Consider the following 56,483-nt stretch of genomic DNA (forward strand, 5'->3'; position numbering starts at 1 on the left):
CTCTGCTACCACCGACTCCTCACCCATCGCTCCTTCGCCTGCCCCAAGTGGGTCGAATACACACTCACCTTTCTCGCCTGTGCCGCATGGCAAGGCCGCCCCTCCCAGTGGGTCGGCACCCACCGCATCCACCACAAACACTCCGACGAAGAAGGCGACCCCCACACCCCACAACACGGCTTCACCTGGTCACACATGTTCTGGACGCTCTTCAAAGAGCCCGAAGGCATGAAGGCCGACGACTTCGCCAAAGACCTCCAGCGTGACGCCGGTCAGCGCTGGTTCGACCGCTACTTCGTCGTTCCCCAGATCGTCATCGCCGCCATCCTCATCGGACTCGGTTACGCCCTGGGCGGCTGGCCCCTCGCCATCTCATGGTTCGTCTGGGGCGTCGCCCTACGAACCGTCTGGGTCTGGCACATCACCTGGTTCGTCAACTCCGCCACCCACACCTGGGGCTACCGCAACTTCAAAACCACCGAGCACTCCACCAACCTCTGGTGGGTCGCCATCCTCTCCTTCGGCGAAGGCTGGCACAACAACCACCACGCCCACCCACGCTCCGCCCAACACGGCATGCGCTGGTTCGAAATCGACCCCACCAACTGGGTCATCAAAGCCATGGAAGTCACCGGACTCGCCTGGAACGTCAAACGAACCTCCGTCCACTGACCCACCAAAATTAAATGAACCTCCCCCAAAGACACGGCCTAGCGCCGTGTCTTTTTTTGTTGAATCACTCCGCCCACCGAAGCTCCGCCACCACCGGATCGTGATCCGACGCCAACACCCCATCCACCAACCCGTAATCAATCACACAGTCCACTGTCTCCAAGACCGGGTTGTGCAACACCCAGTCGATCCGCCGATCCCGAACCGCCTCCGCCCGAAACGCGCTGTACGTCCCCTCACCCTCACGCCGCTCCGGATGCGCTTGACGATACGCATCCACCAACGCCGGATTCCCAGGCAGATCCCCAGTCGTTAGCGCCAGATAAGGCGGCGAACCTTCACCCGCATTGAAATCACCCACCAGCACAAACGCCGTACCCGAGGGCACCTCCACCAACCGATCCCGAATCAACCTCGCCGACGCCAACCGCGACTCAGCCCCGATGTGATCGAAGTGCGTGTTCCCAAACACCACCGCCCGACCCGATCGACGAGCCCGAACCAACACCCACGACGCCATCCGCGTCATCGAGGCATCCCAGCCCACCGAGCCAGGCCTCTCCGGATCCTCACTCAACCACAAGTGCCCCCCTTCCTCAATCCCGAACCGCTCCCGCTTCACAAAGATCCCGCAGTACTCACCCGCCTCCAAACCATCATCCCGACCCACCCCCCAGAACGCATACCCCGGGAACGCTGCCTTGATCTCCTCCACCTGAAACGTCAGAGCCTCCTGAACCCCCAGCAGATCCGGATCATGACGCCGAATCATCCCCATCACCGCCTCCCGACGATGCTCCCACGCATTCGCCCCATCGTTCGCCGTCCCAAACCGGATGTTGAAACTCATCGCCGTAAACGACGCTGGCGAAGACACAGCATCTTGAGATCTCCCCGGCACCCGTTCTTCCATGACCGCCACCGACCCGCAACCCACCACCACCAACAGCAGACCCATCAACATCCACCGCATAGCCAGCTCCGTTCCCGAAGACCACCGAACCATGAGAACCCGAACCTAACCCGCCGCCATCACCTCAATCATCGCCGCACAGAACGCCGCCAGATCGTCAGGCCGCCGACTGCTCACACGCTTGCCATCCACCACCACCGCCTGGTCATGCCAGATCGCCCCCGCATTCACCAGGTCATCCTTGATCCCAGGCGTCGACGTGTAATTCACACCCTCCACAATCCCCGCCGAAATCTCGATCCACGGCCCGTGACAAATCGACGCCACACACTTCCCCGCCTCCGCAATCTCACGCGTGATCGTCTTCACCTCGTCATAACGACGCAGCTTGTCCGGCATCCAACCCCCCGGCACCAGCAACCCATCAAACGAAGACGCCACCTGATCCCGAACCGCTGCCTCCGCCACCTGCGGGTACCCATGCTTCCCCTTGTGCATAACCCCCGCCTCCAACCCCGCAATCACTACCTCCGCCCCCGCCTCCATCAACCGATACTTCGGCACCTGCAACTCCAGGTCCTCATAGTCATCCCCCACAAACACCAACACACGCTTCCCAGATAGTGGCGACTTACTCATCCCCAAAGCCTACCAGACACCCCCGCCCACAAGGAACACCCACCCCTAACCCGACCGCGACGCCGGGTGCCACACCTTGTCCTGACAAAGTCAGAGCAAGGTGTGCCGACCACCATCAACCAAGGGTGGCTGTGGGCACGTCACGTGCCCACAGTACCAAACATCAACCCACTCCTAACCCGGTCGCGACGCGACCGGGCTCACAAACAAAGACTTCCCAACAGACACAGCACACACAACTCCACCACCGCGATACCCAAAAAACCAACTAGTTATAAGATCCACTAAGACCCATGCGACCCGACCCCCCACCCAACCTCCGAGACCTCTAAACCACCCTCATCCAAACCTTCATCCTCCCCGCCCGACGCGACCGCTACCTCGCCCTCCTCCACAAACCCAACAAACGACAAATAATCCTCGACCGCCTCTCCCACTGCGACGACTTCGACCCTCGCTGCATCACCGACCTCCCCTCCACCACCGACATCCTCGAAACCCTCACCCGCCACGGAGCCCCGCCCACCTGCCACGTCCTCAGCACCGACCCCGACCTCGAAGGCCAGACCCTCCCCCTCGCCGAAGCCATCGCCCTCTCCGAAGTCAACATCGCAGGCGGCACCCTCCTCGGCTGCCTCCCCGCCAAACTCGCCTACTACCAAGGCAACCACGGCGAAACGCGGCAGATTCTGAACGCCTCCATAGCCATTCACGCATGACGCGATATGATTGGCTAAATCAATTATTCGGATTTGAAGCGATTAAAGGTAGCTAGATAATGAGTGGACGAGCAGGACATCGCAAAAGACTAGTCTGTGTAACAGCCTCCAACCTCCGCTCTAACCATCTCTACCTCACCGGACACACAGATTTCTTTCCTGCCGATGCGTTTGGAGGGCCTTCCGCAAAATCAGAGCTTGGAAAGCCTATCCGTCTACACGTAGAGGGGCTCGATGAACCGATCGAGACAGACATACCTACAGACTCCCGGACGGGGAAGCCCAGAAATTTTTTCCGTCGCCGTAGCTGGGTACGAGAATTCTTTGAGAAACACACGATTCAGGCCGGAGACACGGTCTCCATAGAAGCGATAAGCGATAGAGACTTCAGAGTCAGCACCTTTGAATCTAAAGACACACGCGACTGTCCATCATCTTTCTTGTTTGAAAGCGAGCCAAAGGGCAACGGGCCACGCGTGATTGAGCTCTTTGCCGGATGTGGCGGCATGGCCCTGGGTTTCAAGCAAGCTGGCTTCAGAACAGTTCTCGCCAATGAATGGGATCGCGAGGCTTGTGATACCCTTCGCGAAAATGTCTCCGAACGAGTGTTGAACTGTGCGATTCAAGAAATAAAGAGCTTCCCCGACGCCGACGTAGTGGCTGGCGGACCACCCTGCCAAGGTTTTAGCAACCTCGGCGAGAAAGTTCCTAATGACCCGCGCAATCAACTCTGGCGTCACTACTTTCGATGCGTCGAACAGGTCTTGCCTAAGATTTTTGTACTAGAGAACGTCCCTCCGCTATTGAAATCCGCCGAACACGTTGAAATGACGCGTATGGCTGAAAGATTGGGTTACACAGTGGAAGGACGGGTATTGAATTCCGCTGATTATGGCGTGCCTCAAACAAGGCGACGCGCAATACTAATCGGCTCCAGGATCGGCAAACCTTCATTCCCAGAGCCCACACACCGGGATCCAAACAAACATAATCTTATTAACCACAACCTGCCAGTCTGGAGAACGGTTAGAGATGCCATTGGACACGTGCCTCTAGAACCCACTGAAAAGAATTGGCATATTGGCCGCAATCCGACTGAAAAATCGCTGCGCCGATACAAATGCATCCCGCCAGGAGGCAATCGCTGGGATCTTCCAAAAGAACTAACACCCGACTGCTGGATAAGGAAGACCAAAGGGGGAACTGATTTATTCGGCAGACTCTGGTGGGACCGACCCTCAGTCACAATCCGCACAGAGTTTTACAAGCCAGAGAAGGGACGATATCTCCACCCCGTGGCCAATCGCCCCATCACACATCATGAAGCCGCTCTGCTTCAATCATTCCCGGAGAATTTCAAGTTTATTGGCCGCAAGATTAGCGTCGGCGTGCAGATCGGAAATGCCGTACCGCCTTTATTGGCTCATCGTATTGCGTTACACGTTTCATGCATGCTAACTGAACAGTGTGACAATGTTGCGTCCAAGTCTGTGTAAGGTCAGCGAATGAGCAAGGCCAAAGGCGCACGGAACAAGCTGCGAGATTTCTTCTTCGACAACGTGGGAATCGTGCTTACTTCAGAGCAGCTGAGAGAAGTCGCGCAAATAAGTGAGTGGGCCCGAAGAATCAGAGAACTTAGAAACGAAGAAGGCTTACAAATACTCACCCACAATGATAGAGATTCGTTGAAACCCGGAGAGTATCTATTAGAGACACTTGAGCCCAAGCCAGTCATCGCTCGAGCTATCTCTTCAAAATTAAGACAAGAAATACTCGATAGAAACGGCTTCACTTGCCAAGCCTGTGGTGCCGGTGCTGGCGAAGAATCTGGGTGTGAGCCGGGCAAGAAATGCAGGCTTCAGATAGACCACATACAACCAATAAGCCATGGTGGTACAGACAGCAAATATAACCTTCAGGCCGTTTGCGCAGGTTTCAATAAAGGTAAAGCAAACCTAAAAGTAAAAGCTTCGAGAGAAGCAATAAGCTTGATGAGCGTGGTACGTAAACAGCCGCGCAATATCCAAATAGAGGTATATGAGTTTCTGAAAAAGAAATTCGGCGACTAGGCACGTGTACCAAGACCACCACCAATAACGGGTAGCTGTGGTCCCGCCACGCCGGAGCCACAGAACTAGCGACTGTCCAAACCGTGCGCCGTTGCGCACACACCCCGTGCGCGCCAGCGCACACCCATCACACCCTGAACCGCGATTTCTCCACCCAACCACCTACCGATTTTCCCTTACCACCAGAACCACCCAAAACCGACCCAAATCAGCTGATTTCGAGTCAAAACAAGCCCAAACCACACAAAAACCGCCCCACAACCCCGCGATTAAACCACCCGGCCAGCACCCCCTTCAAAATTCTTTAAGCCACTACTTCAGAATTAATTACGACCAGCCACACACCAACTTAAGGCCAAACAGGCTAGCCCGTGTTCCGCAGGCCCGCCGCGATGGCCTGGATCGACAGCCGGAGCGACTGCTCGAGACTCGCCGCCTTCGCCGACACCGCATCCCCACCCCCCGTATCCCCTTCCACGGACTCCACTTGCACGAAATTCCGCGACCGCCTCAATAGCTCCACCTGGATGCAGTTGATCGCGTCCACAAACGGGCTCCGCACCCGGATCATCCGCCCCAGCCACGCCACACCCCCCAGCAACTCCTCCCGACCTGTGATCGTAAGCACTGCATTCACGGATAGTTGCACCTCATCCCGCATCGCCTCCCAGATCGCCAGCGACCCCGTCTCACCCCCCTCCTCCGCCAGCTCCGCGTACAGCCGAGCGATCTCCGGGTCACACTTCGCCAGCGCCAGCTCCGCATTATCCACCACCGCCTTGAAGAAAGGCCACCGCTCGTACATTTCAGCGAGCAACGCTTTCTCCTTGTCCAACAAGGCTTTAACGCCACTGCCAAACCCATAAAAAGCATTCAGCAGCTGCCGGCTCTGCGTCCAGGCGAACGTGTACGGAATCGCCCGCAGGTCATCCAGCGTCTGCTGCCGGGTCCGCCGGCTCGGCCGCGAGCCGATCGGCATCTGCTCGATCGCCTCAATAGGCGTCGCCGCCCGAAAATAGCCCACAAACCCTTCTCTCTCAATGAGTTGCCGATACGCCCGTCGGCTCGCCTCGGCCATCTTCTCCACTACCTCCGCCCACGCCCCGGGCACCGCCTGGTCCGGCTCCGCCGAGGCCAGGAGCGTCGCCGACAAGACCTGCTCCAGATGCCGCGACCCGATCGCCGGATCGTCGTACCGCTCGGCCAGCACCTCCCCCTGCTCGGTCATCCGCAGCCGGCCCCTAAGTGCTGATGAGGGAAGGGATTGGATCGCCCTCGCCGCCGGCCCGCCACCCCGTCCGAGTGCCCCGCCACGCCCGTGGAAGATCCGCAATCGGACGCCGTGCTGATCCGCCACCGCCGCGAGCTTCTCCTGAGCCTTCTGCAGGGCCCAGTTCGAACTCAGATACCCGCCATCCTTCGCCGAATCGGAGTAGCCGACCATCACGACCTGCTCCCCGCCGGTCGCCTTCACGTGCTCGCGGTAGGCCTTATCTGACAGGAGTTTACGAAGGATCTCGGGCCCGTTCTCCAGGTCGTCCACCGTCTCCAGCAGCGGGACAATCGGCTGCGGGTAGAGCCGATCGGCGCTCCCGGTATCCAGCGCCGCACCGAGCCGGCTGAGGAACAGCATGATCATCGCATCGCTCGGCTGCTGGGTCATGCTGATGATCAGCATCCCGAGCGGGTCGGCCCCCCGGGTCCGGGCGGTCCGCTGGAGGAGCCGGAACGTCTCGAGCAGATCGTGGGTGGTTTCCGACAACGCGACAGATCGCATTTTCTTAACGCGTTCTTTTGTCAGGGGTTGTGTCAACCAGGCGATCCGGTCGGCTTCGCTCAGGAGGTTCAGATCGATGGTTTGTGGCTGGCCCTGCTCGATGGCCATCAGCTCGCCGGCCGCAGCGCGGAGGGTCTGGGCGTTGTCGCGGACGTCGAGCCGGAGCAGATGCAGGCCGAAGCTGGCGACGCGGATCTGCCAGTCACGTAATTCGGCGTCGGCGAGGTCGTCATAACCCAGCGACCGGAGGTACTGCTCGGCGAGGGTGAGGTCGTCGGCGAGTTCGGTGCTGGAGCCGTAGGCCCCGCGTTCGGAGTCGGTGGTGCGGTTGAGCCGGTAGCGGATCACCGCAAGCCATTGTCGGAGCAGCTCTTCGCGATGGACGCGGTCGAGCCGGGTGCCGAGCCGGGGCCAGCGGGCGCCAGCGCGGGCGATGGCGGTTTCGAGCCGGGCGGCTTCGGGCGTGGCCTCATTGGTCCGATGTCGGGCGAGGGTGAGGCGGGCGGCAAGCTGCCGGCAGGCGCGGAGGTGGAGCTGGATCGCGGCGCGGTGCAGGCGCAGGAGGCTGCCGGCGGTGACGTCGACGGTGACGAAGGGGTTGCCGTCGCGGTCGCCGCCTATCCAGTTGCCGAAGTGGAGGACGGACTGGACGGGTCGGTGGCCGGTGGCGTCGACGGCGGGTCGTTCGGTGGCGAGTTCGCGTTCGATCTGCTGGTGGAGGTCGGGGACGACGTTCCAGACGGTGCGGACGGCGTAGAGGGCGCGGCCGAGTTCATCGGCGACGTTGGGCCTTCGGGGGCGGAGGGTGTCGGTGCACCAGAGGCAGACCATGTCGAGGTGGAGGCGGTCCATGAGCTTGCGGCGTTGCGCACGGAGCAGGTCTTCGCGGTCGAGCTGGTGGAGGGTTCGGCGGAGGCGGGCGAGGATGCGGCGGCTCGTTTTTCTCTTGGCTTCGGTGGGGTGGGCGGTGAAGACGAGTTCGATGTCGAGGCCGGCGAGGAGGTCGTGGAGGTTGTTTTTGTCGTTGGCCTGGCGCTCTTCGCGGAGGTGGGTGACGGCGGCGGCGATGGAGCCTTTGACGATGCCCCGGCCGGAGCGTTCGCGGAGGACGCGGATGCGGTGGCGGTCTTCGGCGAGGTTGGCGAGGTCGAAGAAGAGGCCGAGGGAGCGGACGACTTCGATGAGCTGGTCGTCGGGGATGGCGCGGATGGTCTGGATGATCTGCTGTTCGAGGGCTTTGGGGTTGTCGGCGGTGTCGCGTTCGGCGGCGAGGTCACGGAGGGTGATGGCGGTGGACCAGAGGTCGTGGCCTTCGTGGTCGATGATGACTTCTCGGAGGAGCCAGGTGAGGAGGCGGATGTCGCGGCGGAGGGGCCGGTCGCCTGGGACGCGGTGGAGGCTGGTTAGGTCGGGCATGGGGAGATGGTAACGCCTTACGCATTGCTAATGATGAAAGCGAGTAGGGTCGTGTACCCATGAGCCAAACGCTTGGCAGGCGCCGATCTCCGGGTCAGACAGAAGGAAGAGTGATGCTCTTCAGGCATGCAGCTAGTGCTGATGACTCATCTAGGAAAGCGTGATTTCACTTCTCAGGTCATCTTGTAAGCCCGTTCTCAGACTAGCTAGCTGACGGTTTACGCCCCAATACGCAAGAGCTTGAATCACTGTCAGACCAATAGCAGCTAAAGGGCCGCTAGCTGGCAAGCTAGGCCCAGAGGCCAGCCCCGCTTGCTTTAGTGTGTCCCAAAAAAACCACAGGCACAGTAGAAATATGGATACCAAGGTAAATAGTGGCATTAGCACAATACACAATCGATACCACACCCAATGCTGCCATCGTATTTGCAGGTTTACTTTTGTGTACTCATGGCTATCCCATTCAGAACACACATAAAATGGCGATCCGTTCAATCCCTTCAACTCCCGGCCTGACAGATAGGTCTCTGTTCTAACTCGATACTCTTCGAGAGTGACGACGGGCCCGTATCGTCGAATCCTGTGAGCCATGATCTAGATCTTAATTCCGGCGGGTGGGGCTAAAGCTCGGTTCGAGAAGTAAAGACAGCATTACACAATTTAGTCACGATACACCAACGCCTCCATTATGCCACAGATATCTTGTTAGACAGGCTGCTGTTTGAATCGGTGTATCAAGAATAGGAGTGGGCTGAGACCAAACAAGCTCGCGGGTTCGGGGATTTGGTTGATGGTGATTCTGGAGAAGTCGATGGCTAGGTTGTCGCCGTTTTCGAAGAGTTCGAGTTGGACGATGCCGTCGCGGACGAATTCGGCTTCGGGGCCGGTGAAGGTGCAGCGTTGGAGTTCGGGGCGGACGGGGTCGCGGTCGCGGTTGCCGAAAGGGAGGAGGATGCCGTCGATGCTGATGGTGGGCTGGACGCCGATGTCGACTGAGAAGACTTCGAGGATGTCAACGTGGACTTCGAGTTGGGGGGCGTTGGCGAGCTGATCGAGCTGGTCGGTGAAGTCGTGCTGCCAGGCTCTGGGCGTGGTGCCGTCGTCGTTGATGACGGCGTCGAAGACGGGGAGGTCGTCGGGCTCGCGGTTGTCGAAGAAGTCGACGCGGAGGGGGCCGTCGAAGCCGAAGTTGTCCATGTCGCCGACGAGGTTGACGATGAGGCTGGCGTGAGCGGGTGCTGTAAGGGTGAATGACAGGATGATGGCGGCGAGGCGTCTCACGGCGGCTTTCTCCAATGGCTGACTGCTGTGCACCTATGTTGACTTGGAGAGGGCCGGTTGTCGAGGGTTTTGGGAAATCAGGGTTTGAGGGCGTTGAGGAGGTCGGCGATGGTTCGGTGGGCTTCGACGGGGTGTCGGAGGGGCTGGTTGGTTTTGAGGGTGTAGTGGTTGCGGCGGCCTTGTTTGAAGCGTTGGATGACGCCTGCTGTTTCGAGGTCGACGATGATGTTCTGGACGGCGCGTTCGGTGATGTTGACGCGTTGGGCGAGGTCGCGGAGTCGGGCTTGGGGGTCTTCGGCGAGGCAGACGAGGACGTGGGCGTGGTTGCTGAGGAAGGTCCAGGTGTGGTGGTTGGCGGCGGGCTGCTGGGAGGCTTGGGGCTCGTGGGGCTCGCGGGGCGGGGCTGGCTGGGCTTGGGTTGGGGAGGCCATGTGTGGGGCTCCTGCGGCGTCGGTTGGGCGGGTTAGGGAAGCATTGGGGCAGGTTTTTTGGTGATGGCGACGTGGTCGGGGTTGAGATAGATCGGTCGGTGGTCGAATTATACGATACATGATTGACGAATCAAGATTCATGTGTATAGTTTCTATCATCTGGCCGTTTGGGCGGGTTGTGCTGCCTGGGTTGGCCTGCGGAAAACGACACTCACGGGCTTATGGAGCTATATATGACTGCCATCATGGATAACTTTGTTACCGGTTCGCAGGGTTCGGTTGAGGCGGGGGATGACCCGGGGGTGCGGGTGCCGGTGACCGTGGCGCATGGGGATGGGATTGGTCCGGAGATCATGGGTGCGGTGCTGCGGGTTCTGGATGCGGCGGGGGCGCGGCTGGATTACGAGACGGTGGAGATCGGGGAGAAGGTGTATCTGAAGGGGGTGTCGGCGGGGATTGAGCAGGCGACTTGGGAGTCGCTGCGTCGGACGGGGGTGATGCTGAAGGCACCGATCACGACGCCACAGGGCAAGGGGTTCAAGTCGCTGAACGTGACGCTTCGGAAGAGTCTTGGGTTGTTTGCGAACGTGCGGCCTTGCCGGAGTTATGACCCTTTCATCGCGACGCGGCATCCGGGGACGGATGTGGTGATTGTTCGTGAGAACGAGGAGGACACGTATGCGGGGATCGAGCATCGTCAGACGGCGGAGGTGACGCAGTGTCTGAAGCTGATCACGCGGCCGGGGACGGAGAAGATTGTTCGGTACGCGTTTGAGTATGCGAAGCAGCAGGGGCGGAAGCGGGTGACGTGTTTCATCAAGGACAACATCATGAAGATCACCGATGGGTTATTCCATCGGGTCTTCGATCGGATTGCGGCGGAGTATCCGGAGATCGAGGCGGACTCGCAGATCATTGACATTGCGACGGCGCGGCTGGCGAAGGATCCGACGAAGTATGACGTGATTGTGACGCTGAATCTTTATGGTGACATTGTGTCGGATGTCGCGGCGGAGCTGACGGGTTCGGTGGGGCTGGGTGGGTCGGCGAATATTGGTGAGGTGGCTTCGATGTTCGAGGCGATTCACGGGTCGGCACCGGACATTGCTGGCAAGGGGATCGCGAATCCTTCGGGTCTGCTGCATGCGGCGGTGATGATGCTGGATCACGTGGGGCAGCCGGAGGTGGCTCAGAAGATTGAGAACGCGTGGCTGCGTGCGATTGAGGAGGGGGTGCGGACGGGCGACATGCCTGGAGATCGTGAGGCGGTGGGGACTGAGGCGTTTGCGCAGGCGATCATTGATCGGCTGGGTCAGCGGCCGGAGCGGCTGCCGGAGCAGGTGCATCACGCGCGGTCGGGCGGGATGGAGATGTACAAGGCGAAGCGGGGCGAGAAGCCGGTGAAGGAACTGGTGGGTGTGGATGTGTTTCTGGATTGGGATGAGGCGGATCGGTCGCCTGAGGTGTTGGGGAAGAAATTGGAGGCGATCGCCGGGCCTGATCTGAAGCTGAAGATGATCAGCAATCGGGGGGTAAAGGTGTATCCGGAGGGTCTGCCGGAGACGTTCTGCACGGATCACTGGCGTTGCCGGTTTGTGCACCCTGAGCACCCGAGTGTGATCTCGCATGAGAAGGTGATCGGGTTGCTGCAGCGGCTGTCGGCGGCGGGTCTGGACTTCATCAAGACCGAGCATCTGTGTCGGTTTGATGGGGATTTGCAGTACTCGCTGGGGCAGGGGGAGTGACCCCCCTGCACCACCCCCGCTTTTGATCTGTTGGGTTTTCGTTGATTAAGTCGGGCCCGGTCTGCGTGTGAGCAGGTCGGGCCTTTTTTGTGTTGTTCAGGCGGTGGTGGTTTTGGGTTGGTTGGCGTCGCGGAAGAGGGCGTAGCCGGTGATGGTCCAGATGACGGCGGCGATGAGGGTGGGGGCGGTCATGCGGAGCATGGCGAACATGGGGAGGAGGAAGGTGGTGAGCTGCCAGGTGAGGGCGAGTGCAAGGCGGACGAGGTCGGCGGTGTGTTCGGTGCGGTCGTTGGTTTTGAGTTCGGCTGGCCAGAGGCCGAGTGGTCGGATCTGTCGGTAGAAGGTGGTGAGCTGGGTGGTGCTGGTGGGTTGTGTGGCGTAGGTGCCGATGAGGCAGCCAAGCAGGGAGGCGAGTGAGATGGCGGAGAGGGTGGTGATGTCGGTGAAGGTGTTGTTCTGGATGAGGATTGAGAGGGATTGGGGAAGGCTGAGTTGGTCGGGTGGGGGGAGGAAGGTCCAGGCGAAGGCGGCGGCGAAGCCGGTGATGACGCCGAGGGTGAAGCCCGCGCCGTTGAAGCGCGCCCAGAACCAGCGGAGGGCGAAGGGGATGAGGAAGGCGGGGAAGAGTTGGATGACGATGGTAACCCAGACGTCGACGACGCCATCGGCGAAGAGCAGGGCGAGGGTGAGTCCGGCGGCGACGATGGCGGCGGAGGCGAGGTAGCCGGCGATGACCTGGGCGCGTTGGGAGGGTGCGGGCTGGTTGTTTCGTTGGGCGAAGGGGAGGTAGAGGTCGCGGACGACGTAGGAGGCGCCGGCGTTGATGGTGGAGTCGAAGGTGGACATGGAGGCGGCGAAGATGGCGGTGACGAGGAGGCCGCGGATGCCGGGCGGGAAGATGTCAGAGAGGAGAACGCCTGGGAGGATCTGTTCGGGGTCGTCCTGACCGATACCGAGGTGGATGGCGAGGATGGCGAAGCCGAGGACCATGGGCCATCGGAAGGCGAAGAGGATGGTCCAGAGCATGCAGAGTTTTTTGACGGTGGGGATGTCCTGTGAGGCGTAGAAGCGTTGGGCCATGTAGGCGGAGCCGCCTGACCCGCCGAGGCCTTCGAGGATGCCTTTGCCTGCCCAGAAGAGGAGGAAGAGGATGAAGGGCTCGTAGAGGGTGGTGGTTTCGGAGGGGTTGGGTGTGAGGCCGGTGGTGATGATGGGTGTGGGTTGGTTGTAGGCGTCGCCGGGCCATTGGGCGAGGAGCTCGGGGGTGACGTAGCCGGCGGCGGTGATGGCGATGTAGATGGCGGCGAAGGCGATGAGTGCGGCCTGGAGAACGTCGGTCCAGATGACGCCATAGAGCCCGGAGATCATGGTGTAGAGGAGGGCGATGATGGCCATGGCGACGGCGCAGGTGGTGGCGTCGAAGGGGAGGAAGACGGCGAGGAACTTGCCGGCGGCGGCGAGGAAGAAGACGACCATGCCGATAGTGATGATGAGGTAGGTGAAGGCGGCGGTGTAGCGGGCGGCGCGTCCCTGCCAGGTGTTGCCGAAGCGGAGGAGCATCCATTCGCCGGTTGTGACGACGTGGGAGCGTTGGTGCCATTTGCCCATGAAGGCGAGGAAAACGGCGATGGGGAGGACGACGCCACCTCGCATCTCGATGAAGAAGCCATGGAGGCCGTAGAGGTAGATGAGGCTGATGATGGTCATGGTGCCGGCGGCGTCGAGGTTGGAGCTCATGCCTGAGGCACCGAGAGCCCACCAGGGCATTTTTCGACCGGCGAGGAAGTAGTCGGACGCGCCGGCGGCGGCGCGTTTGGCGAGGAAGAGGGATTTGGTGATGAGGATGAGCAGGTAGGCGGCGACGATGAGGTAGTCGATCGTGTGCATGGGGCCAGCGTAGGGGTGCTGGCGCTGATCGCAAGGTTTCCGTTGGAAAGTGGGTGTATTAGGTTGTGATTCTTCTTCTGCTGGCGAGGAGGCCGAGGCTTAGGAGTGCTAGTGAGGCGGGTTCGGGGATGGGGTTGATGGATTGGCCGAAGTTGGTGGCGAGGGCGGAGAGGTCGATGAGGTCGATGTTGGTGTCGTTGTTGAAGTTGGCCTGGGTCCAGCCGCCTGGGTTGCCGAAGTTGCTGGCGAGGATGGAGAGGTCGATGAGGTCGACGTTGCCGTCGAGGTTGGCGTCGCCTGGGAGGGTGGCGGTGAGGGTGACTTCGGTGTCGGTCTGGACGTAAGCCCAAGCGAGGTTGCCGGCGGGGGCGAGGCCGTTGATCTGATCGAAGGTGCCGGTGATTTCGTCGGCGGTGAGGATGGTGAAGGTGTCGAGCGGGTTGGGGGTGTAGCCGTTGAAGAGGAGGATGTTGAGGGTGCCGTTGAGTTCAAGGGTTTCGGCGACGTTGACCTGGTCGCCCAGTGTTTCGGAGAGTTCGATTTCGAGGGCGGCTGCGTTTGAGAAGGTGAGTGCGCCGCCGAAGTTGGAGATGCCCGGGGAGGCTCCCGGGGTGAGGTCGGCTTCGATGAAGACGTCGCCGGTGCCGACGGTGCCGGGTCCAGGGGCGAAGGTGCCGAAGAAGGTGGCGGAGGAGCCTTCGGAGATGCGGAACTCGTTGCCGGAGACGTTGTCGACGTCGTCCCAGAAGGTGACCTGGCTGTTGCCGGAGATGCGGATGGTGTCGTTGTTGGTGGTGTCGCCGAAGAACTGGGTGGGCCCGCCGGAGAGGATGATGCGGTTGTTGTTGGTGAGTCCGGCGGTTTTGAGGGTGCCCTGGCCGAGGATGTCTTCGTTGTTCTGTAGCTGATCGGAGAACTCGAGGGTGCCGCCGAGGAGTGTGATGCGGCCGTTGTTGGTTTGTGTTTGAGCGGCCTGGACGAAGCTGAGGAGTTTGCCGGCTTCGGCTCTGACTTCGCCGGTGATGTCGTTGGTGAAGACGGCGTTCTTGATGAGTCCGTCGCCACGGGTGAGTCCACGGTTGATGAAGGTGGGTGTGGTGATGGTGGTGTTGTCGAGGTTGAGGATGCCGTCGGTTTCGACGGTAAGTTCGGAGGTGACTTCTAGCGATTGGGTGCTGTTGAGGGTGAGGTTTCGGCCCAGGCGTCCGTTCTCGGTGATGGCGAGCAGGCCGGTTTGGAAGGTGCCGGAGCGGAAGTCGAGTTGGCCTGCGGCATTGACGACGACTGCCTGAAGGGTGCCGCCGTTGAGTACCACGGCTGAAAGCGGGTCAATGTTGAGGAAGTTGGCGTTGAACTGTTGAGCGGGTCCGAGTTCGAGGACGCCTGTCGATGGCATGAGGTCGGCAACGGAGACGGATACAGATGAGTCAAACTCGATGGTTCCCCAGCGGAAGTCAAAAGGCATGGGGCCCAAGTTACTCAGGCTGTCGATGGCATTTGCTTTGAAGATGCCGCCGGACACGATGATGGTGCCTGTGGGATTGAAGCGGACGGTGTGTGCTTCGTAGGTGGCTCCCGGGCCGATGGTGATGGTGGTTTCGGGGCCGCCGGCTGTGGTGCCGATGGTGGTGAGCTGGGTGTTGGTGAAGGTGGAACCCTGGCCGGTGATGAGGACTTCGGCTCCGCGGTCGGCTTCGGGGGCTGTTCCGAGTCGTGTTTCGCCGTTGATGGTGACGGTCGCGCCGCTTTGGATGCTGAGGGAGCCCTTTGCGCCGGCGAAGCCGGTATCGGAGGCGAGTTGGAAGAGGCCGGTGAAGTCGGCGTTGGCGTTGGTGTCGAAGATGAGGTCGGTGGGTCCGACGGTGGCTGCGTTGAAGTCGCGGGCGAGGAGTTGGGCTCCGGTTTCGAAGGTGTAGGTGGTGTTGGAGGAGGTTTCGATTTGGTGCTGCAGGTTGACGGTTGCGTTGGAGCGGGCGAGGAGTGATCCGTTTGGATCGATGTTGAGTCCGAAGCTGGTGGCATCAGCTTTGATGGTTCCGCCGTCGACGATGAGGTTGCCGGTTCTGAGAATGCCGGTGGTGGTGAGTTGGCCGGGTCTTGGCCCGCCGATGTTGATGGTGCCTGTCGGGTTAATGGTGAGTTGTCCCTGGACAGCGAGTTCTGCGAACACGAGGGCGCTTGTGCTTCCCTGGATGTTGACGATGCCGGTGGTGCCGGCGGCGCTGCCGACGGTCATGTTGCCGGTGACCTGGATTGCTCCGCCTTGCGCGAAGATGTCGAGGGTGCCGAGGGTGCCGGTGGTTCCGACCGTGATGTCGTTGTCGACAGACATGGTGGCGATGCCGCTTCCGAAGGCGAAGGGTCCATCGAGGATGACACGGCCTGAGGAGGCCGGGTCGAGCGAGGCACCGATGTCGATGTTGTTGAAGCGCGCGCTGGCGAACTGATCGATCGTTATGGTGCCGGAGCCGTCGCCGGTGCCGATGCGGGTGTTGCCGAAGGCGTTGAGGCTGGAGCCGACGCCGGTGACGACGGCATCGATATTTGAGCCTGATGCGGTGAGCTCGAAGTCTCGGTTGATGTTGAGTTCGCCGTCGTTGCTGACGTTGATGCTGCTGATGCCGTTGGTGTTGAAGGTTTGGGCATCGCTGGTGAGCGTCATCTCTCCACCGTTGATCACCAGGCTGGTGTTGGGGTTGAAGACGATGGGCTGGGTGCCTCTTGCGAAGAGCGTGCCGCCGTTGATGGTCAAGGTGTTGCCGACGATGATCTGGCCGTTGTTGGTATTGGGATCGCTGCCGATCTGGGCTTCGCCTTCGGCTTCGACGAAGAGTCCGCCTATGGCTTCGAGGGTGGCGGGTGTGTTGGCGCCGGTTGTGAAGGCCCCGACGTTGAGGGTGCCGGTGCCGTTGGCGAAGCTGCTGCCGACGGTGGTCTGGCCCTGGACGGTGACGCGGGAGCCGTCGCCTTCGATCTCGGCGATGGCTTCGAAGGTGGCGACGCCGTCTGCGAGCGAGCCGATGCGCAGGGCGTTGCTAATGTTGGCGGTTGCGCCTGATCCGACGATGAAGAGGCCGCGGCTGCTGTTGCCGGCGAGGCCGTTGCGCATCTGGACGGTTCCCAGGTTTGCGGTCGCGTTGTTCTGGAGTTGGATTCTGGCTTCGACGCCTGTGCCTGCGCCGGCGAAGAAGTTGAGGGTGGAGACATCGAGCAGGGTGTCGGCCCCATCGAAGATGAAGTTTCTGGATACACCTGATCCGTTGCTGACGTTGAACGAGCCGGCGGCGTTGAGTTGCGAGCCGGAGAAGAAGCGGTGGGTCCCGCCTTGGTCGTTCCATGCGTAGGCGAAGCCGCTGGGGATGTTGATGGCGGCGTCGTTTGTGGCGGTGATGACGCCGTTGTTCCGGAGGCGTAGGGTTCCGAAGGCGTTGATGTTGAGGGTTCCGGCGTTCATGTCGAGGTTGCCGTTGACCTGAAGGTTTGAAAGGGACCCTGAATTACTAGCGAGGTTGACGGTGCCGTTGCGGTTGATCGACATGCCGCCGGTGCCGGTGAGGAGGTCACCGCCGTTGCCGTCGGTGCCGACGTTGATGATCGATGTGCCATTGAAGCTGTTCGTGCCGACGAGGGTCTCGCCGGCGCCGGCCGAGGCATCGACGGTTCCGTTGTTTTCGACGTTGAGCTCGACGGTCTGGCCTGAGAGGCCGCCACCCCTGAGATCGATGTTGTTGGCCACTTCGAGTTGCCCGCCAAACTCGACGTTGATGAATGCTGATGAGTTGGTGAAGCTTGAGATGGCTGCGCCGATGGCGCCGACGGTGGCAGTCGAACCGTTGAAGACATTGAGGCTGCCGGTTGCGCCGTTCGTACCCAGGAACACGCTCGAACTGGGTGCGTCCAGGGTTGATGCTCCGTCGATGTCGAGGACGGCGGATGCGCCGCTGGCGGTTCCAACGTTGATCGTGCCTGCGACCTCGAGTCGGGCGGAGCCGGAGGTCTCGAGGAATCCGCCTCGGACGATTGTGAGTGGTGCGTTGATATCGAGGATGTGGTTGCTGCGGAGGAAGAGGCTGCCGTCGTCCTGAACAAAGACGGAGGCGCCCGAGGTGTGTTCGAACGTCCCGCCTGAGCTCTCGAATGCGACATCGCCGTTTTCTACGCGGAGCCCGGTGGAGTTGGTGTTGCCTGTGAGGCTGTCCCAGCGGACGGTGTAGGTGTTCGGGAGGTCGAAGATGGCGAGGTCGCCGGTGGTGGGCGCGGATCCGGTATCCCAGTTGCTGCCGGTGTCGTAGAAGCCGCCGGCGATGTCGATCCAGGTGGTATCGACGGCCTGGGTGGTCTGGGCAAGGGTGAGGGCGAGGGTTGCGGCGAGGGCGGAGCGGGTGCTGAGGGTCACGGGGTGACGCATGGGGTCTTTCTCCATGGGCGTGCGATGTGCGATTGCGGACTTCTTATTCCGGAGGTGTAAGCGTAATCCCTGAGGGGGCTTGTGGCATCAAAAAAATAATGGGATTATTAGATGTGAACCTGGTTGGTCAGCGTGTCTTGGGTGGCCTTGTTGGTGTTGATTGGTACACTCTGGAGGCTCTGCGGGCGTAACTCAATTGGTAGAGTGTCAGCCTTCCAAGCTGAATGTTGAGGGTTCGAGTCCCTTCGCCCGCTTTGATGCATCGACTCGCATAGTGTCGCTAATAGCAGCATGATTCAGGGGTTTACGCTCACTAGAGCATGCGGTGCCGTGCGCTTCGGTGATGCGTTGTGTTGCTGCATCTTGCACTGAATCGCACTGGATGAGGTGGGAGTTGGGGTGGGAGTCTGAGGTGGCATGGTCGGTGCCCGTCGCCATGGTTTGCTCTTGCTCGTCGGGTAGTGGCAGGGCTTCCACGGCTTTGGATGTATCGCTGAGACCGAGGACGGTGTAGTGGCTGAGGGTGGTGCGATAGTCGCTGTGGCGCATGATCTTCTGAGCAACCTGCGGGCTCACTCCGGCACGGGCGAGGTTGGTTCCCAGCGTTGTCCTCAGTGCATGGAGGTCGGCGACTCGGCCCTGCTCATCGGCTTTGAGTTGGAGCCGGGTCTTGTCGCGGCGATGGCGTCCCTTACCGATGCGTTCGGGCTGCCCTTGCTCATCACAGACCACCACCCTCTCGGCGAGGCCTGCCCGGTAGAAGTCGTTCATACGGGTGCGGTCGGTCACGGTCTGGCGGAACACCCTCTCGGCACCGAGCCCCCTGAGGCTCAGGCGTCGCTCAGGCTGGAGGGCTTTAAGGGCGGCAGCGAGGCGTGGGTGTAGGGGCAGGGTGTCCTCTCGGCGTGCCTTACCGCCTCTGACGGTGAGGGTGCCCTGCTCGAAGTCGATATCGGCCCAGGTGAGCCGCTGGAGGTCACCCTTGCGGAGGCCAGCCAGAGCAGCCGCGAGATACCAGGCCTCTCTGCCATGGTTGCGGGCGACTTGCAGCAACCGGGCCAGCTCGTCATCGGTGAGCGGGCGTCGGACGCGGCGGCGGTCACGGCTCTCATCCTGACGCGGCACCACCTTGAGGGGGTTGCGCTCGGCCTTGCCGGTCTTGACGGCCCATGAGTAGAAGGCGACGGCGTTCTGGCGGACGTGGTTAAGGGTCCGGGCTGAGAGGCCCTGCTCGGCAAGCTGAGAGAGGTGCTGCTCCAGGGCATCGGAGGTGAGGTCAGAGAGGCGGGCCAGTGACTTATCGCGGGCGAGGCGGGTGAGGTGACGCTGCTTCTGGCTGACGTTCCTCGGGGCCTGCCGGATATGCTCGCAGTGGGTGACGTAGGCGGCGATGACTTCGGTGATGGGGCGTCGCCCCTCATGGATCACCCTGTCTTGATGGGCGTCGATCACCCCTTCGCGGCGGAGTGCGGCATCGGCCACCAGCTTGGCGAGGATACGCTCGGCGGCGGTCTTGTCGTGGGTGCGAGTGGATCGTTCGCGTCGCTTGCCGTCGTGGTCGTACCAGCGGGCAATCCAGGTGCGGCCGCGTTTGTGGAGGGAGCCGGAGCCCTTGCTTCTGGGTCGTCGGTTCATGCTTGAGGCTTTCGTCTGGCTTTGTGGGGGCGGGGGATGAGCTTGATGTCGTACCCGAGATAGTCTGCGATCCGCTCGGCATTCTCGATGGAGGTGCCCGACTCATGCCGAACCAGCCGCGAGAGGTGGGCCTGAGAGACGCCAGAGCCCTGAGCGATGCGATACCGCGTCTCTGCGCTGGTGGTGATGGCCCGCCTGATGGCGTCGGTGAGGCTCGGCATGCCCCAAGGATAGCAGATAATTGCATGAATGCAAGTATCAGGACGTGGGGAAAGCTCTAAGGGCCTCGGTGTGAGCCCGTATCCAGCCGGGGCTGCCGGTGGTGGTGTCGATGTCGTCCGCTTCCATGAGGGCCATCCTCTCCCAGAGCAGGTCTCCGGCGTCGGTGCCAGCACTGGGGTCGGGCAGACCGTCACCTTCCCAGAAGCGTTTGAGTTGGCTCCAGTGCTCTCGCAGCCCGCGAAGCAGCCGCTCATCGTTGTGGCGGATACGGGGCCTGCTTGTGGGGTCGCTAGGGTCGAGGTGGAGGATGGTGCCCGCGTCGAGGGCCGAGGCGAGGTGATCGAGGAAGTCGAGGAACGAGGCCGAGTAGCCGTGGCCAGTATGATCGAGCCGCGGTTCGGCTGGACTGGGGGCCTGATCGTCGTTCATCTCGTGCCATGGGTCCGCCTCCGGGGCAAGGTGCTCAAGTTCTTCAGAAACCTGCGCATCTTGAGCATCTTGAGCATCTTGGCTTTCTAAGGTGCTCAAGTTACTGACAGAATCCTCCCTGAGAGGCTCAGAACCTAAGGTGCGCAAGATGCTCAAGTTTCCAGAAACCTGCGCACCTTGATATTCCGGGGCCTCGGATCGAGCCTTGGGCAGGCTCCACCACCACCCGTCGCTGCGTTTGACAGGCTGGATGCCGATGTCTGCCTTCGCCCTTGTGACACTGGCCCATGACTCTCCTGCGGCGGCGGCTCTGCTCTTGAGTTCCTTCACAGGCAGGGGCCCGTCGCTGAGTTCCTGCTCCAGGAAGTTCTTCGCAGCCGTGACGGCGAAGGGTTCGGGGCCTCGCTTCTGGTTGCCCGCTGATCGTTCGGCCTTGAGTTCCTCGCACATCTTCTCATCGGCGGTCATATCGATGGCCTTGGGCTCCCATGAGAGGCAGGCGGGGTTGCCGCCGATGGTGAAGGCCAGGCCGGTGCTGCGTGCCGCGAGGTTGCTCTTGCCGGGCAGAAGCAGCCTGCGGTCCTTGTGGTCGGCGTCGCGGCTGAGGTGCCAGACGGCTCGGGCGATGCCGGTGAAGGCTCTGGAGCCCATGGCCATCTCGTCGGCGTTGCTGCCAGCCGACTTGCGGCGGTGAGCCACCACCAGGACGGCGACGCCTCGCTCCTGTGCGAGGGTGGCCAGCGGGGTGAGGATGGCTCTGACTTCGTTGTCGCGGTAGGTGTCGGTCTTGCCGCCCATGTAGGTGCCGATGGGGTCGACGATGAGCAGCTTGCAGTCGGGCATCCGATCGAGGGCGCCTCTCACGTTGTCGATGTCGGAGAGGTTGATGGGGTGCTCGGTGCGTTTGCCCGTCTCGTCGGTGATGTAGGACGCCTTGAGCACGGCGATTCGGTCACCGTCTCGGTCCTTGTCGAACCCATGAGCATCGAGGCGTGGCCGGATGGTGTCGTGGGGGTCATCCTCGCCGGAGAGCATGATGACTGACCCCTGAGGGCAGGGTGATCCATCGGGCCAGTCGCGGCCGGCTGCGACCCTAGCGGCTATGTCTGCCGTGAGGAACGACTTGCCCTCGCCGGGGCGTCCCACCAGCATGCTGATGCGGCCCAGAGGCAGGCGTCGGGGCCAGAGCCATTGCACGGCGCGTGGCTCGATCTGGCTCATTGGGATGAGGACAACGCCTCGTCGCGGGGTCTCAGACTTGCCAGGAACACTGTTCACTTCCGGAGTTTGTGTGGTATCCTTCACTTCACACCCCCTTCGGTGCGAGCGGCCACCCAGGCCTTGAGGGCATCGACGGGGTACAAGACTGCACGGCCGAGGCGGAGGTGGGGGATACCGCTGCCTTGGTCGGCAGTCAGTTCCCAGAGTTTCCGGCGGCTGATGCCTAGGGCTCTGGCGGCGTCCTTCGGTCTGAGGTTGATGGGTGGGGTCGGTTCGGGCGCAGTGATAGCCTGCTCATTCATGGAAGCATCTCCAATGGGGGGGGGTAGAGCACGGTGGCCGACGCGGCCAACGCTTGAGGTTTGTGGGGGTGGGGGTGCCCTTGGGGCGGCGACCCTCAGGGCTCAGCTAGGGCGAGGGGGGAAGGGGGGCTCCTCGCGGGATGCCTTAGGTCTTGAGAGGCCGCGCGTGCCCCTCGGAAAAAATCCGGGGCAGGTCAGTCATGCGGCAACTGGATCGCACTTGCTTCATATCCCGTCCACCTCAGCAAGCTGCCGCGTTCGGAAGCACAGACGTTGCTACAGGGGCTGGGTGACGCCATGCTGGGCGGGGGGCATGAGGCACGGCGGTGGAGGGCTTGGGCGGCTCGGGAGAGCTTCCCTTCATAGCAGTAGAACCAAAGCAAGAAGCCGCAAAGGTGATCCCTTCGGTACCGCTAGCTGCTGCTCTGCGGTGTCGGATGGCGTGGGTGTGCGCTGCGTTCATAACCCGTGAACCAGAGCAAGAAGCTGCAAGGGTGCCCACCTGCCGCCCCTCTGGGGTGCTGGCTGGCGTGGGGCTGCGTTGCGTTCATATTCTGGTCGGTAAAGCAAGAAATCTCGGCCATGACAAGAACATCGTTCACTCTGCGTGATGGCCATGGGCCGGGTGCGGCTCGCGGAGGGGGTCCTTCATATCACCCATACTAGAGCAATGATTCGCTAGCTTGCCACAGAGCCGCGTTCTGAGGCTCTCAGGGGCGGTTCGGTGCGTGGGCTGGCGTGGGGTCGCGTTCCGTTCATAGCACCTTCCGTAAAGCAATAATCTGCTAGCAAGTCATGTAGTCTGCACTCATGACTTGCTCTAGATCGGGGGGGGGGCGCGTTCGGGTGGTCTGTGAGTATGGCTGGCAAGAGCAAGCTCGCTTGGTTTGTCTCAGTGTCCTCTTGACGCAAGCACTCGCATATGGGAGCATGAAGTCTTTTTAAATTCTAGAGAGGAGTCGCCATGAGCTTCCGATGGACAGGGCTTGCGGGGGCGGGTCGCGGTCGTAGCTTGCTTCAGAAGCGACCAGGGGCTGTTGAGGACATATCCATAGGCCAAAGGTCGAGGAAGCGCAAGTCTCGGCGCCGTTCCCTTCCAGCCTTGTACTACTTAGCGTTAGCCATGCTCTCGCCCGGAGTTGCGCATGCTGATTGGGAGCAGTCCTTCAAAATGACGCCGGACGATGGCGCAGCTCGCGATTCCTTTGGCTCATCAGTCGCGATCAGCGGAGGCCTTGCGCTTGTGGGCAGCATTGGTGACGACAGCAAGGGCAGTGCCTATTTGTTTGATTTAGCTACGGGCGCTCAGCTTTTCAAGCTCCTGCCTAATGACGGTGCGACTGGCGATACTTTTGGCATCTCTGTTGGACTCAGCGGCAACACCGCAATCGTCGGGGCCTTCGGGGATGACGACAATGGCGATCGATCCGGCAGCGCCTATCTCTTTGATGTCACTACTGGTCATCAGATATCCAAGCTGTTGCCAGACGACGGGGCTGCACAGGATTCCTTCGGCTACTCGGTCTCTATCAGCGGTGGTGTGGCACTTGTCGGGGCGTTTGGTGACGACGGAACCGGCAGTGCGTATCTCTTCGATGTTGCTAGTGGCAATCAGGTTGGGAAGTTGTATCCCGAGGATCCAGGTTTTAATGATTGGTTTGGGCAGTCAGTCGCGCTGTACGGGAACACCGCTCTTATTGGAAGTGAGAATAATGATAATGAAAACGGGAATAATGCGGGTAGCGCCTATCTGTTCAATATTGCAACCGGCGTTCAGGTCGCCAAGCTGTTGCCAGACGATGACATCCCTCAGAACGAGTTCGGCCGGTCGGTCGCGTTGAATAGCCACACTGCACTTGTAGGCAACCGGACCTTCAGCAAGAGTCAACCCTCGGGTGTCTACACGGCCTCGGGTGTCGTCTATATGTTTGATTTGGCTACTGGCCTACAGACCGGCAGGCTTATACCTGAGAACAGTACTCCCGGCGACAACTTTGGATACTCCGTGGGTCTAAGTGGAGACATAGCAGTTGTCGGGGCGCTATCGGGTGAATCCGAGTCTGGTATTAACTCCGGCGTCGTTTACCTGTTCGATATCACAACTGGCAATCAGATTGCTAAGCTTGCACCCGAAGGTGGGGCATCTCAAGACCAGTTCGGGCATGCTGTTGCCATCGAAGGCGCATTTACTTTGGTCGGAAGCCGAAGCGATGATGACGATGGAGATTCTTCAGGTAGTGCCTACGTCTATGATTTCGCACTTCCAGGCGACTTAGATCGCGATGCTGACATTGATATAGACGACACCAATTCTCTTTTGACAGGTATTGCTAGCGGGTCAACTGACAATTCACTTGATCTTGATGGATCAGGGAGTGTTGGTCTGACCGATTTTGATTTCATGCTGACATCCATCATCGGTACGGCATATGGTGATGCCAACCTCGATCTAGAGGTAGACCTGATCGACCTTTCGATACTGGCCGCTAACTTCGGCGAGTTCCCCCGCACTTGGGAGCACGGCGATTTCAATGGCTCGGGTGAGGTCAACTTGACTGATCTGTCGATCCTTGCGAGCAACTTCGGATATTCAGCAAGCATCCCGGAGGCCTCTGTAGGAGGCCTGATGACAGCCGGTGTCCTTGCGATTGGGGGGATGCGTCGTCGAGATAGGCGTCTGCTCTAGCTCATTTCCACATAACCCCGCTCTGCCAGCCGCTTGAGCTTGTTCACCATGCGTCGCTCGGCCTTGGCCTGTATGTAGTTGGCGATCCAGTGGCGTGGCTGAATAACTCGCTGCTGTAACAGCTGTCTATGTCGCTGAACATCCCTGCAGAGGATTTACCCATGTATCCTGTAGTTGCTGGAATCCTGAGAGACCGTGCAGCAGTATGCGACGTACTGGTACATGTATCACGAACCAGTCAAGACGGAGGAACGTGCAATGTGTCTAGCCCGAGTATGGATGCTGCGTGTGGCCTTATGCATCTTTGTTCTATTAGTTAATGCTGCTAATGCTTATCAGCCTTCGAGCTTAGTTTTCGGCCTAGACGACAACCCGTCTAATCCACGCTCCTCTGCCTTCGGCATCCTTCCGGGTGGATCAGCGGACTCGCCCTACTACACGCCCAGCTTTGCCACAGGCTCTCCGACCCTAGCGGCTTTCACGCCAGACGGAGATGCTTGGGGATTCCGGACAGATAGCGAGAGAAGAGTCGGTGTGGTCTTTCAAGCGTTTACAAACACGCTTACAGATGATTCAAGGTCGTTCTCCTACATTGACTCGCTGTCGAAGAACCTAGCGGACCATGGGCCATCAGGTGGCGCACTCAACCTGGCCTTTAGCGTTAATCGCTATCAGGGACAAGAATATTTCCGTTCGAGCGAATCTAGTGCGACAGGCGATGTACATGAACGCGGCTATACACGTCCCTGGAGTAGTGTTTCTACCGATGTGTTTAGGACTACCTCTACATACACGGACCCATTTACGCTTCGTGGCACGTTACCTCCAGATCAGGGGTATATCGCGAGTGTTGTCGGCCATAAAGATACGTTCACAGGCAATCGGCTTTTAGTTGATGGGTACGAAAAGCTGGGGCTGCGCAAAGCCGGTGATCACAAAGACACTAGCCCTTCACTGGATGCCACTGGCGACAATATCGATAGCATGATCCTTAGGGGATTGGCAACTAATGAAGGTGAACTTGTCGAAGACATTTACTTCACCATTTCGCCTGATGAAGCGGTGAGGCAGAACACAGCAACGCAAAGAGATTTACTTCATTCAATGGACATCTACCTCAGAGATGCCGCCGGTCAGATTTCGGTGTTTGCATCTGCTGAGTCGATAACAAGCAGTCTTCCAATTCGACCCATTGAGCCAATCGATAATTTCCTTGTTCAAGTCCTCAAGAACTATCCGAGTATCGATGCGCTAACGATCTGGGATAACGGAACGCGTGGCGTCATGGAACCGGGTATCGACTTTGCGCTATTCTCACTCTCCCCGAACGGCTTTTATGGAACGAATGACAAGGATCTTATAGATCCCCGCAAAGCCGATATCTTCTTCACCGACTTCAATGGCTCGTTTGCGATCTATGCGACCGCTGAATCTCTTGGGGTGGCTGTTAACTCAGGTTCTGGTCCACCAGTACGTATTGCGGATGACAATATCGATGCCCTAGACATCATTCTGAGCGGTGACTTCAACCATGACGATCGCGTTGATCTAAGGGATCTAAGCGTCTTGGCTTCTTCCTTTGGAGATTCAGCGACTTGGAGTGAAGGCGATGCAGATGGCTCGGGCGCCGTGGATCTCACAGACCTATCGCTGCTCGCATCGAACTTTAGTGCAGGCTCGCCGAAGGTGCCTGAACCAGCATCCACCCTACCTCTGCTCGGCCTACTCTTAACCCATGTGCGGACGTCTCGGACAGTTCGGTGAGTTCTTAGAGCTGGCAGCTGCCTTTGGGATCGAGTCGATTCTTGATGACTTTGGGCTGGCTCCTCGTTGGAACATCGCTCCAACCATGCCGATTGCGGTCCTTGCCGGAGAGAGCGGCAAGAAGCCTCGCGCTGAGCTGATGAGCTGGAACCTGTCGAAGCGGCCTGATCGAAAGCCGTGGTTCAACGGTCGAGTTGAACAGCTTGAGAACGATCAGTATCCAGGTCCGGTCTACAGGAAGCTCCTTCGTACTCGACGCTGCCTCGTACCCGCAGACAACTTCTACGAGTGGCAGGAGCTGGCAGACGGCTCAAAGAAACCCTACTCGCTGACATTGAAATCTGGCCAACCCTTCGCCTTCGGTGGGTTGTGGGATTCATGGCAGGACGGAGGAGGAGCGCTCATCCTCACACACCCGGCCAATGGCCTCATGGCATGGGTGCATAACCACGGGCCCAGGAAGCACTGCATGCCTTTGATTGTCCCGACTGAGAGGCAAGAGGAGTGGATGTCTGGCGATGACTTTGATTTCGAGGAAATGCCGGGGTTGATTGATGCGAGTCAGGCATCAGAGCTACTCGCGACTCCGCTCACCCGTCGAATCAGCAAGCGGGGTGCTGAGGGGCCGAGTCTTCTTGATGCGGATGGCGAAGCGACTGACCTGCCAAGAGAGTTGCCGGTTAAGCAGAGCTCGCTATTCGAGGACTAGGCTTCACCTGTTAGCTCGCGAGCGCTTCGACACACCAGACATAGCCCATATCGCAACAAGCAAAGGGGCAGGTGCTGGCGAAGGCACTGGCATAGGCGTTGTGTTGAAGTTGGTTGCCAAGATGGGCAGGTCAGCGAGATCGACGACACCATCGTTATTGAAATCACCATCGATCCAGCGTACTCCGACACTACGTCCAAAACTGCTCGCCAAGAAAGACAGATCAATGAGATCTACTTCGCCTGATACGTCTACATCGCCCCTTTCATAGCCCATGAAAGCAATATAGGAATCGTGATCCTCACTAGTATCGATATCGAATACGTCAATAGAACCATCACCATTGGTATCTGCATTGAACGCGCCATTAATTACCCGAAAGTTAGACGTAAGAAGCATATCGGTTGATTCGCTGTAGTCATCACTAAGCGCAAAATCAAAGATACTGTCATCACTAAGTATAGCATTTAACATATCACCATCGTCTACTGATAGAGTGGTTACAGGATTCGACATCAAGTCAATGGGTACGCCATCAATTTCAGCGTGCGTGACATACACATTGACTTCACTAAATTCAGATGCCGTAATATTGCCTGCCACAGTGCCGCCGCGTATGTTAACAATTGATCCTGCTGTCGCTCTCATCTCACCGTCAATAACCCCACCATATAGATCGGCGATGTGCTGAAAAGCCATGATGACATCACCCCGCACCTCGCCTCCGTACATAGTAAGAAATGATTGCTCTAGAGCAGGACCATCAACACTGTAATCACCCAATATACCATCATAAATGGTAAGGTTAGTGTCGTAGGCATTGCCCAAATATCCATCGTACATGAATGTTAGCCCCTCGCCTAGATTCTTTGATGGAGCACTTTGCGTACTACCCCCGAGTATGATTACCTCATCTGCAAAAGGGAAACTCCTTAAATTCGGTTCGGATTTCCCATAAACATTAACGGTTCCGCCCTGCACATTGACCAAGCTCTTACTAAGACGCGCGTGATAATCTACTATACTATCGACAAGAAGTAATCCGCCATCTACATTATCAATAAGCTCACCGCCCCAGAGTTCAAACCTACCGGATTGTCGTACAACTAGCTCATCCGGCGCACCGTTTAACGGAAGAATTATCTGTCCCGAGTACACCCCTAACTCATCGTAAGACCAGCTCATGTTATTCGACAGCGACAAGCTCCCTCCGATAAGGTTGACCCGCTTAATGTGACCGAGCGGCCCAACATCTGGCATGTTGCCTTCAGCGTAGATATTGATCACAGCATCAGCTGGTAGGACTTCGGGAAGCGTATCGCTTGGCAGGTTGAACACGCTGGCGGAAACAGGCGTAGCGAAGAAGAGGGCTACAACTAGGCAAGCCGTCAAACAGGCCTCGGATAGTGAGAATAGAGATACACGCGGCACAACGACCTCCTTGCGAGCGATTTGGCTTATTCACGACTGTGAAAAAAACGCCTCTAGATTGCAAGATCGTAACAGCATTTCCTTCTGATCTCCATATCTTCACTGTTTGTCATTCGCCTAACGCCACTCAATAAGTGAATCCAAAGCAGCACATGTCTGTGGTACGATTTTGTTCAAAAGGAGAAAGAAAGATGAGTACTCGTCCAGGGATCTTGTTTGCTTTTAGCTTTCTGCTGTACTCGACGACTTGCCTGTACGCAGTATCGCCAAGTTTTGTCGGGATTGACTTTCTTGATGAAGGCCTCCCTTTTGCTCGTGCACTGGGCGTAAGCGGTGACGGTTCTACCGTTGTTGGCTTCCAGGCATGGAGCCCAACCGGGAGTAATGAGTTCTCAACACAGGCGATCATCTGGACTGCTCATGAAGGCGTACAGCTACTCGGGCAACTGCCGACTGGAGAATCTAGCGCGGCTGCTACTGCTACGAATCAGGATGGTTCTGTTGTGGTCGGCACGCTTGGCAACGATTTCTTCTTCAGCAAAAGCTCGGGTGCAGAAGCATTTCGCTGGACATCAACAGAGGGCTACGAAGGCCTAGGGCAATTATCAGATGGTGTGAACTTCAGCTTCGCTACGTCCGTCAGCGATGATGGCTCGGTCATTGGGGGCTATGCAGATATCCTGCGCACGGGAGCTTCAGAGGCACGTGAAGACGGCTTTCGCTGGACGCGTGACACTGGACTTACGGAGCTGAGTCAGTTCAGCCCGCTCATAAATCCACGACGTATCTATGGCATGAACGAGGATGGAACAACGCTAGTTGGGTCATTTACGTTTGGCAGCTCAGGCCCGGTCTACAGTTACATCCTGCCGCCATCGGGCAATGAACGGTACCTCCAAGGCTTTACACCTGTTTCAGAGTTCAGTCGAGCGACAGCCATGAGTGATGATGGCCAAGTTATGGTCGGTTTCGGTGACTACACGCTTGATCGCAGAACCGTAACTGGTGACCCCCTGGCATACCGCTGGACTGAATCAGAGGGCTTTCAATCACTGGGGTTCTTAGAGGGCGACAGTGCAAGTGAAGCATTGGATATCAGTGGCGATGGTGAAACGATCGTGGGTCGGAGCGGCCTGAGCGCCTTCATTTGGACCGCAGATAGCGGCATGAGAGCACTCTCAGATGCCCTGATTGATGAAGGTATCGATCTTCAAGGCTGGTCTCTACAGGTAGCAACGGGCGTATCGGATGACGGCACGGTGATCTCTGGCTACGGCATGAATCCTCAAGGCCAAGTCGCAGGGTGGGTTGCATCCATACCTGAGCCAGGCCAGTTAATGGGAATGAGTTTGCTTGCTGCTCTATCGCTGCGGAGCAGAAGCCGTTTTGCTTACGCTTCTATTGAGGTCGCTCTGCGTAAGAATCATCTAGCGGATTGAAGAGCCCTACTCATTCCACCCAAGCTCATCGTAAAGCCGATTCCTAGCCGTCCTCATAGCGACTACGGCTGGGGAGTCGGCGTTGAGGGTCTCTTCACCATCTCGGGTGCGGCTGACGCCACCGTTCTTTGACTCCAGTTCGTCCTCTACCGCAAAGATCGCATCAGCCAGCCATTCCCGTCTGACATCGTTCAACGAAAGAGCACTTCCGCCACATCTCTCCCGATACAACCGCTTGATCTTTCGCCGGGGTGTATCGGGGATGCTTTGGAGGTAGTGACCTGCCCCCCCCTCAATCTGATCCGTTTCTTAGACTTAGTTCTGAGTGAGGGATCAAGGAGGAGCGGGCATGGGACGCAAGCGTCATTCGGCGGAGGAGATTTTGAACAAGCTTCGTGAGGCGGAGGGTTGCTGAGTCTGGTTGTATCTGTCGCTTAGATCTGCGGTCCGCTTGAGTTCATTCCCCATGCAGAGATCCGCTTTGACTGTATGTAGTCGGCGATGGCCCTTACACCGAATTCGCCTTGTACGCTGGACTGCGCGGTGCTCTCGGGCACCAAGGCGTCGAGCTGGGCGATGAGCTGCTCTGAGCGTTCGGGAATCATGGGCTTGGCCTGATCTTCGGGGCGGGGGGTCACTGGCAGCATGGCGGTCTCCTCTGATGTTGATGCTGACGGGTGGAACAAGACAAAAACGCAAGGGCAGCGTCAGTGAACGCGCACCTAGCGGGACGTTTCAGCGGCGGCCCTGACGGTGGCGAGGATGCCCAGACGGATGGCCTCGGGCAGGCTGGGCCATGCGGCGGCTATCTCCCCGAGGTCGCTGTCGGCGGGCGTCGCCATGGGGTCAAAACGGGTGGATGAGGTGGGAGTATGGGTGGGGGTGGAGGCTGCTTGGATATAAGTGCTTGTGTTTACTAGTACTTCTGCGGCGGGCTGGTAGCCTTCCAAGCTGAATGTTGAGGGTTCGAGTCCCTTCGCCCGCTTTGGTTGTTTTTGGCGGGGTGCGGTGTGGTTCTGTTGAGTCTTCGTCTGATGCGTTGATGCTCGGGGGAGGGGTTCTGGCTGTGGATGGGTTGGGGGGAGGTTTGTGTGTGAGTGGAGGCGTTTCTTCGGTGAGGTGGCTGGGTGAGGGGTCAGTGGTTATTGCGGTACTGCTGCCATTCGGCGAGGCGGGCTTCGCTGGTGAGGTTCCAGCGTCGGACTGCGCGGTCGAGTTTTTTCTGTATTCGGTCTCGGACGCGGGCCATTCCTTCGTGTGGTTCGACTGACCCGCGGTAGATCGAGTTGATGTTGACGTTCATTTCGGTGTTGTATTCGAGCCAGAGGGGGATGAGCGGGGTGGTGCGTGCGTTGGGGCTGGCGGCGAGGTCGATGAAGGTCTGTATGTAGGGGTTGGGGTGGTCCTGTAGGAATCGTTCGCTGGTATCAACGAGAGGGCTGAACTTTCGGTGACCGAGGCAGAGTTTCTCCATGGGCCCCTGTGTGTTGACGTACCGGATGAAGGCGAAGGCTTCATCGGGATATCGTGCACCTTTTGGTACGACAAGGACATCGCAATCGATGACGGTGACGTTGGGGATGTTCTCAGGATCGGCAGAGGGGAAGGGAGCGACTCCCCATTCGAGTCGGGGCGCGAACTGATCGACAAAGTTGTACATCCACACGCCCTGGATGACCATGGCGATCTGTCCTGTGAGGAAGGGTTCCTGGGGTGATCCGAAGTTACCGAAGGAGCTTCCGAAGGCGAGGATGTTGTTTCTGCCGTACTTTCTGGTGTAGCTGGCGATCCATTGCATGGCTTCGATGTTGGCTTGGGAATCGGGTGTGACCCGGGTGCCTTCTTCGTTGACAAGTGAGGCATCCCACCAGTAGCCCCACATGGGCAGCCACCAGCCGGGGTAGGTGGGTGAGTGTCCGAGTTGCATAATGCGGAACTGGGAGGATTTACGGTCGTCGGCGAGGTCGCTTTTTTCCTGGTCGGTCATATCCGTGTAGCGGACCTGCACTTTCTGGCCGTCACGGGTCAGTTCGACGATGGTGAGCTTTTCGGCCATGGCGTCGAGTTCGGCGATGGAGGTGGGTGGCTGTTCGGGGTCGAGACCGGCTTCACGGAAGCTTTGCTTGTTGTAGTGGAGCGCGACGGTGGCGGGTGTGGAGGGCAGGGCCCAGACGAACCCGCGATGGGTGACGGCATCCCATAGTGTGGGGTAGTAGTCGTCTGGCTGGATACCAGCCTGCTGGACGTATCCATCGAGTGGGGTGAGTGCATTTTTCTCGGCGTAGCTGGGGATCAGGTAGCTCCAGAGCCCTGCGATGTCTGGGGGGTTGCCGCCTGCGGTGGCGAGCAGGACTTTCTGATCGATGGAGCTGACGGAGAGGAATTTGACGAGGACACGGTCCTGGGAGGCGTTGTAGTCATCGACAACGCGTCGCATGGCTTCGGCTTCGAAGGTGTTCCATTTTTCCCAGTAGTTGAGGATGATTCGGCCGTCTGCGGTGCGTTGTTCGGCTTGTTCTCCGCAGGCGGTGAGTATTGTCAGCAGGCAGATCAGGCCGGTCAGGCGGGCGAGGCTGTTTAGGGACCGGTGGCTTCCTGAGGTCATGGTTTACGACTCCGTGCGGTCACTGACGGTGTTTCGTGATGGTCTGGTGGGAATCTGACTGAGTCACGGTTGCTGGGAGGAAGGTAGCAGGGTTTTGTTGGATGATGACACGGTTTCGCGTGCTGGGCGTCGAGATGTCCTGAAACGGCGTGGAGTTGTCGTATTAGCGGCCGGTCATTGGTTGGGGCGGTGTTATCCTTTTTGGGGAGCTTTCAGGATTTTCTCATGGTTCCTACAAGTGGTTTGTCGCTGCGTTTGGCGTGTTTATCCGTGGCGTTGGGTTGTTTTGGTGGCGGCATGGCCTCTGCATCGTCGCCTGATCCCTTCGCGGCTTACAACACGCTTCTGGGGACTCACACGATCCAGCCGACTTACAGTTTTACGGATGAAGGTTTGCTGGTCGAGACGGCCAAGCGTATCCGCGAGATGGGTTCGAATCTGATCAAGCTGTCGCTGAACGACGACAAGTATGCGGACATGGATGGGCTGTCCAACAATCTGACTGAGCTAGTTCAGACGGGTCAGTTCAAGCAGGTGCTGGACATGGATTTTTCTCATTATCACTTCTGGGCTTACAGCGAGGCGCGGAACGGGTGGAACAACGGAGACTACACGCAGGCCGAGCAGCTGACTGACTATCAGTCTTTCTATGATTTAACGCAGTATTTTCTGACGACCTACAGTGGTTCGGGGAAGCGATTCTATCTGGGTAACTGGGAGGGGGACTGGCACCTGCTGAAGGGTGAGGGGCCGCAGAGCAATCCGAGTCAGCAGCTGATTGATCAGATGATCGAGTGGTACAACGTTCGTCAGCGTGACCTGCCCCCGGTGCTTGTGCCAGTCGTAACGCTTACCACTGGCTGAACTCCAGGGGTTCCAGAGCCGCCCTTAGCGTAGCGGAGGGCGGCTCTGGAACCAAGGCCTCCGGCGTCGGCGGGCGGTAGCCCAGCGACGAATGAGGCCGGATCGTGTTGTAGTGAACCCGCCAACGCTCGATGAGCACCTTCGCCTCTCTGAGCGTGTCGAACTGTTCTCGTGCCAGCAGCTCATCTCTGAGCTTCCCATTGAAGCTCTCGACGTACCCGTTCTCCCAAGGGCTCCCCGGCTCGATGAAGAGCGTCTTCACGCCCACCTTCGCCAGCCTTTCGAGCACGTCGTCGTGCCGCAGCCTCCTCGCCACGTCAAGGCTCAGGCATTCCCGCGTGAACTCGTCGACCACCACCAGCATCCGGATCTTCCTGCCGTCCCGGGTCCGGTCCTCAACGAAGTCGTACGCCCAGACGTGATCCCTTTGCGTCGGTCGAAGGCGTACGCAGGAACCATCGTTGAGCCACAACCGACCGCGTTTAGGCTGTCTTTTCGGGACTTTGAGCCCTGCCCAACGCCAGATCCGCTCGACACGCTTGTGATTCACATCCCAGCCCTCGCGTCTGAGCAACGCCGTGATCCGCCGATACCCGTAACGCCCGAACGCCGCTGCCAGATCGATGATCCGACGCGTCAGCGGCTTCTCATCATCACGCTCGCTCGGCGCATAACGCTGCGTCGAACGAGGTTGCTTGAGAACCTGACAAGCCCGCCTCTCGGACACGCCCAGGCGGTCACGAACCGCCGTGACCGCCTGACGCGTCTTGCGCGGGCTCAGAAGTTTCCCCGAGCCACCTCCTCAAGGATCTGCTTGTCCAGACTCAGCTCCGCCACCAGCTTCTTCAGCCGGGCGTTCTCCTGCTCCAGTTCCTTGAACCGCTTGGCCTGGTCAGTCTTCAGACCCCCGTACTCGCGACGCCACTTGTAGAACGTCTGCTCGTGGACCCCGATCTGCTTGCAGACCGAAGCCACCGAGGCCCCCTGACTCATCAACACCTCCGCCTCACGAAGCTTGTTGACGATCTCCTCCGCCGAATGACGCTTGCGTCCCATGCCTGATCCTCCTTGATCCATGCCTCAGAACTAAGTCTAAGAAACGGATCAGATTGAGGGGGGCAGGCCAGTCCTTGCGAGCCCGACAAATGGTGGCGAGCGTTTGTACATTGCGGCGGCGAATGATTTTGGCACCAAGCAGGATTCCGATGGTATTTCCATCGATCTGGCGACGAATGGCCTGGCGGCTGGCTTTGGAGCCACCGGCGTTGGTAATGCCACCGTAACGGACCTGGTGAATGTGGAGATTGACGGTCAGACGACGGCCACGTTGACGCAGGCGTTCACGCTCACCGATCCCACGGATGGTCTGGTGCTTGGCTTTGGTGGCTATGGCACGGGCTATGGCATTGACAACATCATGATTGCCCCTGTGTTTTCGGGGTTGCTGGGTGATTTTGATGGTGATAGCGACGTGGATGCGGCCGATATCGATCTGCTGACAGGGGCGATTCGTGATGGGTCTGCTGATCTGCTTTACGACGTGGATGGTTCTGGCGTGGTGGATGATGCGGATCTGAGCGAGATGGTCGGTGGGGTATTGGGAACACTCCCGGGCGATGCGAACCTCGACTCGTTTGTTGACCTGATTGATCTATCGACGCTTGCTTCCAGTTTCAATGGCGCGTCTGGTTGGGCGGGCGGCAATTTCAACACCGACACCGTGGTCGACCTCATCGATCTTTCATTGCTGGCCTCCAACTTCGGGGCTGTGGCGAGCGTTCCCGAGCCTGCGGTCGCTGGTCTGCTGGTTGTTGGTTGTGTGGGCCTGCTTCGTCGTCGTTGAACCAGGGTGAAAGCCTTGATGTGTCTTGCAGCGACCGCGCATTCTGATTGGGTGCGCGGTTTTTTGGTTATTGATTCAGTCTCTCGCTTGCCGTGCGTGTTCAGTGAGCGTGGCAACGGGCGTGCTCTGCTTGATGCTGTTCGGGGCGTGGTCTCATCCGGCGTCGCTTGCCGGCGAAAAGTACAAGGATGAGTGAAGTTGCAGCGGGCTCGGGGATGGGGAGTGCGGACTGGCCGAAGTTGGCGGCGAGGAGGGAGAGGTCGATGAGGTTGATGGTCTTGTCGGCGTTGAAGTCGCCATCGGTCCAGGGGCCGGGTTGGTTGAAGTGGGCGGCAAGGATGGAGAGGTCGATGAGGTTGACGTTGCCGTCGGTGTTGGCGTCGCCTGGGAGTGCGTCGATGAGCGTGCGGAGCGCGACGTTATCGATGTAGACGGAGCCTGGTGCGAAGTTGGCCTGACCGAAGACGAAGGCGATGCGGGCTTCGACGGCGTTAGGGGGGACGACGGCTTCGAGGGTGTGGAGGAGCCAATCGTTTGGGATGGTCTGGTCGTCGGCGATGGTGGTTTCGAGGACGGAGATCATGGCGGGTGAGCCGAAGCCGCCGCCGAAAGTGGAGTAGAACTCGAGTTTCATGGTGGCGAAGCTGTCGGTGCCGCCGAGGGCGTCGAGTTCTTCGACGAAGGCGCTGGCGGAGAGCTCGATGCGTTCGCCTGGCGTGACCGTGAAGCCTTGGGCCACGCCGGAGTAATTAAGGGCGTTGGAGAAGTTGCCGGATAATTTCAGGGCGTCGTCGCCGGTGAAGGCTTGCTGGGTGGAGAGGGCGACGTTGGCTCCGCCGCCGAAGCGGTTCCAGCCGTTGAGGTTGTCTTCGAAGGCAGCGTTGGCGATCTGGTTGGGGCCTCGGAGTGATGGAGGCTGGGGGGTCTGGTCGAGTTCCCAGACGCGGACGTAGTCGACTTCCATCTGTTGGGGGAAGGAGGAAGAGGCATCGGGGTCGCCCCCGAAGTCACCGCCTATGGCGAGGTTGATGATGAGGGACATGGGGGCGTCGGAGATGGGCGCGGCGCTTTCGTGGACGGTGAAGTGGTGGTTGTCGTTGACGTAGAAGCGGATCTCTTCGGGTTCCCACTCGACGGCGTATGTGTTGAAGGTTTCGTGGAAGTTGACGGCCTGTCCCTGGGCATTGATCTCCTGGTACTCACCGTAGAGGAAGTTCGATGGCCAGGAGGGTCCCCAGTGGTAGGCGGAGGAGGTGGTGAAGGGATTGGAGCCGCGGTTCTCCATGATGTCGATCTCGCCGCCTGTGGGCCAGGGATGGGCGATCTCATCGGGGAGGAGCCAGATGGCGGGCCACATGCCCTGTGAGGTTGGGAGTTTGGCGCGGACTTCCCAGCGGCCATAGGTCTGTTCGAATTTGGTGCGGACGAGTCCGGAGCGGTAGGCCTTGCCGGCGAAGGGTTCGTCGGTGGCGGTGATGACGAGATTGCCATCGGCGACGGCGACCTGCTCGGGGAGGTAGTACTGTTTTTCGTTGTTGAAGCTGTCGCGTCGGTTGAGGACGTTCCAGAGGTCGGTGTTGATGGCAGTGCCGGAGAAGGTTTCTTCCCAAGCGAAGTTGAAGCCGGGTCGATCGAGGGGATCGGCGTGCAGGCTGGTGGCTCCCAGAAAAAGCAGGCAGGATGCGAGAGTGGGGGCGAGGGCTTGGGTCCGTCCGGACGACATGGGCGGGCTCCGATGATGTAACGGTGTTACTGAGGCCGAGTCAGGCGCAGAGAAAGAATAGGGCCAAATGTGACCTTGTCTAGTTACATGGGTGTTACACAGGGAAATACTTGTGGGTGGGGTGGTTCAGGGGGTTTGGCGGGTTCTGCGGCGGGTGATGAAGGGGGCGGCAAGCGCGAGGGCGAGGGTGGGTTCGGGGATGGGGATGGCGGAAGCGCCGAAGTTGGAGGCGAGCAAGGAGAGGTCGATGAGGTCGATGAGGCCGTCGCCGTTGAAGTCACCTTGGGACCAGGTTTTATCGGGGTCGTTGAAGTTGGAGGCGAGGAGGGAGAGGTCGATGAGGTCGACATTCATGTCGAGGTTGGCGTCGCCGATGAGGGCTCGGGTGACTAGTACGTCGTCGACATCGTAGGTGACGGCGAGCGCGGTGCCGTCGCCTAGGTCGATGTTGAGGATGCGGTCGAAGGTCCCGGTGATCGGTGTGGAGCCGTCGACGATGACCTCTGGTGCGTAGGTTGTGAGGAAGAGGAAGTCGTCGCCTGGATCGGGGATGAGGCCGAGTTCGCCGTCGAGTTGGATGGAGGTGGCGTTCAAGATGACGAGGCGGTCTAGGCTGTTGATGTTTGGGATTTTGCCGATGTCGAGGACGCCATCGATGGTCTGGGTGTAGTCGCCGATGATGGTGAGATCGTGAATGCCCTGCGGGGTGTTGGAGCTGTTGGCGATGATGGTGCCGTCGTTGAACACTGGCAGGCTGTTGCTGGCATCGATGAGGGCGTCGCCAGTGAGGATGCCGCCTTGCTCGATGGTGAGTGTGCCGTTGGCGTTGAAGGTCGCGCCGGCTTGTATTTCGAGGCGTCCGCTTTGGCGGATATCGACGTCACCCGTTCCGGTGTTAAAGACTGCGCCGTCGGCGACGCGGACTGTGGCGTCGACAGCTGATGCCCCGCCAACCCTCAGGGCTGCATTGCCTCTTTGTGTGAACTCGGAGCCGGGGTTGATGACTTCGACGAGAGCGGAGCCGGCGATATCGGTGCCGACGTTCAGACCATTAGCCGTGACACTACCACCTGACTCAACAACCAGGTTGCCTCCTGGCGTCACGCCAAAGAGGACTACGAATGTGGCGAGATCGATGCTAGATGCCTGAAAGTCAGCGGTGGCTCCGTTGCGGACAACGATGTCACCGAGGCTGCCGCCTGTGCCGACGGCCATAGCGCCGTTGTTGGTGAGGTGCGTTTTTACGGATGAGCCGGCTCCATCCACGATCAGGAAGCCGTCGCTGGAGTCGCCTACGTCGAAGAGCCCGTCGATCGAGAGCGTTCCGCCTGAGAGTACTTCGATCGTATTCATCCCATTAATTGTGTAGCTTCCTGCGCTGGTGAGTGAGCCCTGGTTCTGGATGGTGGTTTTGCGGCCCATGGCTACGTCGAGGAAGCCTGAGGCATCGATATTGACCTGGCCGCCATCGATGTTGATATCGCCTTCGGCACGGAAGTCGGCGAGGTTGTTGATGTTGATCTGGCCGCCCTTCTGAACGATGATTCCGGCAGAGCCTGTGACGAATCGCGCGTTATCGTCGATGTTGAGTTGCGCGCCTGTGGTGCCTGTGCTGCCGACGATGAGTTCGCTCGAGCCGGATTGCTGGAGTTCTGTGTCGATCCCGCTGACGAGGATCTCGCCGGTGCTATTGGAGAGGCCATTGGAGAGGTAGATGTTGTCGGCTGAGACGAATGCGCCGGCGAGGACTTCGAGCTTGATCTGGTTGGTTTCGGCGGCGCTGTTGTCGTTGATGTTGATGTTTGTAAAGCTGGCTTCGGCTTTGTTTGTAATGGTAACGAGGGCGGTTCCGCCGTTGGCTCCCATCGTAAGTTCGGCTCTGGTGAGTCTGGAGAGCTCGCCATCGATGAGGACGTTATCGGTTTGCGCGAAGTAGGTACCGAGTTGCATGGTGGCGTTCTCGAGATCGACGGTGCCGCCGATGACTTCGAGACTGGAACCGAAGAATCTTGTGCCGCCGGGTAGTTGGACGTTGGGTGTGAATCTGGTGCCATCGACACGGATGGTGGTTCCTTCTGGCTCGAAGAGTGCCTCCTGTCGGAAGAGGCCTTCGTCTTCGACGGAGAGTTCGACGCCAGTGGCAAAGTCCACGGTGGCGGTTCCACGGAAATCGACCTCGCCCTCGATAGCGAGGTTATCTACGAATCCGGCTGTAGAGCCGGTCAGCCCGAGGATGCGTTGGTCCGGGAGAATGCCGACGGGGATTCGGCTGTCGAGATGACCACCACTTGCCAGGGTGATTCCGCTTGTTGGGTCGAGGTCAAGTGAGCCGCGTAGCCATTCGACGAGTCCCGAGACGAATAGATCACGAAAACGAAGTTCGCCATCGAGGAGACGGAGTAGGCCTCCGGATTCGACTGTGACGTCTGTGGCGGTAAAAACACCGTCATCAATCTGTATATCCCCGTTACTTCTGATGAGTGTCTGGCCGTTGACTCTCATCGCCCCGTCGAGAATCAGGACTCTGCCTGAACCGGTTTGTGCGACGACGAGATCGCCATTGATGGTGCGCGTGCTGCTCGGGTTGTCGTAGACGAACTGTGCTGTGAATGGCCCGAGGCTATCGGTACCGATTTTGAAGTCTTCGAGTTGGCTGATGCCCGTGCCTATTGGATTGGAGAAGAAGTCTGTCACCCGAAGGATGTTGGCATCTGCGACGATGTCGATGGCCCAGGTGCCTGTGTCGTTGTTTGAGAAGTCTCGAAGATTCAGCTCATAACCGGGGGTCGCGTTGAGGCCGGAGGTAGGGAGGGTGTCGCCTGTGTCGGCGAAGCCGGGCCAGCTGATAAGTGAATCGAGTGCGCGGGTGGGGCCGGGTGCTCCGTCGTCGTTGACGACGTTGAGAGATTGGGTTGTTTCAGAGAGCGTGAGGACCGAATCGACGTTTGAGGGGAGAATCAAATCGCCTGCTGCGTTGGTGCCACCGGCTGACCCCCAGGTTTCGATGCGGAGCGTGTTGGCGGTGGTGGCGGGGTCAGTCAGTTCCAGTTCAATAAACTGCGAACCTGCAACGGTTGTGATCTCGCCGGTCAGGGAGAAGTACGCAACTTGTGCTTGCACTTGAGGGCTTGTGAGGCAGAGTGTGGCGGCGAGGAGTGATCCGGTGGTGAAGGCGCGGGATCGCGGCATGGTTCTCTTCTCCGTGATGTTGAATTTCTCTGTTTAGATCAAACTGGATCCTCCATAAGATAGCTCCAAGGCGCGGGTTTTCCCACCCCTAAGCAGGGTGTTAGATGTTCTTCTGCTTTCCCTGCTCGTTGTCGGCGGTCAGGAGGCTTGTTGGGCTGCTTCGACGACTGACGGCCAGGAGACCTGCGAGGAGGAGGGCGGAGGTGGGTTCGGGGATTTCGATGCCGTAGCCTTGGGCGAAGGCGAGGCCGAAGTTCTTGCCCATTTCTTCGTAGTAGGCGATGGGGCGTTCAAAGCCGAACATGGTTTCGAAGGTGACGTCGACTTCGGCGTTAAGGAAGAACTCGGCGAAGTTGGCGGAGGTCCAGTTGGTGCTGGAGGAGTCGGTCTGGAGGATGTTGGGCTGGATGGTCAGGAGGGATTGCCAGAAGGGGCTGAGGTCGTCGCCCTGGTCTTCTTCGATGAAGCCGAAGTCGTCGCCTGGGAAGGCGGGGATGGTGGAGTGGAAGTCGATGAAGTAGTCGACGGTTTCGCCTGGGGTGGCGGTGATATCGACCTGCATGGCTTCGCCGTTGATGCGGATGTCGTCGTGACCGATCCAGTTGTCGGGGCTCCAGCGGCCGTTGGGTTCGGTGTTGGGGTTCTGGACCGTCGCGCGGTTGTTGCCGGCGAAGACGCCATCGGGGTTGGTGGTGGGGTAGGCGAAGACTTCAGCGATGTCGCGGAGCTTGGCGGCGACGGGGTCGTCGGAGATCATCCAGTCGATGAAGGCTTCGTAGGTGAGTCGGCCGAGGGTTTCGCCGGCGTGCATGCCGGTCATGACGACGATTTTCTTCTTGGGTACGCGTCGGCTGTCGGTGGCGGGGTTGGTGATGCGGTAGGCGTAGATTTCGCGGGGGTTGATGGTGCGGCCGAGGTCGTCGATGCCGCCGGGTGAGAGGCCGAGGACGCCGTTCTCGTCGGCGGAGAGGGTGGGTTCGGCCCAGGGGCTTTCGAGGACTTTCTGGCTGTGGGCCTGGGAGCGGCCGTACGAGTAGGGGAAGGCGTAGGCGACGTAGACGTCGTTCTGGGTGAAGGGGTTGTCGTTAAAGAAGGTGTAGCCGCCGCCTCGGCTGCGGAAGCCGTTATCGAAGTAGTGCCAGTTCTCCTGATCGTAGGAGTAGACCATCGAGTGGCCGTCGAGTCGAGAGGCTCCGCCGGCGAAGTTGGAGGAGATACGGAAGTCGGGTCGGACGGACTGGACATCGGAGGCTTTGAAGTGGAGCCAGCGCCAGCGGTCGCCGCCGTAGTAGTTGTCACGTCCGACGAGGCTGACGGTGCTGCCGGTGACGGACCAGGATTCGAGGGAGCCGTGATCGAAGTCGGCATCGAGGGTGATGGCGTGGCTGGCGGCGGTGAGGGCGAGGGTGGCGGCGAATGCGGCGATCGTCGTCTTCATGGCGGGCTCTCTCGTCGGCGATGATTTTTAGGGAGGCGGTTACGTCGATGCCTCGTATCTATAAGCCTACACCGGAGATGGGCGGAAACAAGCCTTGTTCGTGCGGATGGCGGAATAGGCAAGCTGCCGGGGGTGGGTGATGTCCTGAGCGGGGTGTGGTCGATATTCAGGGTGTGATTAAGTGGTTTTATCCGAGTACGGTTCTGGCTCTGGTGCTGATGGTGGTGGTTGGCGCGTTTTCGTATCGGTTGGGTAAGGATCGGCTGGCAGCGGAGGTGTATCGGGATCGATTGGTGGCGTTGCAGGGTGAACATGGGGCGTTGATTGAGCAGTACAACCGTGCGGTGAAGCGGACGGCGGTGACGGAGCTGGATGTAACGCGGGAGTCGGTTTCGGTGACGGTGCGGACAGCGGAGGGGGTGTTGAAGACGGTGGCGACGCCTTATGACCCATCGGGCGAGGTATTTCTGGATTATGTGGTGGTGGGTGGGAGGTTGTGGATTCGTCGGGTGTTCGATGAGCACACCCCGCCTAACCGTGGGGTGGTGATTGATCCGGCGTTGGCGGAGATCGACTGGACGGATCCGGAGGTGGATCACGGGAAAGCGGCTTATCGCGCTTTGTCGCCTGGGCGTTGGCGGCTGGCGGTTTCGGGGGATGGGGCGTTGACGCTTCGGCGGATTGAGGGCGAGGGTGATGAAGACGCGCTGGTGTCTTCGGTGGAAGTGCGGGAGTTTGAGCCGGTGGAGGAGGCCGATCGGGCGATCGAGCGGATCACGTTTGTGGATGTGCTGCGTGGGGTGTTTGGGGAGTGAGTCGATAAGGTGTGGGGTGTGAGTCGGCTTTCATCAATGAAGGGATAAGCTGTGGAGCTGAAGGTTTTCCGTCATATGTGGGGCGTTACGGACCCTGTCGAGGATTGCTTTGCGCGGTTCAAGGCGAAGGGGTACGACGGAGTGGAGTTCCCGTCGGCTGACAAGATGACGCAGGATGTAACGGCAGAAACGTTGCGCGGGGCGCTGGAAACGCATGGGCTGATGAGTTCGTTGCAGACTTTCACGGCGGGCACGACGGTGGCGGAGCATGTGCGATCGTTTCGGGAGGAATTGGATCTCGTGCTGCCATTCAAGCCGGCGAGGTTGGCTTGTCATAGTGGGGCGGATTGGTTCTCGGTGAAAGATGCGATCGGTTTCTACCGGGAGATCGTGAAGATCGAGCAGGATCTGGGGATTACGGTTGCGCATGAGACGCATCGCGGGCGGGTTTTTTACAACCCGTGGACGACGCGTGATGTGCTGCAGGAGGTGCCTGAGGTGAAGGTGCTTTGTGATTACAGCCACTGGGTTTGTGTGTGCGAGCGGATTCCGGATGAGCCGGAGATCTTTGAGTTGTGTGCAGATCGTTGTGAGCATCTTCATGCTCGGATTGGTTATGCGGAGGGCCCTCAGGTGACGGATCCGGATGCGCCCGAGTTTGCGGAGCAGCGTGCGGCGCATGAGGGATGGTGGCGGCAGATTTGGGACAAGCAGCGTGAGCGAGGCGATTCGGTCACCACGGTGACGCCTGAGTTCGGCCCGCCGCCTTATCTGCACACGCTGCCTTTCAGTGAGAAGCCGGTGGCGGATCTGGAGGATTTGTGTGATCGGCAGGCGGGGAATCTGAGGGCGTTGTTCAAGCGAACGTTCTAGCTGCTGAAGTGATCGAGGATGAGGTTGTGGATGGCGCTGCTGGGGAGGGGTGATCGTGATGGCTGGAGGTGGGTGGGTGTGATGAGGAGGGGTGCGTTGGTGGTGTGTGGTTCGGATGGGCGACCGTGGGTACCGCGGACGAGGCTGTTGTCGAGGGGGATGACGTCAAGGAGGTTGCGGAAGCCGAGTTTGCGTGCGAGAAGCCGGCGGGCGATGTGGAGCTGGGGGAAGCGGAGGTTGGGGTCGAGGAAGAGTTCACGGGGGTCATAGCCGGGTTTGCGGTGGATGTTGACGGTGCGGGCGTAGTCGGGCGCGCGGTGGTCGTCGAGCCAGAAGTCGTAGGCGAACCAGTGGCCGGGTTCCGGGATGAGGACGATGTCGCCTGAGCGGGGGTGGTTGAGGTGGTGGGTGGCGAGAGTATGGCTGTTCAGCGTCTGTTGGATGCCGGGCGTGTTCTCGAAAAGGTGGCGGATGGGTTCGATGTCGTTCGGATCGTGGATGTATATGTGGGCGATCTGGTGGTCGGCAATGGCGAGAGCGCGGGAGCCGTGGGTGTCGATTTCGTCGAGGCCGTCTTCGGAGCGGACCTGGAGATAGCCGTGTTCGCGGAGGGTGCGGTTGGGGGTGATGGCAGCAGTGGCGGTCTCGATGGCGTATTCGCTGAGAATGAGGATGTCGTAGTCGAGCGACTGGAGGTGGTTGATGAGGCTGCCGGCGGTGGTGTCGATGGCTTGGACTTCGGCGGGGATGTTGGCGTGGTTGGGGCCGAGTTTCTGGAGGGGGTAGTCGAGGTGGGGGAGGTAGACGAGGAGGAGGTTGGGCTGGTACTGGGTGACGATGTGTTTGGCGGCGTTGGCGATCCAGTTGGAGGATCTGATGTTGGCGGCGGGGCCCCAGAACTTGAAGAGGGGGAAGGTGCCGAGCCTGGCTTGGAGTTCGTCGCGGAGGGTGAGGGGCTGGGTGTAGCAATCGGGGAGTTTGCGGCCATCGGCCTTGTAGATGGGTCGGGGGGTGACTGTGATGTTGGCGGTGGTGGCCATGTTGAACCACCAGAAGAGGTTGGCACAGGTGAAGGCGGGGTCTTGTTGTTTGAGGGTGTCCCAGAGGCTAGGTGCCTGGACGAGTCGGTTGGACTGTTTCCAGAAGCGGACTTCGGACTGATCGCGTTCGTACCAGCCGTTGGCGACGACGCCATGGGTGCTGGGCGGGGTGCCGGTAAGGATGGAGCTCTGGACGGTGGAGGTGACGGCGGGGAAGACGGGTTGGAGGGGTGTGACCGATCCGGATTCGGCGAAGCGGGTGAGGCAGGGCGCGTGCTGCAGAAGGTCCTGCGTGAGGGCGACGAGGTTGAGGACGGCGAGTTTTCTGGATGATGCAGGCATGGTTCGATGATGCGTGCTACGGGGATCAGCTGCCGGGGATGAGCCTGTGCAGGAGCAGGGTGAGGAGGGCGCAGAGGACGGCGATGACTGTGGCGGTGGGTTCGCCGGCGAAGAAGATCCAGATGGCATCGTGGAGGCAGAAGCCGGCAATGGCGAGCTGGACCAGCTGGGGGCGGCCGGGGATGTTGGCTTCGTGGCGGGCGAGTTGAGTGATGATTTCGGTGTAGAGGAAGGTGGTGATGACAAGTATCTGGACAACAGGCGTGATTGCCAGGCCCAGCCAGGCGCAGGTGATGATGGGGATCAAAGCGCGACAGGCGGACATGACGCGAGCGCCGAGGAAGGACTTGCGTGGGAGGGCGTTGTAGAGGCCGACGAGGATGATCAGCAGGAACAACCAGGGGAGCGCGGATCGGGCGTGGATGCCGGCGAGTGCGACGGCGAGGCCGATGAGGATGACGGCGAGGAGTCTGGCGAGAAAGAGGGCGATGCGGCCGGAGGGAATGGGGCGGTCGGGTCGTTCGTATCGGTCGATGAATCGATCGGTGAGGTCGTTGAGGATCATGCCGGCTGCGTAGACGCAGGCGATGGCGAGGAAGCAGAGCCACCAGCGGTGGCCGATGGCGGCGGCGGCGAGGCCGGCGGTGGTGCTGGTGGCGAGGATGTTGGTGGCGATGGTGGGGAGGTTGCTGGCGCGGGTGAGACGGAGATAGTCGAGGGGCATGCCGATCATGGGGAGGTGATCGTAGCGAAGTGGTTCCGCGCCCAGCGGAGTTCTTCGGCGATCCCGGCGGCGAGGGTGTGGGTCCAGATGTCTTTAGGGAGCTGCGGCCAGGCGTAGGTTTCTACTTCGAAGGCGGTGGTGCCGTTGCTGAGAGCGGTGGTGATGGCGTCGGGTATGGTGTGGCTGGTGGTGGTGAGTTGGCCGACGTGGTCGAGGAAGATGGGGACGTGGAAGTGGACGCGGGCTTCGTCGATGGGCGCTTTGTGGGTCAGGGCTTCGGGCAGGTCGTCGTAGAAGGTGCTTTGCGCGCCCGAACGGATGAGGGTTTGGTGGAGGTAGCGGGGTTCGTGGATGTGCTGTAGGTGTGCGAAGGATTCTTGGTTGGCGATGAGGGCGGATGAGATCTGGATTTTGTTGACTGCGATTTGGTGGTCGCGATATTTGTTGAGGACGGTGGTCTGGTTTTCGTTCATCATGGCGGCGTGGCAGGTGTCGTGGGTGACGCCCAGGTAGCGATGGATGCGTTCGGGGTTGCCATTTGTGCGGAGGCGATCAAAGAGATCGACGGGGTGTTGGGCGAGGTCGAGGCAGCAGCCGGGTTCGGGTTCGAGGTCGACGGTGATGCGGCGGTTGGTTTGGCTCTCTAGTTGTTCGAGATACTCCGAGAGTTGGATGAGGTGCTTGATGGCTTGGTCGATCCGGTCGTCGTTGGCTTGGGCGCGCCAGCCGATCGGGAGGGTGGAGATGCTGAGGGCGTCGATGTACTCGGGGGCGAGTCGGACGAGGAGGGTGGCGAGGGTTTTGGTGTGTCTGAGTCGGGCGGGTTCCCACCAGGCGGGGCTGTAGACGGCGTGCTTGACGACGGGCTGGTGGAAGTTGTATTGGGGGAAGCCGTTAAGGGTGAAGGCTTCGAGGTGGTGATTGGTCAGCCATTCGCGGAAGTGTTTGGCGTTGTCGTTCTCAGAGAGTTCCAGGGCGACGGGTTCGGGCAGCCAGAGGCCGATGGGGAGTGTGGGTTGTCGGAGTTGTTCGCGGACGGCGGTGCCGTGGGTGCGGAGGTTGTGTTTGAGCTCGTCGAGGCTGGTGGCGGGGTGGACGTTGGTGCCGTAGCCGAGGATGGGCGGCGGGTTGGTTGGATCAGACATGGGTTTTGAAGTTGGTGCACTGGCTGAGGAAAGCGAATGGGTTGTCGTAGGTGATGCGATGGATGAGGTCGTCGGGGTGCTGGCGGGCCTTCATCTCGGCGCGGAAGCGGGGGACGGAGAGCGGGTCGCAGGGTCCCCAATCGCCGGCCGAGTTGACCCAAAGGCGCTCGCTGCCGTAAGTCTCGATGATGTCGGCGGCGCGCTGGGGTGTGCACTTGGTGTCGGGGTAGAGGGTCATGCCGGCCCAGTAGCCGCGGTCGAGGACGAGGTCGACGGTGTGTTCCTCGACGTGGTCGATGAGGATGTGTTGCGGGTTGATGGAGCCGTTGCGTTCGATGGCGTCCATGATGAGGAGAGTGCCTTTGCGTTTGTCCTCGAGGTGAGGGGTGTGGACGAGGATGGGAAGGTTGTGTTCGGCGGCGAGGCCGATCTGTTCTTCGAGGATGGTGAGTTCGTTGCGGGTGTTCTTGTTGAGGCCGATCTCGCCGATGCCCAGGACGTTGGGGGCGTTGAGGAAGCCGGGGATAAGTTGGATGACTTCGCGGGCGAGGCCGAGGTCGTTGGCTTCTTTGGGGTTGATGCAGAGCCAGGCGTGGTGGGCGATGTGGTAGCGGGCGGCTCGCTGGGGTTCGACGTGGGTGAGTTGGTGGAAGTAGTCGGCGAAGCCTTCGGCGGAGCCGCGGTCGAAGCCGGCCCAGAAGGCGGGCTCGGTGATGGCGACGCAGCCGGCGTGAGCCATGCGCACGTAGTCGTCCGTGGTGCGGCTGACCATGTGAATGTGGGGGTCGATGTAGTTCATGGCTGGGCGGTGGTCGGTGGAACGCCTAGGGCGGACTGACTGGCGGGTGTCGCGATGGGTTCGGTGGTGAGGTCACTCATCGACTCGAGCAGTCGGCGGGCGCGGTGCGGCTGGTTGTCGGCAAGGATGGCGAGTGCCTTTTGGATGGCGGTGACGCGGGGGTCGGCGGAGTTGTCTTGAGACGGATCGGGCCGGGCTCGGTCGAGGCGGTCGAGGAAGGCGGCGACATCGAGGAGCCGGGCGCGGTGTTCGAGAAAGTCGCGGTCGAGGACCTGCTCTTGCGTGAGCGGGTGCGATTGCTCGTAGGTTTTAGCTGGCATGGCTTGGCTCTGCGGCAGTGAGTTGGTCGATGGCGTTACGGAGGGTGTGGGCTGTGAGTTCGTATGCGTCTCTGGGTTTGCCGATGCCGGCGAGCAGGGGGATGCGGAGTTGGCCGCCCAGGTGTTGGCGGAAGGTTTCGAGGCCTGCGAGGAGGCTGTCGGTTTGAGCGAGGAGCGGATCGGTAGTGGGGAGTTGGCAGGCGGCAAGGGTGCGGGAGATACGTTGGAGGTCGTATTCAGTGAGCCAACCTAGTTGGTGGCTGATGTGGGCGTCGAGGGCGAGTCCGATGGCGACGGCTTCACCATGGTTGAGTCGGTGGTTGGAGAGGGTTTCGAGTTGGTGAGCGGACCAGTGGCCGAGGTCAAGGGGTCGGGCGGTGGTGGTTTCGAAGGGATCGCCTGATGTAAGGATGTGCCGGGCGTGGAGATGAGCGGATCGTTGCCATAGAGGCTCGGTGGTTTCCTGGGTGATGTGGCCTTCGGCGGCGAGCTGCTCGACCTGTTGGAAAAGGTTGGCGTCTTTGAGCAGGGCGACCTTGATGACTTCGCTGAGGCCGGCGTGGAAGTCACGGGGTTTGAGCGAGGCCAGGAGGGTGGGGTCGTTGATGACGGCGTGGGGGACGTGGAAGGTGCCGAGAAGGTTTTTGAGGCCGCGATGGTTGATGGCATTCTTGACGGCGACGCCTGAGTCGGCCTGGGCGAGGGTGGTGGAGGGGATGCGGACGAGTCGTAGGCCACGGTGGAGGGTGGCGGCGGCGTAGCCGGCGACGTCGAGGAGTGCCCCGCCTGCGGCGACGACGAGGGTGGAGTGTCGGCAGAGGTTGGCGTCGATGGCGAGGTCGAGAATCTGGTGGAGGGTTTCGGGTGTGTTCTTCGAGGCCTCACCGGCGGGGAGGATGTGGAGGCCGGTCATGCCGGGGTGGGCGGCGAGTTTCTGTTTGAGGTCGGTGGCGAAGGTGGGCTGAGCAGCGGCGAGGCCGTCGTCAACGATCGCGAGGATGTGTGGCGAGTCGGTGAGGGTCTGGTCAAGCGTGGGGTTGTCGCGGCTCGTCAGGTGACGGGTGTGATGAAGCTGATAGGAAAGCTTGAGGTGGACATGAGGAGGCAGGGGGATGGGTTCGGGCGGGCACGACATAAGAGCAGGATGGACCGTCGGTCCTTTTAGAGCAGCAGTTCCTGGCCGGGTGTGATTTCGGCGGGGAGTGTGGCTGGGTCGAGGTCTTCCTTGTAGATAGCGGTGATCTGTGAGATCTCGATGGTCGCGTCGACCTTACCATCGGTGGTGAAGGGAACTTTGATGCCGAGTTCAGAGAGCCAGCGAGCGGAGCGGAGGGTCTGGATCTGCTTGCTGGTCTCGGGTGAGTCGTTGGCGGGATCCTGGCCGTCGGGGGTGTCGGCGTTCTTGATGGGGGCGAACTCGTCGGTGCGTTCGGTTTCGTAGACGATCGAGGTGGAGCAGATGGGCAGGGCGTCGAAGACGAAGGTTTCGAGCTTGACGGCGTTGGGTTCGGCGGGGTTGACGGTTTCGCCGGTCGCCGAGTCGAAGTAGGGGACTTTTTTGTCGGCACGGTGGAAGGGGAGGGCGAAGCCGGTGGCGGAGCGGTTGAGGGCTTCGACAAAGTCGCGACGGATGGCGTGGATGGCGATGGACCCGGCGCGGAAGCGGAGTTCGCCGTTTTCGAGGGTTTCGTAGGAGAGTTCGTCGGGGAGGTCGGAGTATTCGATGACGGTCATGCGGCCATCGACGAGGCAGAAGTTGCCGAGTTTCTCGGTGGGGTAGGCCTTGGGCAGCATCTTGGAGGACATCTGGCTGCCTGAGATGGCGTGGAGTCCGAGGAAGAGGGGATCGATGACGCGGACGATGGGGTTGTCGATCTGGGTGTAGGAGATGTGCTCGATGCCGTGCTTGCGCATGTCGTCGAGGGCGCCGGAGGTTTCGAGGGCTTTGAGTGAGCCGCCGTGGCCGTTGGGCGAGAGGGCGATGGAGCCTTTGGAGGCCATGAGGACCTTGCCGGTGGCGGGGTCGATGGCGGGCATCATGCCTTGGGGAAAGATCATGACCTGGTCTTCGGCGAGGCCGAAGTAGTCCTGGTGTTTGAGGAACGCGCGGGTGTCGGCGTCGTTGGCGGGGGAGGTCATGATGTACCAGCGGATCTGGACGCCGAAGCGGGCCTCGATCGCACGGATGTACTCGGCGAGGCAGCCGAAGAGCGGGAGCTTGCGGATGGGTGAGGCGGGGAAGGTGCCTTTGGGGGCGTCCCAGCCGAGCCGGGTGCCCTGGCCGCCGGCGACGGTGAAAGCGCAGACCTTGCCGGTGCGGACCATCTCGGAGCCGACCTCGAAGGCGGTGCCGTAGAGGGCTTTCTGGTCGGGGGAGGGGACGTTGGGGTACCAGGGGGCGGGCTCGATGTCGGTGGGGAGGGTGAACTTCGGTTTGTTACGGACGTGGGATTCGATCAGGTTGTTGACTTCGTGCCAGTCGACGGAGTGGACTTCGGCGAGGAGGGCCTGCTGCTCATCGGGTGTGAGCTGGTCGAAGTAGGCGAGGACGTGCTGCTGGCCGACGGCGGTGAGGGTTTCGAGGGCCAGCTCGTGCTGCTTGGTGGTGGTCTGCGTCATGGGATTCGCCGAAGGTTATCTGGTCGTTGATTTAGCCAGTTCGATTCTACTCAGGCATCGGGTGCTTTGGATTGCCAGATGGCCCGGCCGACGAAGAAAGGCCCGAGTTTTTCGAGGTAACGGGAGGTCTGGACGGTGGATCGCATGCGTGCAACGAGGGCTGAGAGGGGAAAGAGTTCTTTGGCGAAGAGGCCGAGGATGAAGTCATTGTCTTCGCCTGAGAGACCGTGTCCGGCGAGGCGGATGTCTCTGGCGAGGCCGGAACGGGTCCAGGTCATGCCGATTTTGGCGTGCTCGCCGAGGATCTCGCGTTGCTGCTGGTGTTCGAGGGTTTCGAAGGCCCCGGCGCGGCGGAGGGGGTACCAGATGGCCCAGGGCCATTCGGGGTCGAGCAGATGCCTGCGGGGCCGGTTGAGCAGGGTGTCTTCGAGGTCGGCTTCGTAGCCGAGGCTGTAGGTGCGGCCCATCATGGTGTAGTCATCTCGGATGCGAGCGTCCTGTAGCGCAGTTTGTTCGAAGAGTTGTCGGTTGGTGTGGATGAGTTTGCCGGGGTCTTCGTGGGCGATGGCGACGGCGTGGCCGCGGGGATCGCGGGCGTCGTCGTAGAGGGCTGCGCTGAGGCCGTCGGTTTGGAGGGTTGGCAGCAGGGACTGGATGGCATCTTGGCTGAGAGGCCGGGGTCCGGTGAAGGCAAAGAACTGGACGAAGAGGCGTCGGTCGGAGGTGACGTCTTTCGCGCCTCTTTCGGTCAGCACGACGGGTTCGAAAGCGATGTCGCGGGCGGGTCGGGTGTCACTCATGGTGACAGGTTAAAGCCATCGGGGGGCTTTGTGTGCAGGCCCGGGATCGTGCGTGGTGGTGCTGGGGCAGGTCTTGGGTCTTCAGCCTGACAGGTAGCGGAGGATGGCTGCGGCGGCGGGTGCGGCGGTTTCGATGCGCATGACGTGGGGTCCGAGCGACCAGGGTTGCCAGCCGGCGTCGATGAGTTGCTGGCGTTCGCGGTCGGACCAGCCGGCTTCGGGGCCGATGGCGACGGCGATGTCGGCCATGCGGGTGAGGTCTGCGGACGTGGGACCGGGCTCTGCGTCTGTGGTGTCGGCGAGGAGGCGGAGGGGCTGGGTCCAGTGGCAGAGGTCGGCGGTGGTGGCGGGGGCGTGGATGGCGAGGGCGTGGGTTCTGCGCGACTGTTTGAGGGCGGCGAGGGCTCGGCGCTCGTGGCGGGGCCGGGGTTTGGCGGTGGGCTGGACGACGGCGTGCTCGGTGGTGAGGGGCGTCCAGCTGTCGGCACCGACCTGGACGAGTTGATCGATCATGGCCTCGACGCGGGGGCCTTTGGGCACTGCCGAGGCGATGCAAATGGATGGAGCCGACTTTTGAACGTCGATCACCTTGTCGATCCGGGCCGTGACTTCGTGCTGGCTGGTGTCTGTCAGGGTGGCGGTGGCGAGGGTACCGGAGCCATCGATGAGTTCGATCCGGTCGCCTGGCTGTAGCCTGAGCGCGCGTCGGGCGTGGCGGGATTCTTCGGGGTCAAGGGTGATTTCGAGCGGCAGTCGATGATCGGCGTTCGGCTTGGGGAGCGCGTGCGCGTAGAATCGGTGTTTGGGAGGATCGCCCGTTGAGGGCTGGGGTGACTGATCTTCTCGGGCGTCGTGTCTGGTCACTCTAGTGGCTTGTTGGAGAGGGTCGATCGTCAGAAAAGCGGAGCGTGCCGGGCGTGCGCTCGTATCGTGATTGTGTACGCGTGTTCGTGTTGTGTCGAGGAAGCGTCTTGAACCAGCCGGCCAGCCCATCGCCGAACGACGGCCCCAGCCCCGCGCTGGATCCCTTTGAGCTGGACCGGCAGCTGGATGCGTTGCTTGACCGTATCGAGAGTGAAGTGCCGGGCACGGTTGCGGCGAAGCTGCGGCCCAACGCCAAGCAGACGACGGCGACGGCGCAGGCTGTTGAGACCTTGGAGGCGGAGCCAGAGTCAGCGGAGGATGCACCGGCCAAAGCGAACGAAGCGGATTCGGCGCTCGTCGACGATGCGGTGGACGAACACATCGAGGCGGCGGCGTCGGCGGTGGATGCGATCGCTGACGCTGTGGGGGAAGCCGAAGCGGAGGCGATGGGGTCTGAAGGAGAGGACTCGCCGGGCTGGGTGGCGGAGCTTGAGTCGGTTCTCGATGAGATGCAGACCGAGGCGTCGAAGACGACAGAGGAAGAACAATCACCGGACGAATCGGCAGCAGTTTCGATTCCGGATGCAGGGGTCAGCCGTGCGGACCCCGAGGTTAGTGAAGCCCTAGATGAGGTCATGCAGGAGGCGGAGGGCCTCGAGGATGTGACCGATCTGGTGGAGAAAGTCACCGCTCAAACACAGGCGGTGGCAGACGAGGCGGCGGCGGCTACCGAAGCACCTAAACCTAATGAGAAGAAGGGGGCGTCGGAGGCACCGGCAGATCCTGCGGCGTCGCTGACTGAGCAACTCGATGATCTGGTGGCTGAACTGGAAGCCGAAGGCGGCCAAGCACAGACATCTTCCGATTCGAAGGAGCGGGTAGGAGCCGAGGACGAGCCGGAGGTTGCTGCGGAGGAGGCTCAAGTTCTGGACGAACTGGACGCGGCGTTGGCTGAGCAGGTCGAAGCCGAGCTGGAAGGCGAGTTCGAGAGCGTGGCGGATATCACCGGCGAGGCGATGGCGGACCTGCCGCCGATTGTTCCGCGCGAGCCGGGTCCAGTGAAGCGTGACGATGTGCGTCAGGCCTCACGGGCCGAGGGGCATGAAAATAAAACGCCGGATCAAGACGAGGTCGCTGGTGGTTTTGTGACAGTCGCAGAGGCCACGGCCGAGGCTCCGGCGGATGAAGACGAGCTGGATGGGGATTTTGAGAGCGTTGAACAGGCCACCTCGGATCGTGCGGAAGCGGCGGATGAGGCCGAGTTGGAAGGGGACTTTGAGAGCGTTGAGCAGGCCACGAGCGACGGGGCGGCGGTGGCGACGCGGGACCAGAAGCAGGAGGAAGAGGCGGCTCTGGCGGCGATGGGGCTGGATGACGATTCGGCCAAGGTGGCGGCGGAATTGGATGCCGACGCGGCTGTGGCTGCGAGGCCTCCGAGGCAGGCTTCGGTTTCGGAAGATGTGGAGGGTTCCTCGACCAATCGGCTTGCGCAGCTGCTGGCTGTGGTGCGTGCGGGGTGTGCGGCAGTCAGTTATCCGTTGCGGGGGCTGCCGTCGGAGGTGCGTCAGACGCTTGGCTACATCGGGCTGGTGAATCTGTTCTCGGCGATGGTCCTGATGGTGTACGCCATCCTGTTTTAGTGTGATTCCGTTTGGCCGGGGTTGCTGAGAAAGTTCTGGAGCAGGACGGCGGCGGCGAGCGCATCTCTGCGCTGCTTCTTCTGTTTGTGCGTCAGGCCGGACTGAGCCATCTGGGCGTCGGCGGCGTCGGAGGTGAGTCGTTCGTCGGTGAGGTGGACGGTGAGGCCGGTGGCTTCTTCAAGCTGTTTGGCGAATGCGCGTGACAGTTTGGCGGCGGGGCCTTCGGTGTCGTCCATGTTCATCGGGAGGCCGAGGACCAAGGCATCGGGTTGCTCGCGGGTGATGGCCTGCTGGATGCGGCGGAGGCGTTCGGTTTCGGAACCGGTTTCGATCACTTCGAGGGGGGTGGCGATGGCGGTCTGGTCATCGGCGATGGCGAGGCCGGTTCGCTTGGCACCGGGATCAATGGCGAGGTAGCGCATGGCTAGAGGTAGCTGTCGCCGTGCTCGGTACCGATGGCGGCGTGGAGTTGCTTGATGCGTTCGGCGTCTTCGGCACGGCAGACAAGGGTGGCCTTGTCGGTGCGGATGATGATGAGGTCTTTGACGCCGATGGCGGCGATGAGGTGGTTGGGATCGTCGGAAGCGGCAAGCGTGTTCTTGCAGTCGAGCAGCAGGTGCTTGCAGCCTGAGGAGGTGTTCTCGTGGTCGTCGGGGTCTAGGGTCTGCTGGTAGCTTGGCCAGGAGCCGACATCGAGCCAGCGGACGGGCATGGGCAGCGCGGCGACGCGGAAGTTGTCGGCTTCGGAGGCGGGCTCCATGACGGCGAAGTCGATGCTGATCTTCTTGAGATTGGGATAGATCTCTGCGGCTTTGGCGGACCAGTCCGGGGTGTTCCAGGTCTGGGCGAGTTTGAGGATCTCGGTGTGGTTGTCGGGGGCGAACTGTTTGGTCGCATTGAGCAGGGTTTTGGCCTGCCAGACGAACATGCCGGAGTTCCAGAGGAAGCGATCGGCGCCGGCCTGGAGGTAGGACTCGGCGGTGGCGAGGTCGGGTTTTTCCTTGAAGGTACCGACGTTCCGAGCGCGGTCGGATTCGGGGAGCTGCGAGGTGAGTTCGAGGTAGCCGTAGCCGGTGGCGGGGTGGGTGGGCTGGACGCCGAAGGTGACGAGCAGGTCGTCGGCGGCTTCGGCTGTGTCATAGCCGGCGCTGGCGACTTCGCAGAAGGTGTCGACGGGCTCGATGAGCTGGTCAGCGGTGAAGATGCCGACGGTGGCCTCGGGATCGACCTCCTGGAGGACGGCACAGCTGAGGGCGACGGCGTTGAGGGTGTCGCGGCCGACGGGTTCGGCGATGAAACGATCGGCGGAGAGCGAGGGGATGCGGCTGAGCATGGCGTCCTTCATGCTCTCACCGGCGCAGATGTAGAGCCGGTCGGCATCGACGAGCTTGAGCAGGCGTTCGACGGCGAGTTCGAGCAGGGATTTGCCGTTGAACAGCGGGATGAGCTGCTTGGGCAGGTCGCGGGTGGACATGGGCCAGAGGCGCGTGCCCGACCCTCCGGCAATGATGACGGCGTATCTCATGCCAGCAGTTTAGCGGGTGGGTGTGAGGAGGCTTTAACGGTCGGGGCAGGCGGCGAGAAAGCGTGTCATCGAATCGACGACGGCGGCGATCTTGACGGCGTGGTCGACCTGCTCGGGGCCCATGCCAAGTGACAGGGCTTTGCGGGTGTGGGCTGCGACGCAGAGCTCGCAGGCGTTGATGGCGGAGACGCCGACGGAGATCAGCTCGGAGGTGGCGTTTGCGAAGGAGGTTTCTTTGAAGGTTTTGACGCGCAGGCCGGCGCGGAGGGCTTCGATATCGTCGTTGCCGGCCATGTGGCGGAACTTGAAGAGGGTGTTGTAGGTGGTGCAGATGGAGGCGATGGCGACGGCTTCGAGTCGCTGGGCTTCGGAGAGCACATCGGCGGTGATGTGATCGATCGCCTGGTAGGCGGACGTGCAGGGATTGAGAGAGATCGTGGCCCATGCGACGGCGGCGCGTTCGTGAGGTTCGAGGGGCCCGCCATCGATCAGCTGCGTTTTGAGATTGGTCCAGTGATCGGCGAGGAGGGCGGGGACCCTGGCTAGCTGCCAGAAGGCGGCGGGAGCCTGATGGACCTTGAGTTCGGTTGCGATGGTTTCGAGGAGCGCCTGGGTATCGGCTGGGATCTGGTTCCAGTCCGCCGGAGGGTTGGTGTTCATGGGGTCATCTTAGGATCAAGCAAGCTTTTGTGTAGCAGGCCATGAAAAACCGGTCTTTTGACCGGCCTCGCAGGAGGCAGGCAATACCCCGTATGGGATTTGAACCCATGTCGCCGCCGTGAGAGGGCGGTGTCCTAGGCCACTAGACGAACGGGGCGTCGAGCCCAGCATTATAGAAGGGGAAGGGAGAGGGTCCAGCGGGCGTGATGGCTCAGGCAATCCGGCAGAGGCTATGGGGATGGATGTCTAGGGCCGGGAGGTGTGGTTTGAGGTCGTTCATGAAGCGGCGGCCATCGGTGGTGTAGCCGGCGGTGGGCTTGAGGTCGGGCAGGTGGCGGATGAAGTAGCTGTTGAGACGATCCATCATCAGTTCGCGGCTGTACTTGGCGAGCATGGAGGCGAGGGCGACCGGGAAGTGGTTGCCGTCGGCCTTGGTCTCGAAGCTGACGGTGATGGTTCGGTCGGCTTCGGTGAGCTGGTAGGCGGAACGCTGCGGGGTTTCGTCGAGGATGCGGAGCTGGGCGTCGGGCAGGAGCATGGCGAGCAGTTCGCGGTAGCGGGTGCGGCCGGACTGGCGGTCGATGACGACGTGGGGGTGCTGGCGGCCGTGGTCGCGCCAGATGGCGATGAGGTGGCGGGCGACGTAGGTGAAGCTGGCGGAGGCTTTGGAGTGGGTTTTCGCGACGAGGTCGTTGAAGGTGTCTTCGAAGACCAGACTCAGGCCGAGGTCGCGGATCCTGACGTTGGCGGCGGTGAGGGTGGTCTGGAGCATGGACCGGGCGATGGCGTGCTCGCCGGGTGTCGAGGCGGTGGGTAGTGATTGCCAGGGGTGCTCGGCGGTGGGGGCGTACCAGGGCAGG

General features: G+C 60.4%; 48 protein-coding genes and 2 tRNA genes (2 of these 50 running past the window's edge). 16 read left to right on the forward strand and 34 right to left on the reverse strand.

What is annotated here, in order from left to right; all coding sequences use genetic code 11:
- Positions 1-672: the 3' portion of an acyl-CoA desaturase gene (locus ACQZAB_RS04070; protein WP_428387313.1), read on the forward strand. 219 nt of this gene lie to the left of the window's left edge; 672 of the gene's 891 nt are visible here — the last part of the coding sequence; its start codon lies beyond the left edge, outside the window; the stop codon is at positions 670-672.
- Positions 673-736: 64 nt separating this feature from the next.
- Here ACQZAB_RS04070 and ACQZAB_RS04075 read toward each other — a convergent pair whose 3' ends face one another.
- From ACQZAB_RS04075 to ACQZAB_RS04085, 3 genes are all read right to left on the reverse strand, one after another.
- Positions 737-1,645 (reverse strand): endonuclease/exonuclease/phosphatase family protein, encoded by a 909-nt coding sequence (locus tag ACQZAB_RS04075; protein WP_428387315.1) that lies wholly within the window; start codon positions 1,643-1,645, stop codon positions 737-739.
- 45 nt (positions 1,646-1,690) lie between these two features.
- A complete protein-coding gene (locus tag ACQZAB_RS04080) occupies positions 1,691-2,224 on the reverse strand; it encodes a type 1 glutamine amidotransferase domain-containing protein (RefSeq protein ID WP_428387317.1) in 534 nt (177 codons plus the stop codon).
- A 284-nt stretch (positions 2,225-2,508) separates the two neighbouring features.
- Positions 2,509-2,937, reverse strand: coding sequence for a hypothetical protein (locus tag ACQZAB_RS04085; protein WP_428387319.1), 429 nt, complete (start codon positions 2,935-2,937; stop codon positions 2,509-2,511).
- Positions 2,938-3,002: 65 nt separating this feature from the next.
- Here ACQZAB_RS04085 and ACQZAB_RS04090 point away from each other — a divergent pair, with 65 nt between their 5' ends.
- Positions 3,003-4,439, forward strand: coding sequence for a DNA cytosine methyltransferase (locus tag ACQZAB_RS04090; RefSeq protein ID WP_428387321.1), 1,437 nt, complete (start codon positions 3,003-3,005; stop codon positions 4,437-4,439).
- 9 nt (positions 4,440-4,448) lie between these two features.
- A complete protein-coding gene (locus tag ACQZAB_RS04095) occupies positions 4,449-5,012 on the forward strand; it encodes an HNH endonuclease (RefSeq protein ID WP_428387323.1) in 564 nt (187 codons plus the stop codon).
- A gap of 364 nt (positions 5,013-5,376) precedes the next feature.
- Here the strand turns inward: ACQZAB_RS04095 and ACQZAB_RS04100 are convergent, their stop codons facing one another.
- The 3 genes from ACQZAB_RS04100 to ACQZAB_RS04110 form a co-directional block, all read right to left on the reverse strand.
- Complete coding sequence (locus ACQZAB_RS04100) at positions 5,377-8,205, reverse strand: phosphoenolpyruvate carboxylase (protein ID WP_428387325.1); 2,829 nt, start codon at positions 8,203-8,205, stop codon at positions 5,377-5,379.
- Between the two features lie 705 nt (positions 8,206-8,910).
- Positions 8,911-9,486, reverse strand: a complete 576-nt coding sequence (locus ACQZAB_RS04105) for a hypothetical protein (protein ID WP_428387327.1) — start codon at positions 9,484-9,486, stop codon at positions 8,911-8,913.
- Between the two features lie 77 nt (positions 9,487-9,563).
- Complete coding sequence (locus ACQZAB_RS04110) at positions 9,564-9,917, reverse strand: helix-turn-helix transcriptional regulator (RefSeq protein ID WP_428387329.1); 354 nt, start codon at positions 9,915-9,917, stop codon at positions 9,564-9,566.
- A 245-nt stretch (positions 9,918-10,162) separates the two neighbouring features.
- Here ACQZAB_RS04110 and ACQZAB_RS04115 point away from each other — a divergent pair, with 245 nt between their 5' ends.
- Positions 10,163-11,662, forward strand: coding sequence for an NADP-dependent isocitrate dehydrogenase (locus tag ACQZAB_RS04115; RefSeq protein WP_428390134.1), 1,500 nt, complete (start codon positions 10,163-10,165; stop codon positions 11,660-11,662).
- A 96-nt stretch (positions 11,663-11,758) separates the two neighbouring features.
- Here ACQZAB_RS04115 and ACQZAB_RS04120 read toward each other — a convergent pair whose 3' ends face one another.
- Both ACQZAB_RS04120 and ACQZAB_RS04125 read right to left on the reverse strand, forming a co-directional pair.
- A complete protein-coding gene (locus ACQZAB_RS04120) occupies positions 11,759-13,549 on the reverse strand; it encodes a sodium:solute symporter family transporter (RefSeq protein ID WP_428387331.1) in 1,791 nt (596 codons plus the stop codon).
- Positions 13,550-13,607: 58 nt separating this feature from the next.
- Positions 13,608-17,957, reverse strand: coding sequence for a beta strand repeat-containing protein (locus ACQZAB_RS04125; RefSeq protein ID WP_428387333.1), 4,350 nt, complete (start codon positions 17,955-17,957; stop codon positions 13,608-13,610).
- A gap of 181 nt (positions 17,958-18,138) precedes the next feature.
- On the opposite strand from ACQZAB_RS04125, the gene ACQZAB_RS04130 reads away from it, so the two are divergent.
- Positions 18,139-18,211: transfer RNA gene (locus ACQZAB_RS04130), tRNA-Gly, on the forward strand.
- On the opposite strand, the gene ACQZAB_RS04135 is transcribed toward ACQZAB_RS04130, so the two are convergent.
- Positions 18,165-19,010, reverse strand: coding sequence for a tyrosine-type recombinase/integrase (locus ACQZAB_RS04135; protein WP_428390135.1), 846 nt, complete (start codon positions 19,008-19,010; stop codon positions 18,165-18,167). The two genes, ACQZAB_RS04130 and ACQZAB_RS04135, sit on opposite strands and share 47 nt — an antisense overlap.
- Between ACQZAB_RS04135 and ACQZAB_RS04140 the strand changes: the two genes are divergently transcribed.
- Together ACQZAB_RS04140 and ACQZAB_RS04145 are read left to right on the forward strand one after the other, a co-directional pair.
- The gene (locus tag ACQZAB_RS04140; protein WP_428387334.1) at positions 18,987-19,130 is read left to right on the forward strand and encodes a hypothetical protein; all 144 of its coding nucleotides are present in this window, start codon (positions 18,987-18,989) and stop codon (positions 19,128-19,130) included. The genes ACQZAB_RS04135 and ACQZAB_RS04140 overlap by 24 nt on opposite strands.
- 189 nt (positions 19,131-19,319) lie before the next feature.
- Entirely contained in the window at positions 19,320-19,598 is a 279-nt protein-coding gene (locus ACQZAB_RS04145) for a hypothetical protein (protein ID WP_428387336.1), read from the forward strand.
- Here ACQZAB_RS04145 and ACQZAB_RS04150 read toward each other — a convergent pair.
- Genes ACQZAB_RS04150 through ACQZAB_RS04160 form a run of 3 tightly spaced genes read right to left on the reverse strand, consistent with a single transcriptional unit; the run spans position 19,589 to position 21,766 of the window.
- Positions 19,589-19,813 carry a helix-turn-helix domain-containing protein gene (locus ACQZAB_RS04150; RefSeq protein ID WP_428387338.1) on the reverse strand — a complete coding sequence of 75 codons (225 nt, stop codon included), beginning with the start codon at positions 19,811-19,813 and terminating at the stop codon, positions 19,589-19,591. The two genes, ACQZAB_RS04145 and ACQZAB_RS04150, sit on opposite strands and share 10 nt — an antisense overlap.
- Positions 19,814-19,850: 37 nt before the next feature.
- A complete protein-coding gene (locus ACQZAB_RS04155; RefSeq protein WP_428387340.1) occupies positions 19,851-21,521 on the reverse strand; it encodes an AAA family ATPase in 1,671 nt (556 codons plus the stop codon).
- Positions 21,522-21,544: 23 nt separating this feature from the next.
- On the reverse strand, positions 21,545-21,766 hold the full coding sequence (locus ACQZAB_RS04160; protein WP_428387342.1) for a helix-turn-helix domain-containing protein: 222 nt from the start codon (positions 21,764-21,766) through the stop codon (positions 21,545-21,547).
- A 1,102-nt stretch (positions 21,767-22,868) separates the two neighbouring features.
- Here ACQZAB_RS04160 and ACQZAB_RS04165 point away from each other — a divergent pair.
- From ACQZAB_RS04165 to ACQZAB_RS04175, 3 genes are all read left to right on the forward strand, one after another.
- A complete protein-coding gene (locus ACQZAB_RS04165; RefSeq protein ID WP_428387343.1) occupies positions 22,869-24,452 on the forward strand; it encodes a hypothetical protein in 1,584 nt (527 codons plus the stop codon).
- Between the two features lie 279 nt (positions 24,453-24,731).
- On the forward strand, positions 24,732-26,216 hold the full coding sequence (locus ACQZAB_RS04170; RefSeq protein WP_428387345.1) for a hypothetical protein: 1,485 nt from the start codon (positions 24,732-24,734) through the stop codon (positions 26,214-26,216).
- The gene (locus ACQZAB_RS04175) at positions 26,188-26,925 is read left to right on the forward strand and encodes an SOS response-associated peptidase (RefSeq protein ID WP_428387347.1); all 738 of its coding nucleotides are present in this window, start codon (positions 26,188-26,190) and stop codon (positions 26,923-26,925) included. Before ACQZAB_RS04170 ends, ACQZAB_RS04175 begins: the two co-directional genes overlap by 29 nt.
- 3 nt (positions 26,926-26,928) lie before the next feature.
- On the opposite strand, the gene ACQZAB_RS04180 is transcribed toward ACQZAB_RS04175, so the two are convergent.
- Positions 26,929-28,356 (reverse strand): hypothetical protein, encoded by a 1,428-nt coding sequence (locus tag ACQZAB_RS04180; RefSeq protein ID WP_428387348.1) that lies wholly within the window; start codon positions 28,354-28,356, stop codon positions 26,929-26,931.
- Positions 28,357-28,547: 191 nt separating this feature from the next.
- Here ACQZAB_RS04180 and ACQZAB_RS04185 point away from each other — a divergent pair, with 191 nt between their 5' ends.
- The gene (locus tag ACQZAB_RS04185; RefSeq protein WP_428387350.1) at positions 28,548-29,795 is read left to right on the forward strand and encodes a hypothetical protein; all 1,248 of its coding nucleotides are present in this window, start codon (positions 28,548-28,550) and stop codon (positions 29,793-29,795) included.
- 434 nt (positions 29,796-30,229) lie between these two features.
- Here the strand turns inward: ACQZAB_RS04185 and ACQZAB_RS04190 are convergent, their stop codons facing one another.
- The 3 genes from ACQZAB_RS04190 to ACQZAB_RS04200 all read right to left on the reverse strand — a co-directional run bounded on the left by ACQZAB_RS04190 (position 30,230) and on the right by ACQZAB_RS04200 (position 32,400).
- The gene (locus tag ACQZAB_RS04190) at positions 30,230-30,442 is read right to left on the reverse strand and encodes a hypothetical protein (protein WP_428387352.1); all 213 of its coding nucleotides are present in this window, start codon (positions 30,440-30,442) and stop codon (positions 30,230-30,232) included.
- 75 nt (positions 30,443-30,517) lie between these two features.
- Positions 30,518-30,745, reverse strand: coding sequence for a hypothetical protein (locus ACQZAB_RS04195; protein ID WP_428387353.1), 228 nt, complete (start codon positions 30,743-30,745; stop codon positions 30,518-30,520).
- A gap of 185 nt (positions 30,746-30,930) precedes the next feature.
- On the reverse strand, positions 30,931-32,400 hold the full coding sequence (locus ACQZAB_RS04200; RefSeq protein WP_428387355.1) for an ABC transporter substrate-binding protein: 1,470 nt from the start codon (positions 32,398-32,400) through the stop codon (positions 30,931-30,933).
- A gap of 225 nt (positions 32,401-32,625) precedes the next feature.
- On the opposite strand from ACQZAB_RS04200, the gene ACQZAB_RS04205 reads away from it, so the two are divergent.
- The gene (locus ACQZAB_RS04205; protein WP_428387357.1) at positions 32,626-33,264 is read left to right on the forward strand and encodes a hypothetical protein; all 639 of its coding nucleotides are present in this window, start codon (positions 32,626-32,628) and stop codon (positions 33,262-33,264) included.
- On the opposite strand, the gene ACQZAB_RS04210 is transcribed toward ACQZAB_RS04205, so the two are convergent.
- Positions 33,251-34,320 (reverse strand): IS3 family transposase gene (locus tag ACQZAB_RS04210; RefSeq protein WP_428387358.1). Its coding sequence is split into 2 segments (ribosomal slippage): positions 33,251-34,062 and positions 34,062-34,320, totalling 1,071 coding nucleotides; the frame shifts between segments, so codons are not numbered across the junction. The two genes, ACQZAB_RS04205 and ACQZAB_RS04210, sit on opposite strands and share 14 nt — an antisense overlap.
- Before the next feature lie 103 nt (positions 34,321-34,423).
- Between ACQZAB_RS04210 and ACQZAB_RS04215 the strand changes: the two genes are divergently transcribed.
- Entirely contained in the window at positions 34,424-35,107 is a 684-nt protein-coding gene (locus ACQZAB_RS04215; RefSeq protein ID WP_428387360.1) for a hypothetical protein, read from the forward strand.
- Positions 35,108-35,207: 100 nt separating this feature from the next.
- Here ACQZAB_RS04215 and ACQZAB_RS04220 read toward each other — a convergent pair whose 3' ends face one another.
- From ACQZAB_RS04220 to ACQZAB_RS04230, 3 genes are all read right to left on the reverse strand, one after another.
- On the reverse strand, positions 35,208-36,830 hold the full coding sequence (locus ACQZAB_RS04220) for a family 16 glycosylhydrolase (protein WP_428387362.1): 1,623 nt from the start codon (positions 36,828-36,830) through the stop codon (positions 35,208-35,210).
- Between the two features lie 126 nt (positions 36,831-36,956).
- Positions 36,957-40,019 (reverse strand): beta strand repeat-containing protein, encoded by a 3,063-nt coding sequence (locus ACQZAB_RS04225; protein WP_428387364.1) that lies wholly within the window; start codon positions 40,017-40,019, stop codon positions 36,957-36,959.
- A gap of 100 nt (positions 40,020-40,119) precedes the next feature.
- Positions 40,120-41,457 carry a M14 family zinc carboxypeptidase gene (locus ACQZAB_RS04230; protein WP_428387366.1) on the reverse strand — a complete coding sequence of 446 codons (1,338 nt, stop codon included), beginning with the start codon at positions 41,455-41,457 and terminating at the stop codon, positions 40,120-40,122.
- A 173-nt stretch (positions 41,458-41,630) separates the two neighbouring features.
- Here ACQZAB_RS04230 and ACQZAB_RS04235 point away from each other — a divergent pair, with 173 nt between their 5' ends.
- Both ACQZAB_RS04235 and ACQZAB_RS04240 read left to right on the forward strand, forming a co-directional pair.
- Positions 41,631-42,272 (forward strand): hypothetical protein, encoded by a 642-nt coding sequence (locus ACQZAB_RS04235; RefSeq protein ID WP_428387368.1) that lies wholly within the window; start codon positions 41,631-41,633, stop codon positions 42,270-42,272.
- 75 nt (positions 42,273-42,347) lie between these two features.
- Positions 42,348-43,145 carry a sugar phosphate isomerase/epimerase family protein gene (locus tag ACQZAB_RS04240; RefSeq protein WP_428390136.1) on the forward strand — a complete coding sequence of 266 codons (798 nt, stop codon included), beginning with the start codon at positions 42,348-42,350 and terminating at the stop codon, positions 43,143-43,145.
- On the opposite strand, the gene ACQZAB_RS04245 is transcribed toward ACQZAB_RS04240, so the two are convergent.
- From ACQZAB_RS04245 to ACQZAB_RS04285, 9 genes are all read right to left on the reverse strand, one after another.
- The gene (locus tag ACQZAB_RS04245; RefSeq protein ID WP_428387370.1) at positions 43,142-44,527 is read right to left on the reverse strand and encodes an alkaline phosphatase family protein; all 1,386 of its coding nucleotides are present in this window, start codon (positions 44,525-44,527) and stop codon (positions 43,142-43,144) included. The two genes, ACQZAB_RS04240 and ACQZAB_RS04245, sit on opposite strands and share 4 nt — an antisense overlap.
- Before the next feature lie 25 nt (positions 44,528-44,552).
- The gene (locus tag ACQZAB_RS04250) at positions 44,553-45,260 is read right to left on the reverse strand and encodes a UbiA family prenyltransferase (RefSeq protein ID WP_428387371.1); all 708 of its coding nucleotides are present in this window, start codon (positions 45,258-45,260) and stop codon (positions 44,553-44,555) included.
- Positions 45,257-46,396, reverse strand: a complete 1,140-nt coding sequence (gene eboE, locus ACQZAB_RS04255) for a metabolite traffic protein EboE (protein WP_428387373.1) — start codon at positions 46,394-46,396, stop codon at positions 45,257-45,259. The genes ACQZAB_RS04250 and eboE overlap by 4 nt, the downstream gene beginning before the upstream one ends.
- Positions 46,389-47,195 carry a TatD family hydrolase gene (locus ACQZAB_RS04260; protein ID WP_428387375.1) on the reverse strand — a complete coding sequence of 269 codons (807 nt, stop codon included), beginning with the start codon at positions 47,193-47,195 and terminating at the stop codon, positions 46,389-46,391. Before ACQZAB_RS04260 ends, eboE begins: the two co-directional genes overlap by 8 nt.
- Entirely contained in the window at positions 47,192-47,515 is a 324-nt protein-coding gene (locus ACQZAB_RS04265) for a hypothetical protein (RefSeq protein WP_428387377.1), read from the reverse strand. Before ACQZAB_RS04265 ends, ACQZAB_RS04260 begins: the two co-directional genes overlap by 4 nt.
- On the reverse strand, positions 47,505-48,650 hold the full coding sequence (locus ACQZAB_RS04270) for a 3-dehydroquinate synthase (protein WP_428387379.1): 1,146 nt from the start codon (positions 48,648-48,650) through the stop codon (positions 47,505-47,507). The genes ACQZAB_RS04265 and ACQZAB_RS04270 overlap by 11 nt, the downstream gene beginning before the upstream one ends.
- Before the next feature lie 26 nt (positions 48,651-48,676).
- Positions 48,677-50,134, reverse strand: a complete 1,458-nt coding sequence (locus ACQZAB_RS04275) for a UTP--glucose-1-phosphate uridylyltransferase (RefSeq protein WP_428387381.1) — start codon at positions 50,132-50,134, stop codon at positions 48,677-48,679.
- 50 nt (positions 50,135-50,184) lie between these two features.
- Positions 50,185-50,934, reverse strand: a complete 750-nt coding sequence (locus tag ACQZAB_RS04280; protein WP_428387383.1) for a chlorite dismutase family protein — start codon at positions 50,932-50,934, stop codon at positions 50,185-50,187.
- Positions 50,935-51,015: 81 nt separating this feature from the next.
- A complete protein-coding gene (locus ACQZAB_RS04285) occupies positions 51,016-51,798 on the reverse strand; it encodes an RsmE family RNA methyltransferase (RefSeq protein WP_428387385.1) in 783 nt (260 codons plus the stop codon).
- Positions 51,799-51,905: 107 nt separating this feature from the next.
- Between ACQZAB_RS04285 and ACQZAB_RS04290 the strand changes: the two genes are divergently transcribed.
- Positions 51,906-53,438 carry a hypothetical protein gene (locus ACQZAB_RS04290; RefSeq protein WP_428387387.1) on the forward strand — a complete coding sequence of 511 codons (1,533 nt, stop codon included), beginning with the start codon at positions 51,906-51,908 and terminating at the stop codon, positions 53,436-53,438.
- On the opposite strand, the gene ruvX is transcribed toward ACQZAB_RS04290, so the two are convergent.
- From ruvX to ACQZAB_RS04315, 5 genes are all read right to left on the reverse strand, one after another.
- Positions 53,435-53,860 (reverse strand): Holliday junction resolvase RuvX, encoded by a 426-nt coding sequence (gene ruvX, locus ACQZAB_RS04295; protein ID WP_428387389.1) that lies wholly within the window; start codon positions 53,858-53,860, stop codon positions 53,435-53,437. The genes ACQZAB_RS04290 and ruvX overlap by 4 nt on opposite strands.
- Before the next feature lie 2 nt (positions 53,861-53,862).
- Entirely contained in the window at positions 53,863-54,963 is a 1,101-nt protein-coding gene (locus ACQZAB_RS04300; RefSeq protein ID WP_428387391.1) for a mannose-1-phosphate guanylyltransferase, read from the reverse strand.
- 33 nt (positions 54,964-54,996) lie between these two features.
- The gene (locus tag ACQZAB_RS04305; RefSeq protein ID WP_428387393.1) at positions 54,997-55,623 is read right to left on the reverse strand and encodes a carboxymuconolactone decarboxylase family protein; all 627 of its coding nucleotides are present in this window, start codon (positions 55,621-55,623) and stop codon (positions 54,997-54,999) included.
- An 84-nt stretch (positions 55,624-55,707) separates the two neighbouring features.
- A tRNA-Glu gene (locus ACQZAB_RS04310) sits at positions 55,708-55,780 on the reverse strand.
- Positions 55,781-55,834: 54 nt separating this feature from the next.
- Positions 55,835-56,483: the 3' portion of a hypothetical protein gene (locus tag ACQZAB_RS04315; protein WP_428387395.1), read on the reverse strand. 335 nt of this gene lie beyond the right edge of the window; only the last 649 of its 984 coding nucleotides appear in the window; its start codon lies beyond the right edge, outside the window — the gene reads right to left on this strand; its stop codon occupies positions 55,835-55,837.

The sequence above is a fragment of the Mucisphaera sp. genome (genome assembly GCF_965279675.1).
Classification (GTDB): Bacteria; Planctomycetota; Phycisphaerae; order Phycisphaerales; family Phycisphaeraceae; genus Mucisphaera.

What these genes read in the sequence shown, in the direction of transcription:
- ACQZAB_RS04075 (WP_428387315.1), bottom strand. Translation starts at nt 1,645, where the DNA reads ATGCGGTGGATGTTGATGGGTCTGCTGTTGGTGGTGGTGGGTTGCGGG.
- ACQZAB_RS04080 (WP_428387317.1), bottom strand. Translation starts at nt 2,224, where the DNA reads ATGAGTAAGTCGCCACTATCTGGGAAGCGTGTGTTGGTGTTTGTGGGG.
- ACQZAB_RS04090 (WP_428387321.1), top strand. Translation starts at nt 3,003, where the DNA reads ATGAGTGGACGAGCAGGACATCGCAAAAGACTAGTCTGTGTAACAGCC.
- ACQZAB_RS04095 (WP_428387323.1), top strand. Translation starts at nt 4,449, where the DNA reads ATGAGCAAGGCCAAAGGCGCACGGAACAAGCTGCGAGATTTCTTCTTC.
- ACQZAB_RS04100 (WP_428387325.1), bottom strand. Translation starts at nt 8,205, where the DNA reads ATGCCCGACCTAACCAGCCTCCACCGCGTCCCAGGCGACCGGCCCCTC.
- ACQZAB_RS04110 (WP_428387329.1), bottom strand. Translation starts at nt 9,917, where the DNA reads ATGGCCTCCCCAACCCAAGCCCAGCCAGCCCCGCCCCGCGAGCCCCAC.
- ACQZAB_RS04115 (WP_428390134.1), top strand. Translation starts at nt 10,163, where the DNA reads ATGGATAACTTTGTTACCGGTTCGCAGGGTTCGGTTGAGGCGGGGGAT.
- ACQZAB_RS04120 (WP_428387331.1), bottom strand. Translation starts at nt 13,549, where the DNA reads ATGCACACGATCGACTACCTCATCGTCGCCGCCTACCTGCTCATCCTC.
- ACQZAB_RS04125 (WP_428387333.1), bottom strand. Translation starts at nt 17,957, where the DNA reads ATGCGTCACCCCGTGACCCTCAGCACCCGCTCCGCCCTCGCCGCAACC.
- ACQZAB_RS04140 (WP_428387334.1), top strand. Translation starts at nt 18,987, where the DNA reads ATGGTTGCGGGCGACTTGCAGCAACCGGGCCAGCTCGTCATCGGTGAG.
- ACQZAB_RS04145 (WP_428387336.1), top strand. Translation starts at nt 19,320, where the DNA reads ATGCTCGCAGTGGGTGACGTAGGCGGCGATGACTTCGGTGATGGGGCG.
- ACQZAB_RS04150 (WP_428387338.1), bottom strand. Translation starts at nt 19,813, where the DNA reads ATGCCGAGCCTCACCGACGCCATCAGGCGGGCCATCACCACCAGCGCA.
- ACQZAB_RS04160 (WP_428387342.1), bottom strand. Translation starts at nt 21,766, where the DNA reads ATGAATGAGCAGGCTATCACTGCGCCCGAACCGACCCCACCCATCAAC.
- ACQZAB_RS04170 (WP_428387345.1), top strand. Translation starts at nt 24,732, where the DNA reads ATGCTGCGTGTGGCCTTATGCATCTTTGTTCTATTAGTTAATGCTGCT.
- ACQZAB_RS04175 (WP_428387347.1), top strand. Translation starts at nt 26,188, where the DNA reads ATGTGCGGACGTCTCGGACAGTTCGGTGAGTTCTTAGAGCTGGCAGCT.
- ACQZAB_RS04185 (WP_428387350.1), top strand. Translation starts at nt 28,548, where the DNA reads ATGAGTACTCGTCCAGGGATCTTGTTTGCTTTTAGCTTTCTGCTGTAC.
- ACQZAB_RS04190 (WP_428387352.1), bottom strand. Translation starts at nt 30,442, where the DNA reads ATGCTGCCAGTGACCCCCCGCCCCGAAGATCAGGCCAAGCCCATGATT.
- ACQZAB_RS04200 (WP_428387355.1), bottom strand. Translation starts at nt 32,400, where the DNA reads ATGACCTCAGGAAGCCACCGGTCCCTAAACAGCCTCGCCCGCCTGACC.
- ACQZAB_RS04205 (WP_428387357.1), top strand. Translation starts at nt 32,626, where the DNA reads ATGGTTCCTACAAGTGGTTTGTCGCTGCGTTTGGCGTGTTTATCCGTG.
- ACQZAB_RS04220 (WP_428387362.1), bottom strand. Translation starts at nt 36,830, where the DNA reads ATGTCGTCCGGACGGACCCAAGCCCTCGCCCCCACTCTCGCATCCTGC.
- ACQZAB_RS04225 (WP_428387364.1), bottom strand. Translation starts at nt 40,019, where the DNA reads ATGCCGCGATCCCGCGCCTTCACCACCGGATCACTCCTCGCCGCCACA.
- ACQZAB_RS04230 (WP_428387366.1), bottom strand. Translation starts at nt 41,457, where the DNA reads ATGAAGACGACGATCGCCGCATTCGCCGCCACCCTCGCCCTCACCGCC.
- ACQZAB_RS04240 (WP_428390136.1), top strand. Translation starts at nt 42,348, where the DNA reads ATGTGGGGCGTTACGGACCCTGTCGAGGATTGCTTTGCGCGGTTCAAG.
- ACQZAB_RS04245 (WP_428387370.1), bottom strand. Translation starts at nt 44,527, where the DNA reads ATGCCTGCATCATCCAGAAAACTCGCCGTCCTCAACCTCGTCGCCCTC.
- ACQZAB_RS04250 (WP_428387371.1), bottom strand. Translation starts at nt 45,260, where the DNA reads ATGATCGGCATGCCCCTCGACTATCTCCGTCTCACCCGCGCCAGCAAC.
- eboE (WP_428387373.1), bottom strand. Translation starts at nt 46,396, where the DNA reads ATGTCTGATCCAACCAACCCGCCGCCCATCCTCGGCTACGGCACCAAC.
- ACQZAB_RS04260 (WP_428387375.1), bottom strand. Translation starts at nt 47,195, where the DNA reads ATGAACTACATCGACCCCCACATTCACATGGTCAGCCGCACCACGGAC.
- ACQZAB_RS04265 (WP_428387377.1), bottom strand. Translation starts at nt 47,515, where the DNA reads ATGCCAGCTAAAACCTACGAGCAATCGCACCCGCTCACGCAAGAGCAG.
- ACQZAB_RS04270 (WP_428387379.1), bottom strand. Translation starts at nt 48,650, where the DNA reads ATGTCGTGCCCGCCCGAACCCATCCCCCTGCCTCCTCATGTCCACCTC.
- ACQZAB_RS04275 (WP_428387381.1), bottom strand. Translation starts at nt 50,134, where the DNA reads ATGACGCAGACCACCACCAAGCAGCACGAGCTGGCCCTCGAAACCCTC.
- ACQZAB_RS04280 (WP_428387383.1), bottom strand. Translation starts at nt 50,934, where the DNA reads ATGAGTGACACCCGACCCGCCCGCGACATCGCTTTCGAACCCGTCGTG.
- ruvX (WP_428387389.1), bottom strand. Translation starts at nt 53,860, where the DNA reads ATGCGCTACCTCGCCATTGATCCCGGTGCCAAGCGAACCGGCCTCGCC.
- ACQZAB_RS04300 (WP_428387391.1), bottom strand. Translation starts at nt 54,963, where the DNA reads ATGAGATACGCCGTCATCATTGCCGGAGGGTCGGGCACGCGCCTCTGG.
- ACQZAB_RS04305 (WP_428387393.1), bottom strand. Translation starts at nt 55,623, where the DNA reads ATGAACACCAACCCTCCGGCGGACTGGAACCAGATCCCAGCCGATACC.